This window comes from Clostridium sp. MF28 (assembly GCF_002969175.1).
Taxonomy (GTDB): Bacteria; Bacillota; Clostridia; order Clostridiales; family Clostridiaceae; genus Clostridium; species Clostridium beijerinckii.
Genome location: NZ_CP014331.1, coordinates 3,410,724 through 3,468,394, shown reverse-complemented (window position 1 = coordinate 3,468,394; position 57,671 = coordinate 3,410,724). Strand labels below are relative to the sequence as shown.

Annotated in this window: 47 protein-coding genes, 10 tRNA genes, 1 pseudogene, 1 riboswitch and 1 other annotated feature (2 of these 60 cut by a window edge); of the genes and pseudogenes, 8 read left to right on the top strand and 50 right to left on the bottom strand. The window is 30.1% G+C overall.

What is annotated here, in order from left to right:
* The 30 genes from tilS to purR all read right to left on the bottom strand — a co-directional run.
* Positions 1 to 485, bottom strand: partial view of a tRNA lysidine(34) synthetase TilS gene (tilS, locus tag AXY43_RS14985; protein ID WP_023976916.1) — the 5' portion only. The gene continues 922 nt to the left of window position 1, outside the view; the window shows 485 of its 1,407 coding nt (coding positions 1–485); it begins with the start codon at positions 483 to 485; its stop codon lies beyond the left edge, outside the window.
* Between the two features lie 266 nt (positions 486 to 751).
* On the bottom strand, positions 752 to 3,163 hold the full coding sequence (gene spoIIE, locus AXY43_RS14980) for a stage II sporulation protein E (protein ID WP_077723627.1): 2,412 nt from the start codon (positions 3,161 to 3,163) through the stop codon (positions 752 to 754).
* A 664-nt stretch (positions 3,164 to 3,827) separates the two neighbouring features.
* Positions 3,828 to 3,903 (bottom strand) — tRNA-Met (locus tag AXY43_RS14975).
* A 19-nt stretch (positions 3,904 to 3,922) separates the two neighbouring features.
* A tRNA-Leu gene (locus AXY43_RS14970) sits at positions 3,923 to 4,011 on the bottom strand.
* Between the two features lie 70 nt (positions 4,012 to 4,081).
* Positions 4,082 to 4,157: transfer RNA gene (locus AXY43_RS14965), tRNA-Met, on the bottom strand.
* A 21-nt stretch (positions 4,158 to 4,178) separates the two neighbouring features.
* Positions 4,179 to 4,267, bottom strand: a tRNA-Leu gene (locus AXY43_RS14960).
* Between the two features lie 6 nt (positions 4,268 to 4,273).
* Positions 4,274 to 4,350: transfer RNA gene (locus AXY43_RS14955), tRNA-Met, on the bottom strand.
* A gap of 7 nt (positions 4,351 to 4,357) precedes the next feature.
* Positions 4,358 to 4,433: transfer RNA gene (locus AXY43_RS14950), tRNA-Met, on the bottom strand.
* Positions 4,434 to 4,454: 21 nt separating this feature from the next.
* A tRNA-Leu gene (locus tag AXY43_RS14945) sits at positions 4,455 to 4,543 on the bottom strand.
* A 6-nt stretch (positions 4,544 to 4,549) separates the two neighbouring features.
* Positions 4,550 to 4,626, bottom strand: a tRNA-Met gene (locus AXY43_RS14940).
* A 7-nt stretch (positions 4,627 to 4,633) separates the two neighbouring features.
* Positions 4,634 to 4,709: transfer RNA gene (locus AXY43_RS14935), tRNA-Met, on the bottom strand.
* Between the two features lie 21 nt (positions 4,710 to 4,730).
* Positions 4,731 to 4,819, bottom strand: a tRNA-Leu gene (locus AXY43_RS14930).
* Between the two features lie 275 nt (positions 4,820 to 5,094).
* Positions 5,095 to 5,505, bottom strand: coding sequence for a S1 domain-containing RNA-binding protein (locus AXY43_RS14925; protein WP_017209499.1), 411 nt, complete (start codon positions 5,503 to 5,505; stop codon positions 5,095 to 5,097).
* A 149-nt stretch (positions 5,506 to 5,654) separates the two neighbouring features.
* Complete coding sequence (locus tag AXY43_RS14920; RefSeq protein ID WP_023976792.1) at positions 5,655 to 5,942, bottom strand: FtsB family cell division protein; 288 nt, start codon at positions 5,940 to 5,942, stop codon at positions 5,655 to 5,657.
* Between the two features lie 77 nt (positions 5,943 to 6,019).
* The gene (yabQ, locus tag AXY43_RS14915) at positions 6,020 to 6,412 is read right to left on the bottom strand and encodes a spore cortex biosynthesis protein YabQ (RefSeq protein ID WP_011967458.1); all 393 of its coding nucleotides are present in this window, start codon (positions 6,410 to 6,412) and stop codon (positions 6,020 to 6,022) included.
* A 9-nt stretch (positions 6,413 to 6,421) separates the two neighbouring features.
* On the bottom strand, positions 6,422 to 6,715 hold the full coding sequence (gene yabP, locus AXY43_RS14910) for a sporulation protein YabP (protein ID WP_011967457.1): 294 nt from the start codon (positions 6,713 to 6,715) through the stop codon (positions 6,422 to 6,424).
* Positions 6,716 to 6,918: 203 nt separating this feature from the next.
* Complete coding sequence (locus AXY43_RS14905) at positions 6,919 to 7,179, bottom strand: RNA-binding S4 domain-containing protein (RefSeq protein WP_011967456.1); 261 nt, start codon at positions 7,177 to 7,179, stop codon at positions 6,919 to 6,921.
* A gap of 70 nt (positions 7,180 to 7,249) precedes the next feature.
* Entirely contained in the window at positions 7,250 to 7,525 is a 276-nt protein-coding gene (locus tag AXY43_RS14900) for an HU family DNA-binding protein (RefSeq protein ID WP_008422747.1), read from the bottom strand.
* A 220-nt stretch (positions 7,526 to 7,745) separates the two neighbouring features.
* The gene (gene mazG, locus AXY43_RS14895; RefSeq protein ID WP_023976793.1) at positions 7,746 to 9,197 is read right to left on the bottom strand and encodes a nucleoside triphosphate pyrophosphohydrolase; all 1,452 of its coding nucleotides are present in this window, start codon (positions 9,195 to 9,197) and stop codon (positions 7,746 to 7,748) included.
* A 17-nt stretch (positions 9,198 to 9,214) separates the two neighbouring features.
* Entirely contained in the window at positions 9,215 to 10,750 is a 1,536-nt protein-coding gene (locus AXY43_RS14890; RefSeq protein ID WP_023976794.1) for a putative polysaccharide biosynthesis protein, read from the bottom strand.
* A 95-nt stretch (positions 10,751 to 10,845) separates the two neighbouring features.
* Positions 10,846 to 11,394 carry a stage V sporulation protein T gene (gene spoVT / locus AXY43_RS14885; RefSeq protein WP_011967453.1) on the bottom strand — a complete coding sequence of 183 codons (549 nt, stop codon included), beginning with the start codon at positions 11,392 to 11,394 and terminating at the stop codon, positions 10,846 to 10,848.
* Between the two features lie 255 nt (positions 11,395 to 11,649).
* The gene (locus tag AXY43_RS14880) at positions 11,650 to 12,684 is read right to left on the bottom strand and encodes a peptidylprolyl isomerase (RefSeq protein ID WP_023976795.1); all 1,035 of its coding nucleotides are present in this window, start codon (positions 12,682 to 12,684) and stop codon (positions 11,650 to 11,652) included.
* 288 nt (positions 12,685 to 12,972) lie between these two features.
* Entirely contained in the window at positions 12,973 to 16,473 is a 3,501-nt protein-coding gene (gene mfd, locus AXY43_RS14875) for a transcription-repair coupling factor (protein WP_023976796.1), read from the bottom strand.
* A 14-nt stretch (positions 16,474 to 16,487) separates the two neighbouring features.
* Positions 16,488 to 17,063: an aminoacyl-tRNA hydrolase gene (gene pth, locus AXY43_RS14870; protein ID WP_011967450.1), complete on the bottom strand. Its 576-nt coding sequence runs from the start codon at positions 17,061 to 17,063 to the stop codon at positions 16,488 to 16,490.
* Positions 17,064 to 17,085: 22 nt separating this feature from the next.
* Positions 17,086 to 18,507 carry a sensor histidine kinase gene (locus tag AXY43_RS14865; protein WP_011967449.1) on the bottom strand — a complete coding sequence of 474 codons (1,422 nt, stop codon included), beginning with the start codon at positions 18,505 to 18,507 and terminating at the stop codon, positions 17,086 to 17,088.
* Positions 18,508 to 19,194, bottom strand: coding sequence for a response regulator transcription factor (locus AXY43_RS14860; RefSeq protein ID WP_011967448.1), 687 nt, complete (start codon positions 19,192 to 19,194; stop codon positions 18,508 to 18,510).
* 318 nt (positions 19,195 to 19,512) lie between these two features.
* Positions 19,513 to 20,478 carry a ribose-phosphate diphosphokinase gene (locus tag AXY43_RS14855; protein ID WP_011967447.1) on the bottom strand — a complete coding sequence of 322 codons (966 nt, stop codon included), beginning with the start codon at positions 20,476 to 20,478 and terminating at the stop codon, positions 19,513 to 19,515.
* A 47-nt stretch (positions 20,479 to 20,525) separates the two neighbouring features.
* On the bottom strand, positions 20,526 to 21,893 hold the full coding sequence (glmU, locus tag AXY43_RS14850; protein WP_023976797.1) for a bifunctional UDP-N-acetylglucosamine diphosphorylase/glucosamine-1-phosphate N-acetyltransferase GlmU: 1,368 nt from the start codon (positions 21,891 to 21,893) through the stop codon (positions 20,526 to 20,528).
* A gap of 195 nt (positions 21,894 to 22,088) precedes the next feature.
* Positions 22,089 to 22,364 carry a septation regulator SpoVG gene (spoVG, locus tag AXY43_RS14845; RefSeq protein ID WP_011967445.1) on the bottom strand — a complete coding sequence of 92 codons (276 nt, stop codon included), beginning with the start codon at positions 22,362 to 22,364 and terminating at the stop codon, positions 22,089 to 22,091.
* Positions 22,365 to 22,694: 330 nt separating this feature from the next.
* Complete coding sequence (gene purR / locus AXY43_RS14840) at positions 22,695 to 23,510, bottom strand: pur operon repressor (RefSeq protein ID WP_011967444.1); 816 nt, start codon at positions 23,508 to 23,510, stop codon at positions 22,695 to 22,697.
* Positions 23,511 to 23,797: 287 nt separating this feature from the next.
* On the opposite strand from purR, the gene murC reads away from it, so the two are divergent.
* The 3 genes from murC to asnS all read left to right on the top strand — a co-directional run bounded on the left by murC (position 23,798) and on the right by asnS (position 27,639).
* Complete coding sequence (gene murC / locus AXY43_RS14835; RefSeq protein ID WP_023976798.1) at positions 23,798 to 25,177, top strand: UDP-N-acetylmuramate--L-alanine ligase; 1,380 nt, start codon at positions 23,798 to 23,800, stop codon at positions 25,175 to 25,177.
* 36 nt (positions 25,178 to 25,213) lie between these two features.
* Complete coding sequence (locus tag AXY43_RS14830) at positions 25,214 to 25,912, top strand: metallophosphoesterase family protein (RefSeq protein WP_023976799.1); 699 nt, start codon at positions 25,214 to 25,216, stop codon at positions 25,910 to 25,912.
* A 332-nt stretch (positions 25,913 to 26,244) separates the two neighbouring features.
* Positions 26,245 to 27,639, top strand: a complete 1,395-nt coding sequence (gene asnS / locus AXY43_RS14825; protein ID WP_023976816.1) for an asparagine--tRNA ligase — start codon at positions 26,245 to 26,247, stop codon at positions 27,637 to 27,639.
* A gap of 501 nt (positions 27,640 to 28,140) precedes the next feature.
* Here asnS and serC read toward each other — a convergent pair.
* A pseudogene (gene serC / locus AXY43_RS14820) lies at positions 28,141 to 29,222 on the bottom strand (3-phosphoserine/phosphohydroxythreonine transaminase).
* 381 nt (positions 29,223 to 29,603) lie between these two features.
* Between serC and AXY43_RS14815 the strand changes: the two are divergent.
* On the top strand, positions 29,604 to 30,689 hold the full coding sequence (locus AXY43_RS14815; RefSeq protein ID WP_023976817.1) for an HD-GYP domain-containing protein: 1,086 nt from the start codon (positions 29,604 to 29,606) through the stop codon (positions 30,687 to 30,689).
* A 75-nt stretch (positions 30,690 to 30,764) separates the two neighbouring features.
* Positions 30,765 to 31,730 carry a glycosyltransferase family 2 protein gene (locus AXY43_RS14810; protein ID WP_023976818.1) on the top strand — a complete coding sequence of 322 codons (966 nt, stop codon included), beginning with the start codon at positions 30,765 to 30,767 and terminating at the stop codon, positions 31,728 to 31,730.
* A gap of 55 nt (positions 31,731 to 31,785) precedes the next feature.
* Here the strand turns inward: AXY43_RS14810 and AXY43_RS14805 are convergent, their stop codons facing one another.
* From AXY43_RS14805 to AXY43_RS14780, 6 genes are all read right to left on the bottom strand, one after another.
* Complete coding sequence (locus AXY43_RS14805) at positions 31,786 to 31,983, bottom strand: hypothetical protein (protein WP_023976819.1); 198 nt, start codon at positions 31,981 to 31,983, stop codon at positions 31,786 to 31,788.
* Between the two features lie 127 nt (positions 31,984 to 32,110).
* Positions 32,111 to 32,722, bottom strand: coding sequence for a DNA-3-methyladenine glycosylase (locus AXY43_RS14800; protein WP_023976820.1), 612 nt, complete (start codon positions 32,720 to 32,722; stop codon positions 32,111 to 32,113).
* A 165-nt stretch (positions 32,723 to 32,887) separates the two neighbouring features.
* A complete protein-coding gene (gene nrdG, locus AXY43_RS14795; protein WP_017209516.1) occupies positions 32,888 to 33,397 on the bottom strand; it encodes an anaerobic ribonucleoside-triphosphate reductase activating protein in 510 nt (169 codons plus the stop codon).
* Positions 33,398 to 33,602: 205 nt separating this feature from the next.
* Entirely contained in the window at positions 33,603 to 35,525 is a 1,923-nt protein-coding gene (locus tag AXY43_RS14790) for an aconitate hydratase (protein WP_105411747.1), read from the bottom strand.
* Positions 35,526 to 35,540: 15 nt separating this feature from the next.
* Positions 35,541 to 36,710: a homocitrate synthase gene (gene nifV, locus AXY43_RS14785; RefSeq protein ID WP_011967434.1), complete on the bottom strand. Its 1,170-nt coding sequence runs from the start codon at positions 36,708 to 36,710 to the stop codon at positions 35,541 to 35,543.
* A gap of 575 nt (positions 36,711 to 37,285) precedes the next feature.
* Entirely contained in the window at positions 37,286 to 39,394 is a 2,109-nt protein-coding gene (locus AXY43_RS14780; protein ID WP_039773398.1) for an anaerobic ribonucleoside triphosphate reductase, read from the bottom strand.
* A gap of 460 nt (positions 39,395 to 39,854) precedes the next feature.
* Here AXY43_RS14780 and AXY43_RS14775 point away from each other — a divergent pair, with 460 nt between their 5' ends.
* The 3 genes from AXY43_RS14775 to thiT all read left to right on the top strand — a co-directional run bounded on the left by AXY43_RS14775 (position 39,855) and on the right by thiT (position 41,940).
* Positions 39,855 to 40,703, top strand: a complete 849-nt coding sequence (locus AXY43_RS14775; protein ID WP_039773399.1) for a DegV family protein — start codon at positions 39,855 to 39,857, stop codon at positions 40,701 to 40,703.
* 162 nt (positions 40,704 to 40,865) lie between these two features.
* Positions 40,866 to 41,072: a hypothetical protein gene (locus AXY43_RS14770; protein ID WP_077303715.1), complete on the top strand. Its 207-nt coding sequence runs from the start codon at positions 40,866 to 40,868 to the stop codon at positions 41,070 to 41,072.
* Positions 41,073 to 41,107: 35 nt separating this feature from the next.
* Positions 41,108 to 41,208: riboswitch (TPP riboswitch) on the top strand.
* A gap of 54 nt (positions 41,209 to 41,262) precedes the next feature.
* On the top strand, positions 41,263 to 41,940 hold the full coding sequence (gene thiT, locus AXY43_RS14765) for an energy-coupled thiamine transporter ThiT (protein ID WP_023976825.1): 678 nt from the start codon (positions 41,263 to 41,265) through the stop codon (positions 41,938 to 41,940).
* 230 nt (positions 41,941 to 42,170) lie between these two features.
* Here the strand turns inward: thiT and AXY43_RS14760 are convergent, their stop codons facing one another.
* From AXY43_RS14760 to AXY43_RS14700, 13 genes are all read right to left on the bottom strand, one after another.
* On the bottom strand, positions 42,171 to 42,362 hold the full coding sequence (locus AXY43_RS14760) for a ferredoxin (RefSeq protein ID WP_011967430.1): 192 nt from the start codon (positions 42,360 to 42,362) through the stop codon (positions 42,171 to 42,173).
* A gap of 129 nt (positions 42,363 to 42,491) precedes the next feature.
* The gene (locus AXY43_RS14755) at positions 42,492 to 43,331 is read right to left on the bottom strand and encodes an Mrp/NBP35 family ATP-binding protein (RefSeq protein WP_017209521.1); all 840 of its coding nucleotides are present in this window, start codon (positions 43,329 to 43,331) and stop codon (positions 42,492 to 42,494) included.
* An 18-nt stretch (positions 43,332 to 43,349) separates the two neighbouring features.
* Positions 43,350 to 44,132, bottom strand: a complete 783-nt coding sequence (locus AXY43_RS14750; RefSeq protein ID WP_373866806.1) for a hypothetical protein — start codon at positions 44,130 to 44,132, stop codon at positions 43,350 to 43,352.
* A 43-nt stretch (positions 44,133 to 44,175) separates the two neighbouring features.
* Positions 44,176 to 44,946 (bottom strand): prolipoprotein diacylglyceryl transferase, encoded by a 771-nt coding sequence (locus AXY43_RS14745; RefSeq protein WP_023976828.1) that lies wholly within the window; start codon positions 44,944 to 44,946, stop codon positions 44,176 to 44,178.
* 219 nt (positions 44,947 to 45,165) lie between these two features.
* Entirely contained in the window at positions 45,166 to 45,738 is a 573-nt protein-coding gene (locus AXY43_RS14740) for a hypothetical protein (RefSeq protein WP_023975928.1), read from the bottom strand.
* 11 nt (positions 45,739 to 45,749) lie between these two features.
* Positions 45,750 to 47,768, bottom strand: a complete 2,019-nt coding sequence (locus AXY43_RS14735) for a hypothetical protein (protein WP_087702758.1) — start codon at positions 47,766 to 47,768, stop codon at positions 45,750 to 45,752.
* A 169-nt stretch (positions 47,769 to 47,937) separates the two neighbouring features.
* Positions 47,938 to 48,783, bottom strand: coding sequence for a 16S rRNA (adenine(1518)-N(6)/adenine(1519)-N(6))-dimethyltransferase RsmA (rsmA, locus tag AXY43_RS14730; RefSeq protein WP_039773401.1), 846 nt, complete (start codon positions 48,781 to 48,783; stop codon positions 47,938 to 47,940).
* Entirely contained in the window at positions 48,784 to 49,341 is a 558-nt protein-coding gene (rnmV, locus tag AXY43_RS14725; RefSeq protein ID WP_011967423.1) for a ribonuclease M5, read from the bottom strand. It lies immediately after the preceding gene.
* 162 nt (positions 49,342 to 49,503) lie between these two features.
* Positions 49,504 to 50,556: a 3D domain-containing protein gene (locus AXY43_RS14720; RefSeq protein WP_011967422.1), complete on the bottom strand. Its 1,053-nt coding sequence runs from the start codon at positions 50,554 to 50,556 to the stop codon at positions 49,504 to 49,506.
* 295 nt (positions 50,557 to 50,851) lie between these two features.
* A complete protein-coding gene (locus AXY43_RS14715; RefSeq protein WP_026015684.1) occupies positions 50,852 to 51,637 on the bottom strand; it encodes a TatD family hydrolase in 786 nt (261 codons plus the stop codon).
* Between the two features lie 359 nt (positions 51,638 to 51,996).
* Entirely contained in the window at positions 51,997 to 53,934 is a 1,938-nt protein-coding gene (gene metG / locus AXY43_RS14710; RefSeq protein WP_077829264.1) for a methionine--tRNA ligase, read from the bottom strand.
* A gap of 273 nt (positions 53,935 to 54,207) precedes the next feature.
* Positions 54,208 to 54,451 (bottom strand) — a binding site (T-box leader).
* Between the two features lie 147 nt (positions 54,452 to 54,598).
* Positions 54,599 to 56,374, bottom strand: a complete 1,776-nt coding sequence (locus AXY43_RS14705) for an aminopeptidase P family protein (RefSeq protein ID WP_023975933.1) — start codon at positions 56,372 to 56,374, stop codon at positions 54,599 to 54,601.
* A 107-nt stretch (positions 56,375 to 56,481) separates the two neighbouring features.
* Positions 56,482 to 57,671: the 3' portion of an aminopeptidase P family protein gene (locus AXY43_RS14700; RefSeq protein ID WP_039773403.1), read on the bottom strand. It continues 55 nt past the right edge of the window; only the last 1,190 of its 1,245 coding nucleotides appear in the window; its start codon lies beyond the right edge, outside the window; the stop codon is at positions 56,482 to 56,484.

The following is a 57,671-nucleotide window of genomic DNA, read 5'->3' as shown; positions in this document are numbered from 1 at the left end:
CTTATTATTTTATCATCTCTAGACGCCCTAATTCCTCCCAACCCTTCAAGGCCTGTTCCTCTCATAAGCCTAAATAAGACTGTCTCCGCCTGATCATTTGCATTATGCGCAGTAGCAATCTTATTAAAGCCTTCTTTTTCTAAGATTTCATCAAAAAAATCATATCTAGCATTCCTCCCAGCCATTTCCGAAGACAACTTACTTTCCTTAGAATAAGCATTAATATCTACACGTTTGACAAAACATTTTATTCCCATATCATTGCATGTATTAATGACATATCTCTCATCTTCAAATGCATCTTCGCCTCTTAAAAGATGATTTAAGTGTGCAGCAGCTATACTTATATTTAATTCTTCTCTTAGCTCAAATAAAACATTCAAAAGACATATAGAATCTGGTCCTCCAGAAAGAGCAATCAAAATTTTATCATTGGGTTTAATAAGGTTATTGTCTTTTATATAAGACAGTACTTTTCTATACAAAAATAACACTCCTACTTATTTATTATTATGTCATATACAATTCCGCTTCTTATATTTTACGTATATATGTTCTAAATGTAAACATTATTGCTTCAATTTAACAGTTCAAAACTCATTCTATATAAATATAACATTATTCTTAAAAACAATCTTATTTATTTACTTAAATATGAAACAAATATAAATAGCTGTTTCAAATTTAACTTACGATTTAAATTTTTGAAACAGCTATTTATAATATTTTAATAACTTATTGCATGATAATCTTAGCTATCTAAATAAACTTTTGAAACTACTACTGTCATATCATCTTTAATTGTTCCATTACTTAATTTTTTCGCTCTTTCTAACACCTTTTCTGACAGTTCTCTAGGATCTGAATTAATTGTCTTTAAATATTCTTCAATCCAAGTTGATTCTCCCGAGTTTGATTTATCTATATCTAAAATACCATCGCTGACATTAATTAAAATATCACCAGGTCGTAGCACTTCTCTTATAACTTCCACGTCCACTTCATCTACAAGTCCAAAAGGTAAATTCTTAGAATTAATAGATATTACATCACGGCCTCTTTTTATAAAGCTAGGTGCTGCGCCTATCTTTACAAATATTGCATTACCATTATATAAGTCAATTCTATTTAAATCTAAAGTTGCATATTTTTCATCTTCCGAAAATCTCATTCCCATTATAGAATTAACTGTGTTGACCGTTATATCTTCATCGAACCCTGCTTCAATAAGCTTTTCTACCAAATCAACAGTTGCTTTGCTTTCTTCCTTAGCCTCTGGTCCAGACCCCATCCCATCACTTAGAATTGTCATATACGTTCCATTTCTTGTCCTTCCAAAACTATAACTATCACCTATTTGAGTTTCTCCACCTTTTGGTTCCATTGCACCATAAGACACCATATAATACTTTGGTTTTTCCTCTATCGTTATAATACATTCATTTGTCTGTGGATTTATTTTACAACCATCATCCCCAATACATAATTTCATTCTCATAGCACTGCTCAATAGAGAAACTATGTTTTTTCCATAATAATCAGCTCCTTCGCAATTATTTACACTTAATCTAATCTTAACCCTACCGCTTTTATCTATATAGCAAAAAATATCATTGTAATATATGGAGTTTTTATTCAGTATACGTTTCGTCAATCTTTCTAAATCAGTATCTATTCTAACCTCCTTTTTAAAATCATTAAGAAGATTATCTAAAGTACACGATATGTTAGTTATATGGGATGATAATATATTTCTTCCTTCTGCTAATCTTTCCTTTATTGATTCATTTACATTATAATTGGTTACAATCCCCTCTGCATTTTTTAAAAGTGTAAAATTTTTGATACATCTTTTTTGCAAATCCATAGGAATTGCTAATTTGCCCTCCTCCTTACTTTGAATTAACATTTGAAAAGAATTAAATGTTTGATGAAACTCTCTTTCCCAGCATAAAGGCCTATTTTCACAGCTTGAACAACTTCTATCTGCCAAGTTTTCTACTAATGCACTCCCTTTCGATTTAATCAATAAATTTTCATTATCATTGTTAGTTAATAAGCATCTTGATACATTTGTAAGTACACTTGTAAGCTCTTTTAATTTAAAAGTAAATTCCTCCTTTATTGCATTTAATTGAATTTCGCCTAAAGATGCTTTCTTTCTATATGGATTTATCTCAATTTCAATACTTGTAAATACAGGTTTTGGAACACACAAGAATAAAACAGAACTAGTAAGAACCTCAACTCCCAACTTCAATGTTACTGCATTAGAGTACAAAGCTAATGCAGTATAAATTATTATACCTGATAGTATTGAAAATATTTTCCCAGTATCTTTAAATATGCCAACAATTAAGCCTCCAACTCCAAAAAAGGCTACACTATACATCATGTCATTTGAAGCAACTCCAAGCATTATACCCATAGAAACTCCAATCATAGTTCCATATGTTGCACCGCCTACATATGCAATCGTCAAAACTAATGTAAGTGCGCATATATTTCTTATAGAGTAATTACTAATATTTATATTACCTATTCCTGCAACTAATAAACATAAAAATATTCCAATACTTACTATTTCCTCCGAAGAAAAGAAGTAATTGGTATTAACCTCTTCCAAAGAATTTAGCGCATACTTTATAACATAATATATGGGCAATACAATTAATGTCTGTATTAAACATAAAGTTATATTTACGCCAAGTTCATATTTATTAACTAGTAAACCATAACAAAAAAAACTACTTAGAATTATTACAAAACCTACTAATTCCTTTTTTCTATTTTTAGCTGGTGCTATAAACACATAGTAAATTGTAACTAAAGCTACAGCTACTAAATATACATAACCGTCTGTCAGTAAACTACTTATTGTTAGATATCCTATAGCGATTCCTATCGCCACAGTTAAACTATTTCTCCTATTCTCTTTTGTAACTACAGCTATCAAATACGCAATTCCTATTGGCGCTATACCAAGACTATCTGATTGATTTAATAATAAATTTACTCTACCGAGCAAGATTCCTGAAATTAGAATAATCCCTAACTTCACTATAGATGTTTTCATCCATAACTTTTTTCTTAAGTTTTCTACTCTAGTTATTCCTTCATACTTATCCAACCCTAATCCATACTGCACATTAGCTCGCCTCATTTCCAAATAATGTAATTTGATTATAGCATCATAACCTTACGATAAATGTCATAAGGTGTTTATCGTATAAAGTTTTCGTAGGACAACTTCATCTATATTTCTCTAATATCTAATGATTTAATAGATTATTTTCTTTATTACATTTTGATCTAATATCATACTTAGTCAAGGTAAATCAAGATATCTGGCTAATTATTAAACTTAGAACGTTATAATTAATTTGTCGTTAATCTCATTTTATTAGAAATTTATATATAAAATATTTTTCATAAAATTATAAATCGTGAATACACTTTTTAATTACTCCTTAAAATAATATTTTTTACGATTATTCTCGGATTTTCTTGGCTTAAGTGACCAAAATTCGTATTCGGTAATCAATCTTATGACAAGTTAACTTACAGTACTCAAAATATTAAGTACTAAAAAAAGCCTAACATAAGTGTAGTCATCTACATTCATATTAAACTTCTATCTATAACTAATTTAAACACCATGTTAGAAAAGTAAACTTTAAATATCTCATTCTTAGCATTATAAATAGATGCTAAAGTTTTCTTCTCACTGGCTAGGAATTTATTCAGAATATTATGCCTTTATCTTATACTTCATATAATAAATATTTTCCAAACAAAAAAAGACCTGAGCTACTGCTTAAGTCTTATGGTTGCGGAGGCAGGACTTGAACCTACGACCTTCGGGTTATGAGCCCGACGAGCTACCAACTGCTCCACCCCGCGATATTATTTTTTTCATATATGGTGCCGAAGACCGGAATCGAACCGGTACGGTGTTTAACTACCGCAGGATTTTAAGTCCTGTGCGTCTGCCAGTTCCGCCACTTCGGCATATTCATTGTATCCTACAAGTTCACGACATATAAGTTAAAGCTTTGATAACAAAGCTTACTAAACTTTATGGTTGCGGAGGCAGGACTTGAACCTACGACCTTCGGGTTATGAGCCCGACGAGCTACCAACTGCTCCACCCCGCGATATTATTTTTTTCATATATATGGTGCCGAAGACCGGAATCGAACCGGTACGGTGTTTAACTACCGCAGGATTTTAAGTCCTGTGCGTCTGCCAGTTCCGCCACTTCGGCACATATTGGTAGCGGAAATAGGACTTGAACCTACGACACCTCGGGTATGAACCGAGTGCTCTAGCCAGCTGAGCTATTCCGCCATATTTATGGTTGCGGGGGCAGGACTTGAACCTACGACCTTCGGGTTATGAGCCCGACGAGCTACCAACTGCTCCACCCCGCGATATTATTTTTTTCATATATATGGTGCCGAAGACCGGAATCGAACCGGTACGGTGTTTAACCACCGCAGGATTTTAAGTCCTGTGCGTCTGCCAGTTCCGCCACTTCGGCACATATTGGTAGCGGAAATAGGACTTGAACCTACGACACCTCGGGTATGAACCGAGTGCTCTAGCCAGCTGAGCTATTCCGCCATATCAATGGTTGCGGGGGCAGGACTTGAACCTACGACCTTCGGGTTATGAGCCCGACGAGCTACCAACTGCTCCACCCCGCGATATTATTTTTTTCATATACATGGTGCCGAAGACCGGAATCGAACCGGTACGGTGTTTAACCACCGCAGGATTTTAAGTCCTGTGCGTCTGCCAGTTCCGCCACTTCGGCATATCTTATAAACTAAGTGCCAACGACAAAGCTAATTATAATACATATTCTTTTTAGTGTCAACAATATTTTTTTATTAATCTTATATATTTAAAATTTTAATTGCAATAATCAGTAAATCACAAGTTTTAAGCACTATAAATATCCATTTATAATCTTAATAATGCAGAATAAACTGTAAACAAATATAAAAATTTCTCTACAAATCTATTCTACATTTGAAATTTATCAAGCAAATTTTATATTTATTTTCCTAATAAAGATTTTAAAAATTTTTAGTAGCCTTTTTTTCCACCTTTACTTTTAAATTCTTGATGTTTCTTTACATCTTGCATTCTTTCTTCACTATCTTTTAGAAACTTAGACATAATATCTTCGAAATTTCCTGAATTAGTAGTTTTCTTCTTATCAGGTGCCTTCCAATCAATCTCTGCTGGTTTAACCGATTTTCTTTGAACATTTGCTTGCTTTATTGAAAGACTGATTTTACCATTATCATCAATTGAGATAACTTTCACTTTCACTTTATCTTGCTCACTAAGATGTTCTCTAATATCTTTTACGTAAGAATCTGCCACTTCTGAAATATGAACTAATCCAGTTTTGCCTTCAACTTCAATAAAAGCTCCAAAGTTTGTGATGTTTATCACTGTGCCCTCTACTATGTTTCCTGCCATTAAGGTCATGTTTAAAAGACTCCTCCTTAAATTTAAAAATATATAAATTTATAAGAACAAATCTGCTGTGCAGATGCTCTTTAATTTAGAATACAAATTTAATTATTTAGCTACTATAATATTACCAGAGTTTTATAAGTTTTTCTATAAATTGAAATTTAATTTTGATTTGTTATCTCACCATTAACAACTTTTTCACCAGGCTTAATCATCCCAAGTCTTTCCCTTGCTAATTTTTCAAGATAATCCGATGAGCTTGAATTAATTTTATCAACTTCATCTTGAAGTCTTTCGTTTTTTTGCTTAATTTCATTTAACTGAACTTGTTTACTGTCAATTTCCTTTTGAATTCTATTCATTGTCATACTTTGCCTAATGTAACTAAAGACAAAGAAAATAATAAATCCAGTAATTATTGTCCGCTTTAATATTAACTTCGTTTTCATCTATAAGAACCTCTATTTTGCAAATTCTCTTAAGTCTATTGTAAACACTATATTAGTATTATTCAAGTAATTTTTTATCATTTCCTTTTATCAGTAATTTTATATGCAATTATTTTTAATGGATATAATAAATTTTTCAATAAAATTCTAATCAACTTATAAGATAATTTTGCAATTAGCATCTCGCTGTTATAAAAATACTTACTAATAAATTTAAAGTATAATATAATGGCCATAATTATGAAAATATATACATAGGGAGTTAAAAATGCATAATTAGTATATAGTAAAAAGGTAAAAACAATCAAAGCAATAAGTACACAAAATAGCATATCTTCTATTATTGTTAATATCTTTATAGAGTTTAATCCTCTTATTCCTCTATATATATCAAACAATATTCCCGTTATAACACCTCCAATTAAGCTGCATATAACAAGATTAATCTGCATATTCAATCCTAAAGGCATACTATATTCCTACTTAAACAATCTGCTTATTATGCTTTCATTGCTTTTCTTAGATATCTTTCCGTTATATACCATAGATGCAATGCTTCCAGCAATTATAACATCACCATTTTGCACATCCAACTTGTTCATTTTTAACTCTTCTCCCTTGATAGTTAAATTTCCTAGATTAGTTGTTAAATCTATTTTTTGCTCATCAAAACTTATAACCTCTATAACACCACTTAAAGTTAATTTTTTTCTATTCTCTAGAGATAAACTTGATTTATTATCTTCTACTTTATTTTCCACTCTTTTCTCCATTAAAAATTCCTCCATTTATTTTTCTTATACAATATATGTTTGTATTTTGCATTTTAGAATTTAGAACCTTTAATAAGTTAAGTATAGTGGAATTTATTTCTTAAAAGCTGTTAAGTGGAATTATTTATGATAATTTCACTTAACATAAATCTTTTTTGTTCAATCCCCATATATAGATAAAGAGTAGATAAACTATATAGTTTCTACTCTTTATCTTCTTCACCCTCAAGGATAATATACATTTCTTTTGCTTCTTCTTTTCTCACATGTTCTACTACACTAGCAATTTCCGCTTTTAATACTTTATTAGCAAACGTTATTTCAATTATATCCCCTTCTTTTATTTTTGTAGAAGGCTTTGCTACTTTCCCGTTTATTAATATACGGCCACTCTCACATATTTCTTTCGCTACAGTTCTTCTTTTTATAATACGCGATACCTTTAAATATTTATCTAGCCTCACAATTTCTCCTCCATTCAAAAGAACCCGAGAAAACTCGGGTTCATATTTACTCTGTCTAACTTGTATTTTATTACTTGTTAACTTTATCTTTGAATTCCTTACCTGCTTTAAATACTGGAACTGTTGTTGCAGGAATGTTTATAACTTCTTTAGTTCTAGGATTTCTTCCTTCTCTAGCTGCTCTTTCTCTAGTTTCAAAAGTTCCAAATCCAACTAATTGAACCTTTTCTCCTTTTTCTAGTGCTTCCTCAACACTTTCAATTAAAGCTTTTAATGCTAATTCTGCATCTTTTTTTGTTAATTTACTTTTTTCCGCCATACTAGTAATTAATTCTGCTTTATTCACAATAACATCCTCCTTAAAATCCAGTTACATATTTTCTAACTGTTTTCTTTATGTACTAAATTGCACTTCTTTATTATATAACCTCTTCAGCTACCCGTCTATAGAAAAACGCTTTCTTTTCCTATATATAACTAAATAATCCAATAAATCGTTACAAAGTAGTTCTTTATAAAATTATTATTCTTCATAAACTAGAAAATTCCTTTATTTAAATTACCTATTAACCTAAGTTTTTTGAAATTTCCCATAGTTCATTCATTTCATCTAAAGTCATACTTGTTAATTCAATATTCTTATCCTTAGCTGCTCTTTCAATATACTGAAATCTTTTTATAAACTTGTCTATAGTATAATTTAATGCTATTTCTTCGTCTACTTTCAGAAACCTTGCAATATTTACACATGAAAATATTAAATCTCCGACTTCTTCTTCTATTTTCTCCACATTTTCTGTATTATATACATCAATTACTTCTTTTAACTCTTCTTTTACCTTACTTACAGCAAAATCTATATTTTCAAAGTCAAATCCAACCTTACTTGCCTTTTCTTGAATCTTATGTGCTCTTAAAAGTGCAGGTAGTCCCTTTGTTATTCCTTTCAGTTCATCTACAACACTATTATATCCCTTTTCTTTCTTCTTTAACTCATCCCACTTTATTAATACATCTTCTGATGAATTCAATCCATCAGCGTCTTTAAATACATGAGGATGCCTACTTATCATTTTATTACAAATTCCTTCTATCACATCTCCTATATCGAAATATCCGTCTTCTTTTCCAATAGATGCATGAAAAACAACTTGTAGAAGTACATCTCCTAATTCTTCGATTAACGAATTATCATCATCTTGATCTATTGCGTCTATTACCTCATAGCTTTCTTCTATTAAAGCCTTCTTAAGAGACTTATGGGTTTGTTCTCTATCCCACGGACATCCATCTTCACCTCTCAAAACTTCTATTATGTCTAAAAAATCATTAAAGTCTTTTTTGTTTTTTAAATCCTTTGGTATATAAATAGATGTTAAATAATCTATGTCCTCCTGCATATCCAGTTCAAATAACGGTATCTTTCTTATGCTTTCCTGACCGTCTATTCCGGCTGCTCTTACATAATAAATCTCTGTTTCATCATTATAGCATTCTAGCAATCTTAATTTAACTTCTGATGCTATCAATTGATTGTATACCTGCGTAACAATTGTTCCTATTCTTTTGTCTAAAATTTGGTTACTTATGTCAAAAGAGTCTATAACCTTTAACCCCTCTATAGGATCAATCTTAAGGCTTTCAATCATTGCATCGATAAAACTTACTGCTGGTATAACTTTATATTCTATTCCATTTTCTTTACATAGTTCTATTAAGTTAAATACTGATTTTTCTGCAACCAATGGATGACCTGGAACTGCATAAATTAAATCAGTCATATTTTTATGCTTATTAATTATGTCTTTTGCGATATTTAAGTATACTTCATCAAAATTATCTATACTATCATAAATATTATCATAAGTATCAAATACGATATTTTTTTCCTTCAGGTAATCTACTGTTGGATGCTTTTCCGTTCTTAGAAATATATGTTTGCTTGCTTCGAGTTCATTTATTGTTCCTATTGTCAATGCATCCTTACTTCCTGGTCCTAATCCCACTATCTTAATCATTAGAATTTCTCTCCTTTTTACTTTCTTTTAAATCTATCTCTTATTTCTTCAACATTAAATACCTTGAATACAATTATCATTATAATATATACTATCATACCCAAAAATATAGATGTCAAGCAAGATATTCCATTACTAATTGTATTCTTATATAAAATATTATAACTTATTAATACAATTAACATCATAATACTGGATGCATAGCAAGGTTTTATTAATATTTCGTATAAGTTAAGTCTTACTCTTAGTGTAAATTTCATCATCATTATATTTAAAATACTTACTGTTAAATAAGCTCCAAAGCTCGCCAAAACAGCACCATATATGTTAAACATTTGCATAGGAACTAATACCCATGTTAATACAATTTTAATCAAACATCCAATCAAGAGGTTAATAACAGGTTTTATATAATGCCCTGTTCCTTGCAGTATTGCTGTTGTTGTTTGAGTAATTATTATAAAAGGAATTGTTAATGATAAATATTTTAATATCTCTATTCCTTCAAACCTACCTGGAAATATAAACTTCATTACTGGTTCAGCTAAAAAGAATAACCCAAAAGTGCACGGAATAGCAATTACTGATGCCATTTTCATAGATGCATCTATTTTGCCTTTTAGCTCTTTCTGCTTCTTAAGTATGAAATTCTCAGCTATGATAGGAATTAGAGATGTACAAATAGCCATAGAAAGAGTTAATGGAATATTTACGATTACAGACGCTTTACCTGTTAATTGCGCATATAATACAGTTGATTGTACATTTGTGAAGCCCGCATCTAATAGTTTTTGTGGTACTAAAATGGAATCTATTAAATTCATAATACTTGATACTGTAGTACCTAATGATATTGGTATTGCAATCTTTAATATAGTATTTAATATTTCTGGATTGCTTTTTATTTTTTTAATGGCATAACGTTTCTTTACTCTTTTATAATTCGAGTATAAATAAGCTCCTCCAAGAACAGCTCCCGCAGTTGCTCCAAATGCTGCGCCACCTGCTGAGTACTCTATGCCTCTAGGTAGTAAAAATACAGCAAGTCCAACACCGAATATGACTCTACCAATCTGCTCTATTATCTGTGATATAGCTGACGGAGTCATATTTTGCAGCCCTTGAAAGAATCCTCTAAATATAGTTACAAATGATATTACAATTGGTGCAAATGATATTCCGATTAATGAATAATACGCTTTTGGATCCCACTTCAAAAATAATACTATTGGTTTTGCAAAAAAGAATAACGCTAAAGTTGTGCCTGTCCCTATTATTGTCATTAAAATAGCAGATTCTTTCATTACTTCAAAGCTTCCATATATATCATTTGTTGCATTCTTTTCTGATATCATCTTAGAAATTGCAACTGGAACTCCAGAAGCCATAGCTATAAAAAACATATACAGCGGGTATGACATTTGATAATATCCAATTCCCTCATCTCCAATTAACATTATTAGTGGCCATCTAAAAAATAGACCTAAAAATCTTGTTAATATTCCTGCAACTCCAAGAATTATGCTCCCTCTTATTAGGGATTGTTTTTTCATAAAACACCTCCAAACTTACATGTTACTAATTAATTATTATTGTAAGTTTGGAGGTATTATTCCTTTTATTTTCATAATGTGGTTATTTATAAGTATTATTGCTCCATTTGTTTGCCTAAGAATGCTGCAGCTGTCTCAACTAGCTTTGTTTCAACTTCGCCAAGCTCTCCATCTTCTTTTGAAAGAATAATTACAGCTCCTATTTCATCACCTTCAGCTATGATTGGTGATATAACTTGACTAGTGTACTCTGTTTCATCGTCATCATTATGTAATGGTATTACTGCGTTATCAGCTTTATTTAATAATACAGTTTTTCTTCCGTCCATTATCTTTTCTAGCTCACTGCTTACTTTTCTTTCTATGTAGTCTTTTTTTGGTGCTCCACTTACTGAAACAAATGCATCTTTATCAGCTATTAGTACTACATGACCTATAACTTGTTGCAAGCTTTCACAATATTCCTTTGAAAAGTTAGTAAGTTCTTCAATTGGTGAATATTTTTTTAAAATTACTCCACCATCTCTATCGGTAAAAATTTCTAAAGGATCTCCTTCTCTTATTCTTAAAGTTCTCCTTATTTCCTTTGGTATTACTACTCTTCCTAAATCATCAATTCTTCTAACAATTCCTGTTGCCTTCATTGGTTATATAACCTCCTTTGAACTCTATTAATTGGTTGCACTATTATTATTTGAATTTCTAGAAATTTTATACACTTATAGACAAATTTTATATTAATTATTTTTTTGTTAATATAAATGCTGTTATTTCAATGTAATACATATAGTAGAAACAAAAATAGGACTACTTTGAATAATCAGAGATATTTCAAAGTAGTCCTAACTTTCATTATTAAATAGCTAAATTATTAATAGATACCTAATTATATTTTAGTATTATAATTTATCTTCATAAGTTTTTACTTTTAGGTCTGTTTTCCATTCTGTAATCTTAGCACTTAAAGCATCTTGTTGCTTTTGTTGTAATAATGATGATTTTATTTGATCTTTAACTTGTTCAAAAGGAGTTACTTGTGAGTCTTTTAATCCAGTAGCCTTAATTATATGATATCCGAACTGACTCTTTACTGGCGCTGAAATTTCCCCTTCTTTCAAATTCTTAAACCCATCCATAAATTCAGTAACTAATTGTGTTGAGTTGTATGCTACAAATCCTAAACTACCACCATTATCTTTGGTTGCTGCATCTGTTGAGTTCTCCTTAGCTAATTTCGCAAAATCAGCTCCGGAATCTAATTTTGATTTTATAGCATTAGCTTTTGTTAATGATGCATCATAATCTATTGATCCATCACTAGCCTTTTCAGCTATTAAAATATGCGATGCATTAGCTCCAGCTCCTTGTGTATATTTTGAATCCTTATTTTCATTATAATATGTTTGAACATCGTCATCAGTAACTTCTATATCTTTCACTATATCTTGTTGAACAGCCTGCATTATAACATTATTTTTTACAACATCTTTTAGCTGATCTTCAGTCAATCCATTTTGCTCTAGAACACTTTCAAATTGTCCTTCTTCTGAATATTGGGATTTAATTTGAGCTATTTGATCATCAACTTGCTTATTTATATCATCATCAGATGGCTTAAGATTTAACTCAGTAGCCTTTTGTAATACTACTTTTTGAGTTACTAAGCTATCTAATTCCTGTTTTTTTGCTTGTTGCAACTGATCTTTAACTTGAGCATTACTTTCATAATTATCTCCATACTGCTGTTTTAGTTGTGCAGTATACTTTTCCATTTCTTTATCTAAATCACCTTTTGTTATTTTTTCATTTCCAACTGTTGCAAGAACTGTTTTCTGTATCGCTTCTGGTGTTTTCTCAATCATTTTGCAACCCATAGCTGATACCGCAATTGTCACCATAGCTAAAGCTGCAACAAATTTTTTTAATTTTTTCAAAGTTTTCCCCTCGCTTATTCTAGATTTAAACCCACTAAAAAATAACTTTCCACATAAATATATATAATTTAGACAAGCTAAAATCACTTTTCAAATTCTACTTAAACAAAACTTTCTATAATTATAAAACGAAATTTGAAAAGCTAAATTAATTTTTGTCGGACGATATTATTCTTTTAGGTTTCTTACTGTAAAAATTCATAACATTAGTATATCAATATTGCTTTTATAATTCAAATTTTTTACACTATTTTATTTCTTCTACTTTTCTTTTATATCATAGATTTGTTACAATATTATGTCATCGAAAACTTCCTTCAGAAACTCCAATTTATTTTCCTTCTTAATATATTTTAATTTAAATGCGAAATAAGGGTTTGAACCAAACTTTAATACTACGCTATTCTTATATTTTTCCATCAATATTTTAAATATATTTTTATATTCACTTTCACCTTGTGCAAACTTGAACAATAATTCTTTTGGAGTTTCTTTTATCTCTTCAATGAATATAGATTTAGCTCTACTCTTTATATAAGCAATATCCATTAAATTATACACAGGTTCTGGTATCTTAGAGTATCTATCTTCTAGTTCTTCTTTGATATCACTATAATCGTCTAATCCCTCAATTGCAGCAATTTTCTTATAAACTTCAATTTTTTGAATTTCATCTTCTATATAATTTTCTGATATAAAGGCATCTACTTTTATATCTAAGGTTGTTTCTATAGGTTCTTTTTGAATTTCACCTTTAAGAAGTTTAACAGTATCTTCAAGCATTCTGCAATACAGATCATATCCTATAGAGGCCATATGTCCATGTTGAGAAGATCCCATCATATTACCTGCACCTCTAATTTCCAAATCTCTCATAGCTATTTTAAAACCAGAGCCCAATTCAGTGAAATCCTTTAATGCTTTAAGCCTTTTTTCAGCAACTTCTGTTAATACTTTATCCTTAGTATATAGCAAATACGCATATGCAATTCTATTTGATCTTCCAACTCTACCTCTAAGCTGATATAACTGAGAAAGTCCCATCTTATCTGCATCATATATTATTATAGTATTTACATTTTGAATATCCATTCCAGTTTCTATTATAGTAGTGCAAACTAATACGTTATACTCTTCTGACATAAAGTCAAACATTTCCTTCTCAAGTTGTCTTTCTGCCATTTGACCATGAGCAATTCCGACTTTACTCTCTGGAACTAACGATTGAACATACTTAGCCATCCTTTCGATATCTTCCACTCTATTGTATACGAAGTAAACTTGGCCGCCTCTACCTATTTCCCTAAGAATTGCGTCTCTTATAAGCTGATCATTTTGTTCAACAACATATGTTTGGACAGGGTATCTTTCTTCTGGTGGTGTTTCTATGACTGAAATATCTCTAACTCCACTTAGCGACATATGCAGGGTTCTAGGAATTGGAGTTGCACTTAGAGTTAAAACATCAACATTTTTCTTAATTCCCTTAATCTTTTCTTTTTGCTTAACTCCAAATCTTTGCTCTTCGTCTACTATTAATAAGCCTAGATCTTTAAATTGAATGTCTTTAGATACCAATCTATGAGTACCTATTAAAATATCTAAATTACCTTCCTTCACCTTTTGAAGTATTTCTTTTTGCTGTTTCGCTGTCCTAAACCTGCTAACCATGTCTATCTTTATCGGAAAATCTGAAAATCTATTTTTTATATTTTTATAATGTTGCTCTGCTAAAATGGTAGTTGGAACTAAAAGAGCAACTTGCTTTCCATCCATTACTGCTTTAAATGCAGCCCTTATAGCAACTTCTGTTTTACCGTATCCAACATCTCCACATAAAAGTCTATCCATAGGTTTATCAGATTCCATATCTATCTTTATTTCTTCTAGTGATGTTAATTGGTCTGGAGTTTCTTCAAACGGAAACTCATCTTCAAATTGTTTTTGCCATTCAGTGTCCTTGGAAAACTTATGTCCTTTTACAGTACTTCTCATTGCGTAAAGCTTAACTAGATCTTCAGCTATTTCATTTATTGATTTTCTTGCCTTTGCTTTTGCTTTTTGCCATTCAGCGCTTCCAAGTTTATTAACTTTAGGTGACTTTCCTTCACTTCCAATATACTTTTGAATTAAATCTAATTGATCTACTGGAACATATAATTTATCACCTTTATCATAAACAATATCTAAATAATCTCTTTTATGCCCTCCAACATCTATTTGTTTAATTCCCTTGTATACTCCGATACCATGATTTGCATGTACTACGTAATCTCCCGGCTTTAATTCCGCAAAGCTCTTGATTTTAGAAATTCCCTTTTTCTTTGCTTTACTACTTTTTAATTTTCTCTTTGCCGCACCAAATACTTCTTTATCTGATATTATACATACTTTATATTGTGGATATTCAAATCCTCTCAACTGATTACCAAAAGTTATTACAACTTCACCATGCTCAATTTTATCAACAGTATCCTTATAGACACTTTCTATACCTCTATCTCTTAATGTTCCAACTAAACGTTCTCCTCTAGCTCGAGTTCCTGATAAAATTAGTGTCTTATATCCTAAATTCTTTTTACCTAATATTTCATCAATTAATAAATCTAGCTGACCTTGATAGTTATTTAATGTTGTCTGAGCTACATTTATTATTGATAGTGGCTTTAGCCAGCCAGAAACTTTTGTCAATGCTTCCATAAAAGCAATCTTTTCATCTTCAAATGATTCTAATACTTCTTCTTTATTTATTAATAAATTTCCTTGCCCTGGAAATATATCTCCTCTTTGAGAAAAAGCTGTGAAATTTTCTTCAAACTCTAAATAAGTTGATTCTAATTTTCCATTACATCTTTGAACATTATCTACTATAAAGAAATAATTCTTAAAATAATCAAAAAGACTTTCTGTTTCTTTGGTAAAGTACGGAAGATAACTATCTATTGTTTCAAAAGACGAAGTCTCTTCTAGTAGTTCTAAGTTTTTATTTAATATTTTTCTTAGTTTTTCTACTCTTTCACTATCTTTATCACTTTCAGCAATTTTATTAAACTCTTCCTTAAGTTTATTTCTTCCAACCTCTAACATCTCTTCTGAAACTATTACTTCTTTTGCAGGGAAAATATCTATCTTTTTAACTTTCTCAATACTTCGTTGAGATTCTGTATTAAAAGTTCTTATTGATTCTATTTCATCGCCAAAAAGTTCAACTCTATATGGATAAGTTGAACCTGTTGGAAATACGTCTAATATGCCTCCTCTAAGTGAAAATTGTCCTTTGCCCTCAACCATTTCCACTCTTTCATAACCTGATTGAATTAATTTCTTTGATATATCGGCAAGATTAACTTCATCGCCTTCTTTAAATTTCATGCTGTATTCCAAAAATAAATTATGAGGAGTATATTTTGCAGCAAAAGCTTCTATTGATGTCACTATTATTTTTTTCTTATTATTTAATATTTCATTTATTACTTTTAATCTTGCCCATCTCAAATCTCCAGAGATAGCATCAATATTATAGAAAACCATTTCCTTTACTGGAAAATAATATACCTCACTAGTATAAAATATCAAATCTTCATAAAGATTTTTTGCCTCCATATCGCTTTGAGTTACAACCACAATTGATCTGTTAGTATTTTCAAATATTCCACTTATAATGTATCCTCGACCTGATTCAGATGCACCATATATACCAATAGGGTATCTTTTACTTTCAATCCCTTGTATTATGTCTTGAAATTCTAAACTACTTTCCAAGGGCTCCAATAACCCTTTTAATCTCATCCCATGCACCTTCCTTAAACTGTTGTACTCGCCTTGAATCCATTGAACTGATTCATAGCTGTCTTAACATCATTTTTAATTATTTCCGCCGCCGCCTTTGTGGACGCTTCTATACTTTCACTTAGAATAGCAGTTTCTTCTTTTGTAAATTTACCTAATACATGCTTTACTAAATCTCCATTAGGTTGTCCTACCCCTACTTTTATCCTTGAGAAAATTTCACTATTTAAATGTGCTATAATGCTCTTTATTCCATTATGCCCTCCAGCACTTCCTTTTTCTCTTATTCTTAATTTTCCAACTTCTAGACTTATATCATCATATATAACTAGTATCTCATCGTTGTTAAGATTATAAAAATCAACTACTTCTCTTACACTTTCACCACTTAAGTTCATGTAAGTAGTTGGCTTTAAAAGCATAACCTTTTTTCCATTTATAAAACCTTCTCCATACATACCTTTAAATTTTTGCCTGTTTATTTCAATATTATACTCTTTTGCAATATTATCAATAACTTTAAAACCAATATTATGTCTTGTATTCTCATACTCATTCCCTGGGTTTCCAAGACCTACTATTAAAAACATACTTGTGTCCTCCTTAGCGCTCTTATCTAATCTTATTATTTTTATATTTTGTAAGAGAAAATGTAAATGTGACTCCTATATTAGGATGATTCTTGACCCATACTTCCTCACCTTGTTGCATAATTATCATTCTTACTATTGGCAATCCGAGTCCAGTACTAACTTTGTTTGTTCTAGATTTATCTGATTTATAAAATCTATTCCATATATGCCTTATTTCTTCATCTGCAATTTTAGGTCCATTATTATATATCTCAACAAATACTTTAGAACCCTTGGAATATGTACTAATTCTTATAATTCCATTATTTCCGCAGTATTTTATTGCATTATCTAATAAATTAGTTATGACTTGCATTGTCTTATCTTCATCAGCTTTTACATAACAATTCTGGTCTTTCAAATCTATTTTTAACATTATTTGCTTTTCTCTTATCTTTTGTTCATTATTTATAACACATAATCTAATTAACTCATTTATATCGATCTTTCTTATATTGAATTTTAATTTACCTGATTCAATGGCTGATAAATCTAGTAAATCATTAATTAATCTTGTAAGTCTTTTTATCTCACTGTATACTATGTCTAAATAATATCCTTCTTTATCCCTTGGAATCACTCCATCTATTATTCCAGCAATAAATCCCTTTATAGAAGTTATTGGTGATCTCAACTCATGAGAAACATTTGATATAAAATCTCTTCTATTATTCTCAACCTTTTCTAAAGACTCCGCCATTATATTAAATGAACTTGCCAACTCACCAATCTCATCACACGATTCTATATGAACTCTTTTATTAACTTCTCCATTAGCAAACCTTTTGGCTGCCTTGTTTATTTCAGCTAAAGGATTAATCAATATTTTCTTTGAAACTAATGATAAAACTACAGATGCAAATACCATTGCTCCTAATGCCGATATCCATACAATAAGATATATTCTATGCAACTGTTTACCTATTGTTGATAAAGGAGCTGTCATGACAATATATCCTTGAAACTCATCATCTTCTAATATCGGATATATATAGGTGTAACGATCTCCAATATACTCTACTGGCTTTCCATCCAATAAAGAATATTTACTATTATCTAGATTCTCTGGTTTATTGTCTATCTCCTTAGTACTTGAAGTTTTGGAGTATATATATATATTATCAAACTTATCAGAAACAGTAATATCAGCATTTGCTCCAACACTTGACATATCCACTATAGCCTGTAATTTATCATATTCCAATGAATTTTTGTTAGAATTGTATGTTTTTATAGATTCGGATATATACTCTCCATCTTTCTGAAACTGCACCTTCTTTTCAGTAAAATATGTTATTCTAAACCATATAGATAATAACCAAGCTAATGAAACTAAAACAATAGTCAAAATAACTATAAATGTTATTATAAGTTTTTGAAGTAAGCTTCCACTTTTTTTCATTTAATTTACCTCAAATTTATAACCAACACCCCATACTGTTTGGATTTCCCACTGTTCTCCACTACTTAATTTTTCTCTTAATCTTTTTATATGAACATCTACAGTTCTAGAATCTCCTGGATAATCATATCCCCATACTTCACAAAGTAATTGCTCTCTCGTAAAAACTTTATTTTTATTATTAGCCAAATAATATAATAGTTCAAATTCCTTTGGTGGCATTTTTATTTCTTCTTCATTATATATAACTTTATACGAAGTTGAATCTATTGATAAATCACTTAATTTTATTACTTCATTTTTAATATTCTCTGAAGAATATCTCCTTAATACAGCTTTTACTCTGGCTAACAACTCTTTAGGTTCAAAAGGTTTTACTATATAATCATCTGCACCAATTTCCAGTGCTAAAACCTTGTCAAAGGTGTCCCCCTTTGCTGTAATCATTATAACTGGAGTTTCCTTCTGTTTTCGTATCCATTTTAGAATATCAATTCCATCTATATACGGTATCATAACATCAAGCAAGACAATATCTGGATTATATTCTAAATAAAATTCTTGAGCCTCTTTACCATTCAAGGCTATCTTTGTATTATATCCAGAGCTTTTTAAATACATGTCTATAACTTCACTAATGTTTTCATCGTCATCCACAATCAGAACCTTGGTTGTAACTCCATCCATTCTTCTTTCCTCCTTAATTTATTACTATTGCATAAGCATTCATATCCTAATATAACATAAATATACTATTTATTATAGAAAACAAAATTATCCTTTAATTATAATAAATATTCTAAAAATATATAAGTATAATAATTATTTAATAGATCCTATTTTAATTAAATCATAAAACTTTTCTCGTTTACAATCTTAATATTGACTTAATAAAATAAATTTATTTAACTATAAAAAATAGAATATATATTTACCCTAATTACTTAGAGTAAATATACATTCCTTTCAATATCTTATTTATTTAAAAACTCTTTAAATTATTATTTATTGTTGACATTCAAATAACTTACTTATTGGTTGATCATCATAAATTCTCTTTATTGCTTCTGCAAATAAAGGAGCTACTGATATAGATCTAATTTTGCTATTATCGTTACCTTCTTTTAACGGAATTGTATTTAATAGTACTAATTCTTCAATTGCTGAAGTATTTATCCTGTCCATTGCAGGGCCAGACAATACTCCATGTGTACAGCAAGCATATACATTCTTAGCCCCTAAATCCTTAAGTGCATTCGCTGCATTTGCAATAGTTCCTGCTGTATCTATCATATCATCAATTAATATACATCTTTTTCCTTCAATATCACCAATAATATTCATTATTTCTGAAACATTTGCCTTTGGCCTTCTCTTATCTATGATTGCTATTGGAGCATGTAAATTATCCGCAAATTTTCTTGCCCTCGTTACACTTCCTAAATCTGGTGAAACTACAACAACATCATCTTGATCTACTAATCCTTTTGATATATAATGCTCAGCAAGTATTGGTGCTCCAAGTAAATGATCTACTGGAATATTAAAGTATCCTTGAATCTGAGATGCATGTAAATCCATAGTTAAGACCCTGTTTGCTCCCGCTGCAGTCAATAAATCTGCAACCAGTTTTGCAGTTATAGGATCTCTTGATTTAACTTTCCTATCCTGCCTAGCATATCCATAATATGGAATGACCGCTGTAATTCTACCCGCTGATGCCCTTTTAAATGCATCAATCATAATTAGCAATTCCATTAGATTGTTATTAACAGGTGAAGATGTAGATTGAACTATGAACACATCATTCCCTCTAACAGTTTCATTAATATCAACAGATATTTCACCATCGCTAAAAGTTGAAACCTTAGAGTTTCCTACTGGAACTCCTAAAATCTCTGCTATATCTTGAGCTAACTGTGAGTGCGAATTTCCAGTAAATACTTTTATATTTCTTCCATGAGTTATCATAATTGAGAAGACCTCCTTAAAATTTTGGCTGATTTATTATTAAAAAATTATTTTTTTAATCCCTTTTTATCTACCCATCCACTGATATTTCTTTGCTTAGCTCTTGCAACTGCAAGATCACCTTCTTTTACTTCAGATGTAATGGTCGATCCTGCCGCAATATAAGTATTATCGTGAATTGTGACAGGTGATACCAAATTGGTATTACAGCCTATAAAGCTATGATCTCCTATAATAGTCTTATGTTTATTCTTACCATCATAATTTACAACTACTGTACCACATCCGAAATTACATTCCGATCCCACTTCTGCATCTCCTATATAAGTTAAGTGAGAGACTTTAGTTCCATCTCCAATAGTAGATTTCTTTATTTCTACAAAATCTCCTATTCTTGCATGCTTACCAATTGTAGTTTCTGGTCTTATATACGCAAACGGACCAACAGTAGTATTATCACCAATATTACTATTTAATATAACTGAAGCTTGAACATCTACCTCATTACCAATATTACTATCAACAATTCTTGAATTTTGATAAATTAAGCAGTTATTACCTATCTTTGTATTTCCCTCTAAAATATTATTAGGATATATTATTGTATCTTTGCCTATTTCAACATCAATCCCTATATATGTTGTTCTAGGATCAATTAGAGTAACTCCATTTTCCATATGCATAAGATTTATTCTATTCTTAAGTATTTCTTCTGCTTCTGCTAACTGAACTCTTGAATTTACTCCTATAGTTTCTTCATATTCAGTTACGACTGCACCTATTTTTTTACCTTGAGATTTTAATATTCCTATAGCATCTGTAAGATAATATTCACCTTGTCCATTATTATTTGTTATCTTACTTAACGCATCTACAAGTAGCTCAATATCAAAACAATATATTCCTGAATTCATCTCGTTTATCTTAAGCTCTTCTTCAGTGCAATCTTTATGCTCTACAATTTTTGATACGCCGTCATTCGTTCTTACTATTCTTCCATAACCTGTAGGATCATTAACTATTGCTGTTAATATAGTTGCTGAATTTTTTGCTTCTATATGTTCATTAAATAGCCTTTCAATTGTTGATTGCTTTATTAAAGGAGTATCACCAGTAAAAATTGCGACTACTCCTTTCTTATCCTTTAAGAACTCTTCAGCACACTTAACAGCATGACCAGTTCCTAATTGTTCAGCTTGCATTGAATAACTAACATTTCTATCTAATGTTCTCTCTTTAACAAGCTCAGCACCTTTCCCTATAATTACATCTATATCATCAATTCCTGATTTTCTTATCGAATCTATAACATGTTTTAGCATTTCTTTACCACATACTTTATGCAATACTTTAGGTAAATCAGATTTTATTCTTTTACCTTGACCCGCTGCTAAAACCAGTGCACATTTATACATTATATACCACACCTCATTTATAAATTTATATTAACACGATTATTTACTTACAATAATCGGTTAAATATTCATATCAATTTAATTATATTGGAAAGCTATTCTTATTTCAACCCATTAGTACATTTAATATTTGGCTATAGAAATACTTTATGACAAAACAAAAGGAAGTTATTAAAACTTCCTTTTGTTAAAATCCTAGCCTTCTACAACTTCTTCTGAGACTGCTTTTTCATAAGCTTCTAAAATTGCAGTTTGTATTTTTTCTCTTGCTTCTGTATTTATTGGGTGAGCTATATCCTTAAATTCTCCATCTGGTGTTTTTCTACTAGGCATAGCAATAAATAAACCCATTTGTCCTTCTATAACTTTGATATCATGAACTACAAATTCATTATCAAATGTGACAGAAACTATTCCTTTCATTTTACCTTCTGATGCAATTTTTCTAATCCTAACATCTGTTATTTGCATTTTACTCCACCCCTCCCAGTTGCCTTAAAAATATTTAATATTATATAATTTCTCCACAAATTTCTAAATTCCTTTTTTATATTTGATAAATCCTTATAAAATTTATTTTTTTGTGTAATCTTATACAAATACCAAATTTCTGGGATTGTCCTATTTGAATTTTAGAACAATTTCTATTCACGACAACTTGAAGTAACAATAAATATTTACCATAAAATCAATATTTTTCTTGTTGGGCCTATCTACAAATTTAATGTTCATTTATATGTATACTGAATTAAAAGTATTTGGAATTACGCGGCATCTTTAGAGTAAAATTTTCTGTTAATTTTAAGAAAATGTTTTTGAAGGTTGTATCCCTATAATTGCTGATTTATCAACAGCTTTTAACTCTACAATAGAAACATATTCGTCTACTAATTTTTTTTCAATTTGTTTATTATCGACTAATACTCCTATTCCTACTAGCTCGCTATCGAACTCTTTCAATAAGTCCTTAATACCTATTGCAGTTCCTCCACCCTTCATGAAATCATCAATGAATATACATTTACTTGATGGTTTCATGGACTTTTTTGATAGAGACATTTGTTGCAATCTTCCATTGCTTCCTGATACATAGTTTATAGTAACTGTAGGACCTTCCGTTACTTGACTATCTCTTCTAGCAATAACTAATTGTACGCCTAAATTTCTAGCAACCTCATAAGCTAAAGGAATACCTTTAGTTTCTACCGTTATTACATAATCAATCTCTTTTCCTTGAAAACACGATGAAAGCATGACTCCTGCTTTATTTATTATCTTAGGATCATACATTAGATCCGTCATATATATTATATTTCCCGGTATAACTCTTCCATCATCACTTAATTGCTGACATAATTCTAATGCAAAAGCTTTCTTCTCTTCTTCGCCACTTTGAGGAATGTATTTTATCCCACCTGCTACTCCTGCAATTGTTTCAACTTTACCCATTTCAAGTCTTTCTAGAATTTCTCTAACAACAACAATATCTTCACTTATAGTAGATTTAGCTGCATTTAGTAATTCTGAAAATTTATTTAATCCCAATATTTTATTTGGGTTTTCTAATAATATTTTTGTTATGGCAACTACCCTATTATTTCTTGTAAACTTCTCCATAAAATCACCCACACGAATTTTTTTTATATTAAATCGCTTTAATATTCATATTTTATGCTAATTTCAAGTTAATATCAATATTTTTAGTTATAAAGTTAATTTATATTTATAACTTGTTCACAAACTCGCTAAATATGCATAAAATATTGTGTATTTATTTTTTACTATGGTTGATTTTTTGAAAAATGTATATAATTATAGTTAAAGTATAAAACTAAAAATTCTATACTCAAATTTTGGAACTTATAATAACATTTAGTTTTATTAATTAAAAAGGAGTTGATCATTTGTCTTTCAATTTTATAAAAGATAAAGATAAAAAAATTCATTTCATTGGCATTGGTGGAATTAGTATGAGCGGACTTGCTGCTGTTTTATTAAATAGTGGTTATAGTGTATCTGGCTCTGACTTTAAGGATTCTGCAATCATTGATAAATTAAGATCTTCAGGTGCTGAAATTTACATAGGTCATAGAAGAGAGAATATTAATAATGTAGATTTAGTGGTCTATACCGCTGCAATCCCATCTGATAATCCTGAACTTTTAGAAGCCAAGGAAAGAAATATTGCATTAATGGACAGAGCTGAATTCTTAGGGCAAATTATGAAGGGGCATAAATACAGTGTTGCAATATCTGGAACTCATGGAAAGACTACATGTACATCCATGCTTTCTCATATAACACTTGCTGATAATTTAGATCCAACTATCTTAGTTGGTGGTGAATTAGATGCAATTGGAGGAAATTTCAGAATTGGTAATAGTGAATATTTCTTAACTGAAGCTTGTGAATATAAACGTTCATTTTTAAAATTCCCACCTTACGTTGGAATAATTCTAAATATTGATTCTGATCATCTTGATTACTATAAAGATATAGATGAAATTGCTGATACATTTTTACAATTCTCAAGACTTATCCCAGAAGATGGTTATCTTGTTGGATATGCTGACGATCAAAGGGTAAATGAAATTCTGTCTGAGACAAATTGCAATACTCTAAGTTATGGATTTAGTGACAATGCTAATTTAACTGCTAAAAATATTCATTTCAATACAAATGGTTGTGCCACTTTTGATGTATATAAGGACGGTAAAAACTTATTCAATATTACTTTAAATGTGCCAGGTAAGCATAATATATTGAATGCCCTTGCTTCGATTTGTGTTTCTCTTATATTTAATATTTCTAATGACTGTATTATTGAAGGATTATCAAACTGCAAAGGAGCGCATAAAAGATTTGAATATAAGGGAGAATTAAATGGTGTAACTGTTATAGATGACTACGCTCATCACCCTACAGAAATTAGAGCCACATTAAGTACTGCTAAACAAATGAATCATAATAAGACTTATTGTATTTTTCAACCTCACACTTATACTAGAACAAAGGCCCTATTTGATGAATTTACAGAATGTTTCAATGATGCAGATGAACTTATACTAATGGACATCTATGCAGCTAGAGAGAAAAATACTGGACTTGTATCTTCTGACGAACTTGGTGATGCATTAAGAAATAAAGGATTGAAATGTATTAATGTTCACTCACATGATGAAGCACTTAGTTACGTAAAATCAAAACTAGTTTCTGGTGACCTGCTATTAACAGTAGGTGCTGGTGATGTAGTTATTGTTGGGGAAAAATACCTAAAAGCCTAAATACTTAATTTGCTAAATAACTTAGGAGGAATGCTCATGAAAATAGCAATAATTTCAGATATTCATGCTAATGTCTATGCTCTTATTAATCTTTTAGAAGATATTGATATTGAGAAAGTTGATACAATTATTTGCCTAGGAGATTTGGTTGGTTATGGTCCTCACCCTAACGAAGTAATTTCCATGATCAGGAGACGTCATATTCTTTGCATAAGAGGAAATTATGATAGTTCTGTAGTTGATAATGAATATTCATATATAAGAGAAACTCCTATTAATGCTTTTTCTCTTCCTTGGACAGTTAAAGAATTAAGAGAAGAAAACAGACTATTTCTTGCTAATTTACCTTCAACTTTAACCTTGAATATTGCTAATAAAAGTCTCTTATTTGTTCATGGAAGTCCAGATAAAATAGATGAATATCTCTTAAAGGACGGAGATAATACTTCAGAAGTTATGAACTCCATTTCTAACGACGTATTAATTTGTGCACATACGCATATACCTGGAATGAAGGATTTTAAAAATAAGGTATATATAAACTCTGGCAGTGTTGGAAAGCCTAAGATTGGTAGGCCAAATAGCACTTATTGTATTTTAAATATCAGTAAGGAAGATGGAATGAAAGTTCAGATAAAAGAAATTTCCTACGCATATAAAAGGATAGTTAAAGATATGACAATGTTAAACTTTCCAAAAGAATTGATTCAGAGTTTTGAAAACGGCTTAGAATAGACAAGCATGTTAAATAAATACTCTTAATATAAAAAAAGCTTTATTTTTTATAATTTTACTATAAAAAATAAAGCTTTTTTATGATAAATTACATATATTCGTAGTTTATATATTTATTTCACGTATTATTTATACTCAGACGCTCTAAGGCACTGGTTTATTATATGTTTAGGGACAGGTCCTAAGTTGCATTCACAAAAAAAGTATTGTAAAATCTATTTATTATCAAGGGTAATAGGTTACATAAATGATATTTTAAAATAGTGAAAAATTTTTTTCATTAATAATATGTTTTGATCACAAGATTAATTATAAAATGGAGGTCATGCAATATGGCAAAATCAATTTTAATTAGAAGTCTTTACAGAAATACTGATGATTTCTTATCAAAGGAAATAACAATATCAGGTTGGATAAAAACTTTAAGATCATCTAACGCTTTTGGATTTATAGAAGTTAATGATGGTTCTTTCTTTAAAAATATTCAAGTAGTTTTTGACGATAAGTTAAATAACTTCAAAGAAATATCTAAATTACCTATAAGTTCATCAATTTCAGTTATTGGTATCTTAGTTGCTACTCCTGAAGCAAAACAACCTTTTGAAATTCAGGCTAAGAATATTATTATCGAGGGTATGTCAAACTCTGATTATCCACTTCAAAAAAAGAGACACACTTTCGAATACTTAAGAACAATAGCTCATTTGAGGCCTAGAAGTAATGCATTTGCTGCAACTTTTAGAGTTCGCTCTGTTGCTGCTTATGCAATACATAAGTTCTTTCAAGATCAAAATTTCGTGTATACTCACACACCAATAATAACTGGTAGCGATTGTGAAGGTGCTGGAGAAATGTTTAGGGTAACAACACTTGATCCTAAAACTCCTGAATTAAGTAAAGATGGAAGTGTAGATTTCAGCAAGGATTTCTTTGGCAAAGAGACTAATCTTACTGTATCTGGTCAGTTAAATGCTGAATGCTTTGCTTTAGCGTTTAGAAATATCTATACATTTGGACCAACATTCAGAGCTGAAAATTCAAATACTACAAGACATGCTGCTGAATTTTGGATGATTGAACCTGAAATTGCCTTTGCAGATTTACAAGATGATATGGACCTTGCTGAAAATATGCTTAAATATGTTATTAAATATGTTATGGATGAATGTCCTGAGGAATTAGAGTTCTTTAATCAATTTATTGATAAAGGTTTATTAGAAAGATTAAATCACGTAGTTTCATCAGATTTTGCTAAAGTTACGTATACAGAAGCTGTTGAAATACTACAAAAGTGTGGAAAGAAATTTGATTACGATGTATCATGGGGCATTGATTTACAAACAGAACACGAAAGATATCTTACTGAAGAACACTTTAAAAAGCCACTATTTGTAACAGACTATCCTAAAGATATTAAAGCTTTCTATATGAGATTAAATGATGATGAAAAAACAGTAGCTGCTACTGATCTTTTGGTACCAGGAATCGGAGAAATTATAGGTGGTAGCCAAAGAGAAGAACGACTAGATGTGCTAAAAGATAGAATGACTGAATTAAACCTATCTGAAGATGATTACTGGTGGTATTTAGAATTAAGAAAATATGGAGAAACTAAGCACGCTGGTTTTGGTTTAGGTTTCGAAAGATTAATTATGTATATAACAGGAATGACTAATATTAGAGACGTAGTTCCATTCCCTAGAACTCCTGGAACAAGCGAGTTCTAATTACTTAACTGTTAATTTTATATTATCAATAAAGAGGGGTATATCGATTAATTCGATAGCTCCTTTTTTGATATTATGTAATGATTAATTTAATATATATATTGCAATAGTAACTTTGCATTTAAAATTCTATCAAGTTAGTTAGCAAATTAAGATTTATGAACTAATCCAAAACATATTTATATTAAATTTTTCCACCTTGTATTCTGCTTGAATATCTTTATATGGCTATTATACTTCTATAGATTTATTTAAAATTTATTTCATCTGTAATCTATACTTGAGTATTCTTTTATATGTCTTTTATATGGCAATTAATCTAATATTCGCTTATAAAAACATTACATGTACTAACAATATTTAAAATTGTATATATTGTATTGATTATCTATACATAATACATATTATAATTCAGATATTAGTATAATTTTATTTATAAAATTAATTAAGGAGATAACCAAAACCTGATTATCTCCTTAAATTTAGTTGATTTTTATTCTATTACTTATTGTCTTCTTCGAATTTTCTCATGAATTCTACTAAATCTTTAACACCTTCAATTGGCATAGCATTATATATACTTGCTCTCATCCCACCAACTGTTCTATGTCCTTTTAGATTTTCAAATCCTACTGCTTTAGCTTCTTTTACAAATTTAGCATCTAGTTCATCTGAACCTGTTACAAATGGTACATTCATTAAAGAACGATCTTTCTTTACAACAGTTCCTTTAAACATGCTACTTGAATCAAGAAAATCATATAAAATAGAAGCTTTTTCTTCATTAATTTTCTTCATAGCTTCTAGTCCACCCTTATTCTTAACCCATTTAAATACTTTTCCGCATATATATATTCCATATGCTGGTGGTGTATTATATAGTGATTTATTGTCTGCATGAACCTTATATCTTAACATTGTTGGAGTCCCTGGTAATACATCTTCTGTGATTAAATCTTCACGAATTATTACTACAACAACACCAGCTGGTCCTGCATTTTTTTGTACTCCTGCAAATATTAGTCCATATTTTGATACATCTACTGGCTCAGATAAGAAACTGATGACATATCTGCTACTAATATCTTATCCCCAACGTTTGGTAATTCTTTATACGTAGTTCCATAGATTGTATTGTTATGACATATGTAAACATAGTCTGCATCCTCTGAAACTTTTAAATCCTTTAAATCTGGTATATATGAAAAAGTTTTATCCTCTGAAGACGCTAATATATTAACTTTTCCAAATATTTTTGCTTCTGACGCTGCTTTTTTTGCCCATTGCCCTGTAATAATATGATCCACAACTTTATTTTTCATTAGATTCATTGGAATCATTGCAAATTGTTGTGATGCCCCACCTTGAAGGAATAATACCTTATAGTTATCCGGAATATTCATTAATTCTCTTAATGTTTTTTCAGCATCGGTGATGATTTCTTCGAACGCTTTAGAACGATGACTCATCTCCATAACTGACATGCCTGTCCCCTTGTAGTCTAGCATTTCCCCCGCAGCTTCTCTTAGGACTGACTCCGGTAATACAGCTGGTCCTGCTGAAAAATTATAAACTCTTGACATTGAAAAAGCCCCCTTTGATATTTTTATTTGTAATCTATAATATTATAACACAATTTAAATATCAAGTAACAAAATTATCATTTATTAATATAAAAAGTTAATGGACTTATATATACTTAAATCTGCTAAAATACTTAATTTATTATCAATTATGAGTTTAGTATCTTATATCAAATCTGTTGTATAAAAATCTAATTATCAGACCTGTTTTCTAACTAGTAGTTAGTTCTATTTTTTAAATATGTTAAACAAAATAATATATTTTTTCATCATAATACTATAAATACGCCAATTTTACTGATATACTACTATTATGTTTAACATTTAACTAAGAATTATGTTGTAAATTGTACTATAACCAACATTTGAGGAGAAGATAATATGAGATTAATTCCAATTGAATGTGTAAAACCGAATACAGTTATTGGTAAGACATTATACGATTCTGATGGTAGAGTATTAGTAAGAGCTGGTATGGTCCTTAGTGAAAGAATTATTTTTAAGATAAAGGATTTAAATATTTTATCAATATATATAATTGATGAATTTAGTTCTGATGAAATTGAAGATATTATTAAACCTGAATTAAGACAAAAAGCAATTCTAACAATAAAAGAAGCTTTTTCAAATATAAATAGACTTACTGTTGCTGATAAGTTTTCAAAAAAGGAATCAGTATATTTCAATAATATTGAGTCTATGGCTGAAGATTTAATTGAAAATGTTCTAAATAATAAAAGTGTCTTACTTTCACTAATAGACATAAGAAGCATGGATAATTATATCTACTCTCATTCTGTGAATGTTGCCGTAATATCACTAGTCCTTGGAATTGCATTGAAGCTTCCAAAAAGACAACTTCAATATCTTTGTATTGGAGCATTGCTTCATGATGTTGGGAAAACATTTATTCCAAAGGAAATTCTTATGAAAGAGGAAGAACTAACGGATGAAGAAGTTACAATATTAGACCAGCATCCAATACTCGGATATAAATATTTATCAGACTCTTATAATCTGAGCGCTAATAGCAAAATAATAACACTACAGCATCATGAAAGACCTGATGGATTAGGCTATCCTAATAAGCTAGCTAATGATGAGATAAGTACCTTAAGTAAAATTGTAAGCATTGCTAACGCATATGACTCTTTATCAACCGGTAGACCTAATAAAAGAGCAATGTTTCCAAGTGATGTTCTTGAATATTTAATGTCTAATGCAGGCAAAAAATTTGACTATGAAATTGTTAATATATTCTGCAAAATTGTAATTCCTTTCTCAAAAGGAACTTTAGTTGATCTAAGTAATGGTGACATAGCTGTTGTGCAAGAAACTATACCTAACTTCCCACTAAGGCCTATTGTAAAAATTCTTAAAAGTTCTAGATCAGGTAGGGTTAACACTGAAATTAATTTAATAAGCGAAACCTCTGTAGTTATATCAAATATAAGATATGAATTATAAAATAATGAATATTAAGATTACAATTGAATAATATTGTTAACTTATTTGGTTATACTAATCATTGGAGGCGATTTTATGAAGGATATACTATATCTTGTAATTCCTTGCTACAATGAAGAAGAAGTTTTACATGAAACTAGTAAAAGATTGCTCGTAAAAATTAAGACTATGATTTCAAATAACCTAATATCTAATAAAAGCAAAATACTTTTTGTTAATGATGGTTCAAAAGATAGAACTTGGAGCATAATTGAAGAGCTTCATTCTAAAAATAATATATTTTCAGGAATCAACCTTTCAAGGAACAGGGGCCACCAGAATGCCTTACTTGCTGGGCTCATGGTTGCTAAAAATTATTCAGATATGACTATATCATTAGATGCAGATTTACAAGATGATATAGATGTCATAGATGCATTTGTAGAAAAATATTATGATGGATGCGATATTGTTTATGGAGTAAGATCCACTAGAGAAACTGATACCTTTTTCAAGAGAACAACTGCATTAGGTTTTTATAAATTAATGCGTATTCTTGGCGTAGACATGGTCTATAATCATGCAGATTATAGGCTTATGAGCAAACGTGTTGTAGACGGGTTAAGTCAATATAAGGAAGTTAATTTATTTCTTCGCGGAATGATTCCATTAATAGGATATAAATACTCAGTTGTTGAATATGAACGTCATGAAAGATTTGCTGGTGAATCTAAATATCCTCTAAAAAAGATGATTGCCTTTGCCTTAGACGGAATTACATCCTTTAGCATAAAACCAATAAGATTAATAACCCTCCTTGGTTTTACTATATTTTTTGCTGGAGGCGCAGCCCTAATTTATACTCTTATAGTTAAAATTTCAGGCCGTACAGTTACTGGTTGGACTTCATTGACCCTTTCAATTTGGGTACTTGGCGGAGTTCAGCTCTTATCTCTTGGCGTAATAGGAGAATATATCGGAAAAATATATAATGAAGCTAAACACAGACCTAGATTTATCATTTCAGATAAATTAATCAATGTTGATAAAGAAAATAAGTAATACAAAGATGACAATACATGTCTTAATTAATCCATGTACTGTCATCTTTATATTACTATTTTTTTATAGACTTAGATATATTTCTATTAAGATCTGATACTGATATAATTCCTTTTTTCCTAAGCATTTGTACATTCTCGAGTATTTCACTAAACGATATAATATTTTCTTTAGTAACTTTTATTTTTAAAGATGCTTTCCTCTTTTTATATTTATACATACTAAAATTTCTATTAATTACTCTAGCAATCATAAATCTATCTCCTATAAAAAAATATCTTATGATAGATTTATCGTATTAAATATATTACTCTTTATTTCTTTTTAGTAAAAATTTGTATTTAAATTAAATGCTCAATAGGAATTACATTGAAAGTTTGTTACTTTTTCGATATGTATTTATTTCCCTCTATATAAAATCTCCATGGAAAATCTATTGCTTCTTCTGCATAATCTATTCCGATTCTTTTCGTTTCCATTATTTTAAACGTATCTTTTTCTCCTTCTTCTATATAAAAATCACCTTCCTCGTATAACCTTTTATAATTTTCCGATTTATCTATTGAAAATGCAATACACAGTTTTGATGGTCCATTTGTAATTGCCTTTTTCTTTGTTTCTGAAAGTTCATCATAATTTTGATTAAACCTTTTTTTTGCAAGATAATCAAATTCATTTAACGGCTCCAATGCTCTTATTAGAACTCCTTCTCCCTTATCTTCTAATCCACTTATAACATTAAAACAATAGTATTTTCCATAAATGAAATAAACATAAGCAATCCCACCTTCTCTAAATAAAGGTTCAGTTCTTTCAGTCCTTCTTCCATTATAAGCATGCGATGCCTTATCTATTTCTCCTATGTACGCTTCTGTTTCAACAATTTTAGCTCTTAAGGCCACTCCGTCAACCTTTCTTATAATAACTTTTCCCAAAAGTTCTTTCGCTAAAATTAATGCACCTTGTTTATAAAATTCTTTATTTAAAATCAAGCTTCATTCACCTAACTTTCAATATAAGTAATATAACTTATATTGTGATATATGGGCCTATTTTATTACTCCAAAATTTATCCACATAGTTCAAATAATAATCCACAACTTTTTTAATTATACTCACACATTTGTGGATATTTTTAAAAACATCTTATATTAATGTTAAAGTTCTATAGTAACAATTTGTTCTTTTTTTATACTTTCTTTAACATCTATTATTCTTTGATTAGTTGAACCTCTAAACTTAAGTCCATCCGACATCTTACTTTCTTCAAATTTTCCATCTACAAGAACATCAATATTGTTTAATAAATCACTCCAGCCTAATCTCGAATCCTTATTTTCTAAAATATATTCATAAGTATATCCTGTATAGCTCCAAATATTTAAACCTTTTTTTCTAAACTCCTTTGCCATATATGCAAATTTATCTGCCTGTTCCCACGGATCTCCGCCACTAAATGTTACTCCCTTTATAATTTCATTATTTAATGTATCATTAATTAATTCATCTATATCTCTTTGCTCTCCTCCATAAAAATCATGAGTATCAGGATTAAAACAACTTTTACAGTTATGCTTACAGCCTTGTGAAAAAAATACTCTCCTTATACCAGGCCCGTTAACTAAACTCTCATATGCTATCCCTGCTAATCTTATAGTCTTTTCCATTAAACTTACACTTCTTTCTTATCAATCTATTTATATACATTCTATTAGATAATTAATTATAACGTAAGTATAATCACATTTACAAATCACCTGCATATTACACCTATCTTGAACTTGAATTATAGACCTTAAGCATTTACATGCTTATTTGTATAAAAAAATGCAGAGTCTTAAAGACCCTGCATTTTCACTCTTTATCTTATAATTAACTATTTGCTTTAACATAATTAAGTCTTCCGCCTTCTTTAATAACAGCAATTTCTTTCTCTGTTAAATCAACTGTAGCATCAAACTCAGTTCCCTTAGTTAAGTTCTTAACTTTAACTATTCCTGATTCTAAAGCTGCTTGAATGTCTTCCAGCTTCAAGTCATCAGTTAACTCAATCTTGTCATAATCAGCTTCATTCTTAAATTCAATTGGAACTATTCCATTATTAATTAAGTTTGCTTTATGAATTCTTGCAAATGATTTAGCTATAACAGCCTTAACTCCTAAGTATAATGGTGCCAATGCTGCATGTTCTCTACTTGATCCTTGTCCATAATTTCCTCCAGCAATTATAAATCCACCATTAAACTCCTTAGCTCTCTTAGGGAATTCTGCATCAACTGTGTTGAAGCAATATTCTGCAAGATAAGGTATGTTCGATCTAAATGGCAATAACTTAGAATTCGAAGGCATAATATGGTCAGTTGTAATATTATCTTCAACCTTTATTAATACTTTACCAGCTAATTCTTCTGCTAATGGCTTACTTACTGGGAATGGCTTAATATTAGGTCCTCTAACAACTTCAACTTCAGCATTAGTTGGTGCTGGTGCTAAAATCATTGAATCATCTATTAAGAATTCCTTTGGCATATCTATTGTTAAATCTACATCCACTTCGGTTGGATCAGTTAAAACTCCATTTATAGCTGAAACTGCTGCAGTTTCAGGACTCACTATATATATTTGTGCTGATAATGTTCCACTTCTACCATAAAAGTTTCTATTTACAGTTCTAAGGGAAATTGCATCAGTTCCAGGTGATTGTCCCATACCGATACATGGTCCACAACCATTTTCAAGTATTCTTGCCCCTGAACTAATTATATCTGCTAATGCACCGTTTCTAGCTATCATTTCCATAACTTGTCTTGATCCAGGTCCTATTACTAAGCTAACATCTGGATGTACCTTTTTACCTTTTAATATCTTAGCAACCTTCATTAAGTCTTCATAAGAAGAGTTAGTACAGCTTCCTATAACTACTTGGTCAACTTTAATCTTACCAACTTCGCTAACCTTAGCTACATTGTCTGGGCTATGAGGCTTAGCTGTAAGTGGTGTCAATTCACTTAAATTAATTGTTACTACTTCGTCATATACAGCATCTGCATCTGGCTTAAATTCTATAAAGTCTTCTTCTCTTCCTTGTGCCTTAAAGAATTCTAAAGTTCTTTCGTCACTTGGGAAAATCGAAGTTGTAGCTCCAAGTTCTGCTCCCATATTAGTTATAGTTGCTCTTTCAGGAACTGAAAGTGTTTTAACACCTTCACCAGCGTATTCAAATACTTTCCCTACTCCACCTTTAACAGTTAATATTCTTAGAACTTCTAATATAACATCTTTAGCCGCTACCATTTTATTCAATTTTCCAGTAAGCTCAATCTTAACTACCTTAGGCGTATTAATATTATAAGCTCCTCCTCCCATAGCAAGAGCAACGTCTAATCCACCAGCTCCCATAGCAAGCATGCCAACACCACCTGCTGTTGGTGTATGGCTATCAGAACCTATTAATGTATCTCCTGGAGTTGAAAATCTTTCTAAGAATATTTGATGACATATTCCATTCCCTGGCTTTGAAAAATATACTCCATATTTAGATGCAACTGTTTGAATAAACTTATGATCGTCTGCATTTTCAAAACCTTGTTGTAACATATTATGATCTATAAATGCTACTGATTTCTTTGTCTTAACTCTATCTATTCCCATAGCTTCTAATTGAAGATATGCCATTGTTCCTGTCGAATCTTGAGTCAACGTTTGATCAATCTTTAATGCTATAGGCTCTCCTGCCTTTAATTCACCTTCAACAATGTGGCTTTTTAAAATCTTATAAACTAAATTATCTCCCACGTTTACGCCCCCCTATTATTGCTTATTTCTTTCTTCTAATCGTCTATGATACTCTTTATATAATTGAACTACTTCTTTATCAAATAAAGTTCTCTTTAATCTAACTGACGTAGCTCTTACAAGTTCAAGTATTCCTTTTGCCTCATCCTCTGTAAGTTCTCTATTATATTCTCTAAATTTATTTATTATTGAAGCTCTTCCTGAATGCTTTCCTATGACAATTTGTCTTTCAAGACCAACTATATCTGGATCAAATGCTTCATAATTCTTAGGATCTTTTATTGCTCCATCTGCATGTATTCCTGATTCATGTGCAAACATATTAGTTCCAACGATTGCTTTCCATATTGGAAGCTCTCTACCTGATGCTCTTGATACATATTGTGACACTTCTCTAAACATTTGCGTATTTATTCCATCACCATTATATCCGTAAACAAGCATTAATGCCATTATAACTTCTTCTAATGCTGCATTACCTGCTCTTTCCCCAAGACCATTTACAGTTACTCCAACATGCGATGCTCCACCCTTAATACCTGCTACCGCATTAGCTGTTGCCATTCCAAAGTCATCATGAGTATGCATTTCTATATCAAAGCCTGTTTTATCATATATATATTTAATATCATCTCTAATTTTAAATGGCTCCATAATTCCTACAGTATCGCAATATCTAAATCTATCTGCACCTGCTTGTTTAGCTGCATTAATATATTCAACTAAAAAGTCCTTATCTGCTCTAGATGCATCTTCCCCATTAACAGATACATAAAGACCATTTTTCTTTGCAAATTCTACAGATTTAACCATGCTTTCTAATACCCATTCTCTAGATGTTTTAAGTTTATGCTGAATGTGTATATCCGATACTGATATTGATATGGCAACTGCATCAACTCCACAATCTATTGATTGTTCTATATCACTGACTACTGCTCTATTCCATGCCATAATACTAGGTTTTAAATTTCTTTTTACAATTTCTTTTATAGCCTTCTTTTCGTCCCCACCCATTGTAGGAATCCCTACTTCTAGCTGATCAACACCTAAGTCACTTAACATTTCTGCTATTACTATTTTTTCTTCATTAGCAAAAACCACCCCTGCTGTTTGCTCACCATCTCTAAGAGTGGTATCTACTATAGAAACTTTTTTATTAGTTTTTAAATTACTAAGTGCCATTTTAGTCCCCCCATTTATATTATTTTCTTATTACTTAAAGCATATTTTTAATAAATTAACATTTTTACTGTATATTTATAATATCATATATTAATAAATCTATACAAGATTTATTTTATTTTTTTGCAACGAAACAGCTACTCTCCTTCATGTATTTTCAAATTTTAATTGTTTTTATTGAAAATCCTCTCAATTATTGCAAGTTTTTTTTTTGATGTTGCAATACATTGATAAATTAACAGTCCATTTTCTTTAGCAGATCTACCCAAAGCATTTAGTGTTCATACCAAATAATTACATTATATTCTCTATTAATTTCATTAATATATTAAAGTTTACTTTTTATACCTCTATTTTTTAATAATTCTTATAGAAAATATGTTTTTTTGCTTCCTTAATATATAACTTCTGTATTATATAACTCATTCCTCATAAAATTATTTGTTTCATATTGCCTTATAAGCCAATATAACATCTGATGAATTAAATATATAAAAAAAAAGATGAGATTAATAAATCCATCTTCTTTTTCTATATTATAATTTATAAATTAAAAATCTATCATCATTATGCTTTTAGTAGTGATGCCCATGTCTCTCAGTATGTGATATTCTATCTTCTCTTTCATGATACTTTCCAGCACCGAATCTTTCATCTAAACTTAAATATCCTGTAACTCTTGATATTCCTTGAATATTCTGACTGCCACATTTAGGACACTTGTTTTCATTGTTTTGAAGATAAGTACCACATTCTCTACAATATCTTATATGAAAATTAATACCCATATAACTGATATTAGTATTTCTATATGCATAATTTATTATATCCATTATTGTTTCTGCATCTGGTGTGTCATCTACTTCAATATAACTTATATGTCCACCATTACAAAGTTTATGGTATGGCGCTTCAATATCAATCTTATCTTTAATAGATATTGGGTACGAAACAGGTATATGATAACTATTTGTGTAATATTCCTTATCAGTTACTCCTTTTATTAATCCAAATATCTTTTGATCTTGCTTTATAAATTTACCTGAAAGCCCTTCTGCTGGAGTCGCATAACAACTCCAATTTAGTTTATATTCCTCTGTAAGCCTATCGCAATATTGTCTTATATGTTCAACAATCTTTATTCCTAATTTTCTTGCTTCTTCATCTTCACCATGATGCTTCCCAACCAAAGCTAATAATGCTTCTGCAACACCTATGAATCCTATTCCCCAAGTTCCTTGCTTTAATATTGGTTCTATAGAATCATCAGGTTTTAAGCCTTCTGAACCCTTCATAAGTCCTTGACCTGCAACAAAAGGTAAATCCTTAACTTTTAGATTTTTCAAAATCTCATATCTATGCATTAAAGAATCTTTTGCTAATTCTAATCTTGCATCTAATATACTGAAAAACTTATTTATATCATTTTTAGCTTGCAACCCTATTCTTGGAAGATTAAGAGTTGTTGGTGCTATATTCCCTCTTCCCTTACAACCAGGCTCACCATTTACATTTTTCATAAGATAAGTTCTACATCCCATTGTAGCTGGAACATAACCTTTATCGTAATATTCCTTATTAAAATCTGCATCAATATTCATAAAAGTTGGATTCATTCTCTTTGCAGCTACTCTACATGCTAGTTTGTATAAATAAAAATATTCATCATTCTCTTCCCTATTAACACCTGACTTAACTCTAAAAATTATGTTAGGAAAAATTGGTTGTTCACCTTTACCTAATCCTTTTTCATATTCTAAAAGAAAAACTTCACATACTAATGCTGCATCTGAGCTTGTAGGTAAACCAATATTAATTGAACTAAATGGTACTTGAGATCCCGCTCTAGAATGCATTGTATTAAGATTATAAACTACACCTTGCATTGCTTGTTGTACCTTTTTTCTTACTTTCTTTTCTACCATAGCTTCTAACTTTTCTTCTGATACACCTAGTTCCAATAATTCTTCTCTAATTTCTTCTCTAGTTGGCTCTACAAATATACCCATGTCATTATCAAAATCCGGATGAGATTGACCACCAAACATATCATTTTGAGTTGATTGCAATAATATACATGATAATTCAGCAGCAGTTTCAATTCTCTTAGGAGCATTAATTGTTCCATATCCAGTATTAAATCCATTCTCTAATATCTCTTTTGTTGGTATATGCAAGCAGTTTACAGTTAAATTATAGCTATCTAAGTCATGATAATATAAATCACCATTCTCATGAGCCTTTGCCAAATTCTTTGGCATAGTAGCTAGTGTATTCCACTTATTTGATTCAGATGCTATTCTTAATAACTTAGAACTGAAATTATTTCCTACATTTGCATTATCTCTATCAGTTTCAACTCCAATTTGTCTTATAGCCCTCATTAAATCTGATTTTATATCTCTGACTTTAGTTCTTTCACGTCTGTATGCTGAATAAGCGACTGCTATATCTTTGTGTCCCTCATTTCTTAATGCTTTCTCTACAAAATTTTGTATTTGTTCTACAGTTATAGTCTTCTTATACTCTTCTTCTATATAAGTAATCACCTTATGTACAGTATCTAGAACTTGACTTTCTTTTAAATTTAAACCGATTTCACTAGCTGATCCTTTAATTGCTTGAGCTATCTTATCTGAATTAAATTCAACTTCTCTTCCATCGCGTTTCACAACATATAGCATTATTATTCCCTCCATGGCACAATATATAGTATTTTTACTACCGTACTATTATACTGTATTAGGTATTCATTAGCAACACTTCTAATTTTTTATTTTTAAACCACTAGATTTTAATTATCTCAATTTATATCCTATTATCTTTCGATTTATTCAATTTTTACGACTTTTTTATGTTTGACTTATTGTAGATAATCTTTATTGTTGTAATTTACTATGATTTATAGTATTTTTTCATAACAAACTATAAGAAAATTATTATTATATGTGTTCTAAAAAGTTAAATTGATTAAAATTTACTGTAAATTATCATCTTGTGCGAACCAAAAAGTTTTATTAAAAACATAGTTTATTATCTAAAAATATAATATAAATTATTTCTTTAAGTAATATATAAGAAATGTATTTTTTACAAATAGTGTTATAATTAAACTAAGACTATATATTTCTAGGAGGAATTAAGATGGATAAAATAGCATTAATAACTGATAGTGCTTCTGATTTGAATACAAATTTCGTAATAGAAAATAATATTAAAATAGTCCCGTTTAAAATTATATTCTCTGATAAAGAGTATATTGATGGAATAGATATAACGCCAAAGGCCCTATATGAATATTTACCTAAGGAGATACCCAAAACTTCCTTACCTGGTGTTGATGATTTTACATTTGCTTTAGAGCAAGTAAAAAACGAAGGATATACACATGCAATTATTATAACAATATCAAGTGGCCTTTCTGGCGCTTATAACTCTGCAAGACTTGCATCTGAAAATGTCCCTGAAGTGAAAACTTTTGTATTTGATTCTATGACTTTAACCATGTCAGAAGGAGCTATGGTCATTGAAACTCTAAACCTAATAAAGCAAGAAAAATCCTTTGATGAAATAGTGATAACTTTACCTTCATTTAGAGATAAGATTGATGTGTTTTTTACAATAGATACATTAGAATACTTAATAAAGGGAGGACGAGTTGGTAAAGTTGCCGGAACTATAGCGGGCGTGCTCAATCTAAAGCCTATTATTACTGTTGGCGATGACGGCATATACCATACGGTTTGTAAGATAAGAGGCATAAAACAGTGTATATCTAAATTAACAAATATATTAACAAATTATCTAGAAAATCATAAATGTAAAGTTTGGGTTTTAGACGGGAATGCACCTGAAAAATCTAAAATGCTTTATGATTCTATAAAAGATATTCCTAATCTAATTGAATGTACTTTAGGAGGATCAATAGGCCCTGCTCTTGGCGTTCATACCGGACCTGGCCTTGTTGGATTTATAGTTGAAAGATTAGATTAAGCGAAAAATATATATGTTAACTATTCATTCATAATTAAAGAGCTAGATATTAAAATTCATATTTTTTTATTTAGCTCTTTAATATTTTACAAGTATACTTACTTTTCTACTTGTAAATAATAATAACAAAGAAATCTTTACTGAAAGGACTGTTTTGTTATTATGAAAGGTTTTATATTAGATTCAACATACAAAGATGCTACTATTGTTAATAGAAATGATGATATATTCACCATTTCATCAAATAAATTGCCAAATAGCACAATCCCACATCACTCTATAAATTTGATTGCGTCTAGTTCAAATTCACATTCCAATTTAAGTAATAATAACAAATTTAACACATACAATGTAATTGACTATCTATAATAATAGGTATAAAATAGTATAAGTGTAATATATTTATAATGTGCTAGGGGAGCCGAGAGGCTGAGATTTGATATTCATAAACCCTTAAAACCTGATCTAGTTAATTCTAGCGTAGGGAATGCAACCTCTTAAAAACTTTAAACTATTTATTTGGTTGATAATCTCCGAGCACAATTAAGGAGGTTTTTTTATGTCAATTTTTAATGATTGGATCGAACAATTTTCTAAACTTTTCCAGAATTTCTCCCAAAATATTCAAGATATTCTTGCAAGTCCAATGTCAATTATAACTTTATTAGGATGTATTTTACTACTTATAGCATTAGCTAAGGCAAAAAAGATAAAATTCACGCCAGAACTAATTGCTAGAATTGGTATAGCATTAGCGTTAGCCACCATATTAAAAATGCTAAGATTATATCATTTTCCTCAAGGTGGTAGCATAACTTTAGGCAGCATGATACCAGTATTGCTTATAGCATTCATATACGGTCCTGAAGTTGGATGTTTAACAGGATTTCTTTATGGTGTAATAACCCTAATACTGGATCCATATATACTACATCCGGTTCAAGTTTTATTTGATTATCCATTGCCCTTTACAGCATTAGGTCTTGCCGGATTCTTCAAACAAAGAAGATTAGTTGGAGTGAGTATTGCAATACTGGTCAGATTTTTATGTCATCTTATTTCTGGTATAGTTTTCTTCGGGTCATTTGCCCCAGAAGGGATGTCTCCAGTAGTTTATTCTTTACTTGTTAATGGTCCGATGATTGGAATAGAAGGAATCATATGCTTAGTAATTTTATCCGTTCTTCCTATAGAAAGAATTTTTCATGCATCATCAGTAAATACTATTTCAAACTAACTATCATATAAAACAATTTATATATACAATTAAGTTTCCAATCTATGCGAAGTAACTAAACATTTCACTTATCAGCATTTTAAGCTTATTAATACAAAATATATAGAATAAAAATAGGATTAATTTTGTTTTATAAAACAAAATTAATCCTATTTTTGATCAAATAATAAATAACTATGATTTATAAATTATTTATTTTAGACGTTTTAGTCGTATTTTGCAATCAAATTTTATTCTTCTATTTCAATTGCATTTACTGGACAGCTTTCTTCTGCTTCTTTTGCCTCATCTACACAACCTTCTGGAACTTCATCAACTATAGCTCCTGCTTTTCCATCATCTTGCATGTCAAAGCACTCTGGACATATAGATGGACATAATCCGCAAGCTATACAAGTATCTTTATCTACTTTTGGTTTCATGGTTTACTTCATCTCCTCTAATATCAAATTACAAGCTTATTATTTCCCAAGAAATATTAAGTTATGTATATTTAATAATATAATTTAAAATGATGAAATAAGTATAGTATAAGGAAAAGAAGTTTTCTTTTAATACAATCCTTCAAATATTAGTGAATATAGCGGATTCTCCTTAACGTATTCCTCTGCTTTTCCTTGCTCCAATGCTTCTGTAAGTTCAATATTAATTGGTAACTCTCCTATTAAAGGAATTCCAAGATACTCCGCATTTTCTTCTGATGACTTTCTGCTAAATACTCGTATCTTTTTATCACAATCTGGACAGTTTATATATGCCATGTTCTCTACTACGCCCTTAATCTTCACCCCTATCTTTTGGGCCATAATAACAACTTTCTTGACTATCATGGACACCATATCTTGTGGTGTAGAAACTATTACAATTTCATCAATAGGGAATTCCTGCATTACAGTTAAAGCAATATCTCCTGTACCTGGTGGCATATCTATAAGTAAATAGTCAAGCTCTTCCCAATTAGTTTCTACAAACATCTGCTTTAACACCCCTGTAATTACAGGTCCTCTCCAGATTACAGGTTCATCTTCTACCGCTGTTAAAAGATTCATGGAGATTATTTTTATCCCGCTTTCTGTTTCCACTGGCTCAAATTTTACCATATCATTTTCTAATGGAATTATTTTAGCCCTTTTATTGTTAACCCCAAAAAATCTAGGCATAGATGGACCTGTAATATCTGCATCCAACACTCCTACTTTATATCCCTTCTTAGATAACATACTTGCCATCATTCCAGTTACAGTTGATTTACCAACTCCACCTTTTCCACTTATAATACCTATAACATTTTTAATATTTCCATATCTGGATGTTAACTTTAAACTTTCTTCACTACATCCTGTTCCTTTAGATTGACATGTGTCTTTACTTTTACAACTTTCACAACTCATTTATATATGCTCCTTTACTTACCAATCTTGTGGGACCTTATTAGGCTCACTTATTTTAATATCCCAGTCTTTATAATTATATTCTGCCGTTACATAGTAACTTTCAAAGGAATTATCCTTTTTATTATCTACTGTTATTAGTGTTTTGAAAACAGTACTATTATATCCTCTATTTTTTACTTTAATTATTGTATCAAAATCTTCATAATTATTGTTTACTAAATCAACACTAGGTAAAGTTTTATTCAAACTTTTCTTAAAATCTTCTAAATCCACAGAAAATATGTATTTCAAACAATCTGTATCTCCAGATATGTTCACTCCAGCTTTATTTCCGTTGGATAAGCTATCTTTTTTCTTATCAATAACTTTTAATATTGATTGATAATATATATAATTAAAGTCTCTTGGCTTTCTTATGAATGAAAGATTTTGCATTATTGTATTCTCTAAATTTTTAGGTACTGAAAATGCCTTATCGTCATCATAAAAGTTTCCTGTCCCATGTTCGTTAGCTCCAACTACATACTGATACTTTCTCACTTCATCTCCGGTACACACCTCAAAAATATAATCTGGATCTAATGAGCTTTTCTTTGAAACTTCACTTCCATCTGATAAAATCTTGTAAATGTCATCTATAGCTTTAGGATCATTAACTACAAACCTAAATCCACTATCTCTAACACTTTGTATAATAATTTTATCCACCTTATTTTGCTTTATATAATCAAATTGTTGATTTTTAAGATTCATTTTAACTTCTATATTATCAATGAAGCTACATCCTGAGAGCATCATACTAGAGACCAATACCAATGGTAAAACTATTGTTAAAAACTTACTATTTCTCACTATTCTTCTTCGCTCCTTTGAAAATCCTATGGTTATTAAATACAACAATACCAATCACCAAAGTAAATATTGCGATAAATTGTGATGTTGATAGAATCCCGACACTCCCTCTTGGATCATCTCTTAAAAATTCTACTAAAAATCTACCTATACTATATACTATTAAATATAGTCCCACTATCTTTCCTGTTTGTTTTTCTTTCTTACTATAGTACAAAAGTATAAATCCTAGCAAAAAGTCAAATATTGATGAATAAATTTGCGTTGGATGCACGTGTATTCCTGCTGGTGCTAAAGATCCTTTTGGAAATGTAACACCTATTGGTAATTCGGTTTCTGCTCCATAACAACATCCAGCCAGAAAACATCCAATTCTACCAAAACCTTGGGCTATTGCAAGACCTGGAACCGTCATATCCAACATTTCAACAATGTTCCAAGACTTTTTCCTAGAATATAAGTACATAGCCAAGGCTCCTCCACCTATGGCACCATATATAACAAATCCATATCCAAAGTTCAGCAATATGCTTGGCTCTTTAATAATATCCTTAATCTCAGTTAATATAAATAATCCCTTTCCACCAAGCGCTCCACCTATTACAGCTAAAATCACTAAATTTAATAAAGAATCCTCATCATAGCCTTTTTTCTTTCCTTTATTTATAAATATAGCAGCTGCAACTATTATTCCAATTGCAATCATTAATCCATAACTCTTTATTTGTATCCCAAATATCTCAAATAATATTATCCTCATTGCTCGCCTCCAAACGTCAAATAAGTATCAAGGAGAAGCTATTCTGGCCTCTCCTTGATACTTAAATTATAATACTTATGCTTATCCTTGGCAAATCTTATTTAACTCATCAACTCAACATTCACACAATTATATATTTTATATTAAACATATAATGTAGTCTTTTCATATCAACCACTTATAATCCATAAAACTTTATATACAATAAATTGGCTAATTTCAACTTTGAGATGATTTAATACTTGAAATAATCGTATTTAAAATAGTCTTCATATTATCCTTATAATCCTTTGACTTAAGATTAAATAATATCTTTGCTGTCTTACCTTCTCCTAAATTTAGATAATAGCATTCATTGTTAAAATCATATCCATTCTTTACTTTTGTTTCATATTTAACTAATACCCCAGAATTATAGGAATTTTTAAAAGGTGTTAATTCTGAATTATAATATTCTAGGCATTGACTATTTAAATCTTTTTCTGCAAACGCGTTTATATCCTCTTTGGTATTTACTACTTGCAATAAACCAGTAAGCTTATTATTTTTGTCTTTAAAATCTAATTCATAACTCACATATTGCCCTTTACTTTCTTTTTCCTCCACATTCCATTCACTTGGCAGAGATATAATATATTTATTCTCGTCAAAAGAATATTCTTTAAATCTATTTATTCCCTGATCCATAAGAATTACCTGTTCGAAATTTTCTTTAAAGAAGCCCTGGGTTATGACCAGTATCAACATCAATGATAACAATATTGACGTAACAATCAACTGCTTCTTATTCATAACAATGTTCTCTATCTTGCCGGAATTACGATTGAAGAATTTTTAAAATCATAGAACATTAACCAATATCCTTGGCCATTATTACTATCATTAGTCCATGTTACGAAACCTGTTCTTCCACCATATGGTTGATCATTTTTTTCTTTGCTTCCTGGTATTGCATATATAATATATTGCATTTCTCCATCTTTATTGCATTTATATCCTAATAAGAAATGTCCTTTTTTACTAATGTAAGGATAATAATTTAACATTGGATAATATGCTAATGTATATTTGTTATAATTTGTATCATTTGATAAGTCTTCTATACCATTTACAATGATTTTATACCACTTACAGAAGTTTATATCATTCAATTTTCCAATAAATGGCCTAAAGTCTTGTGCTAACTTCTCAAAATACTTACCTATATCTCCACTTATAGTGAATCCCTGATTTGAAGTATTTTGATTATTATTATTTTCATTTGGTGTATCTCCCATATTTAAGTCTAGCTGTCCCATACCTCCAGTTTCACCGCTAGTCTCTGGCTGTTCCATTGTCCCCGTGTTCATTTGATTCATTCCAGTATTTGATGATGTTTGATCTGTTCCAGTATTACTGCCAGTCTGACTTACCGAGTTCCCTGACCATGGTTGCCACATTGTTCCTGTATTAATCTGGCCCATTCCAGTATTAGAGTTGCCTTGTTCCATAGACTCCACTGTACCAGTCGTATTCATCGTAGATGTATCATTTGCTCCTGTGGCTCCACCTAAATTTCCTTGTTGAATATTATTTTCATATTCATCGAAATCTATTATGTCCATTCTGTCGGATGTATCCACGTCATTCAATTTATCCAATTTAAAGTTTTCTTCTATTCTCCTAGAGCTAACTTGCACATTATCTGTATCCTGATTTTCATTTCTACATTTCTTTTCTAATTTGAATTTCTTCCATTTAGAATTATGATTCTTCTTATCCTTTATAAATCCATATACTATAACCTCTTCATACATGTGATGACTTACTTTTAGGTCTATTACCCCATCATAAGTATCTAATTTATTAGCTATTTTACCAATAACATCATCTATATCTTCCTCTTTTTCAAAATAGTCATACTTATCATGTTTATCACACTTATTATATTTTTCATCCTTATCCCATTTATCATATTTGTCGTACTTATCATATTTGTCATGTTTATCGTATTTATCTTCTTTATCACATTTATCATGTTTATCACACTTATCATATTTATCTTCTTTATCATGCTTATCGCACTTGTCATGTTTATAATCTTTCTCACATTTTTTGCTCTCTTTATTCTTGTTTCTTTCCTCATCTAAATTATCTATAGTTTCAGTTATGTTTTGATGATCTTCTGGAATCCTATTTTGTTTATCTTCAACTTTAGATTCTATGTTCGCTTTAGGTTGAAGATCAATATCATCTTTTTTTCGTTCAACTGATTCATCTTGTAATTTAGGTGCCTTTACTAATTCATCCTCTTTCGTACCTGATTGAGTGATAGTTTTATTTAATGTACTTACAGTCAAATTTTCTTTTTCCTTAGTTTGTAATGTTGTTTTATCAACATATTTCCTAGAATCGGCTTTTATAATCTTAAACTTTCTCCAATTATCAGCAGATTCTTCTCCATTCATAAAACCATGCATTACAAATTCTGTTTCATTATCTTTTACCCTACATATAGCAGCACCAGATATTTTTTCATAAGATATTCCAAGACTAGCTATGTTATTTACATAATATTCTTTGCTAGTATCTCCTTTTCCGACTTCATTTATTGCTAAAGGTCCAATATCAATTAATTGTTTTAAATCCTTCTTACAACATATAAGTACCATGGAATAATTATCTTCCTGCCTAAGATTCTGCGCATAAAATGAGATTTTACACTTATCACCTTTAGCCTCCACCTTAGCATATCCAGACAAAGCTTTATCATTAGATTGAGAATATCCTCTTTCATCTTCTTGTAATATTATAAAGTTTCTATACAATTTGTTGTGTGCCAACCCTATATTCCCTCCACATATATTTATTCCATATAGTATATGTTTGGAAATTAGAATTATGATTTAACTAATATTTTTCTATATTTTCATACTCTATATAGCCCAGCAATTTTAATAGAAACTAAAAAGTAGAGAACGAATAATTCAATAATTACTCATTCTCCACCTTTTAGTTTCTTATATCATATATACAATCTGATAAGGCCGCAAATTCTTCTAGTGTTAATGTTTCAGCTCTTCTCTTAGGATCAATTCCTGATTTCTTAAATGCTTCTTCTAATTTCTCTTTATCTACTTTTAATGTTTTTGCTGCATTCCATAAAGTTTTTCTTCTCATATTGAAACCTGCTCTTACAATCTCAAACATAATATTGATATCCTTAGTTTTAACTCTTGGTTCATCTAATCTATCTAGTCTTATTACTATAGATTCAACCTTTGGTCTAGGAATAAAACAAGTTGGTGGTACCTTCCTTATTATGCCTGTATTACAATAATACTGAACTAAAACCGACAATGCACCATATTCCTTACAATTAGGTTCAGCATTAATTCTCTCTGCAACTTCCTTTTGAATCATTATAGTTAATGATTTAAAATTATATCCACCTTTTAGAAGCTTAACTATTATAGGGGTTGTAACATAGTATGGAAGATTTGCTACAAGCTTAACACTTTTCTCATCTCCAATAAGTTCATTAAAATCCACTTTAAGTGCATCTTTATGTATTAAACTAAAATTCTTGTGCTCCCCCAACTCTTGCTCAAGTATCGGAATTAAATCATTATCTAATTCAATAGATGTTACTTTTTTAGCTTTCATCAAAAGTTGAGCGGTAAGCGTACCTACACCTGGTCCAATCTCTATAATAAAATCTTCATTGTTAACTTCTGCTCCATTAACTATATCATCAAGAACAGAATCATCAACTAAGAAATTTTGCCCAAGGCTTTTTGAGAACTTAAAATTATATTTTTTGACTAGTTCCTGAGTTTTTATATCTTTTAAATCCATTTATTTCTTACCTACTTCCAATTGTTTTTCTATTTCTTTTATAGCATTAGTAAATTCTTCTTTAGTTATTCCATAATTATTTAATCTAGAAACCATCTGCGCCGCATTTCCATAACCTATTCCTAATAACTTACCAAGCATATTTCTTCTAATCTTTGAAGTATTATCTCCTGTAAGCTTGAAATAAAACATATCCTGCATAGTAAAAAATGATTGTTTTTCTTCTTGTGTTATCTTTGCCATTTCAAGCGCCTTCAAAATAACTTCTGGGCATGCATTTTCTACTCCAATATCTCCGTTCTTAAGTCCATCTTCTTTTGCAATATATGCATGTTTTATTCCTTTAACTCTTTTTGCTATTATTCTTCTTATTTTTTCCCCTGCAAAATCTGGGTCTGTTAATACAATTACCCCTTTTCTTTTCTGGGCCTCCTGTATTCTTGCTATGACCTTTGCATTTATTCCAAATCCTCCTACAGCGATTATTTCTGCATCTATAGCTTTCTTTACAGCGTCAACGTCATCTCTACCCTCAACGACTATTACTTCTTTTATCAATGTGTTACTTCCTTTCTTTATTAATAATTACTTTATTGCATTCATATATCTATACCATAAAATAGCCTTAAATTTATTTTATCTCATTTCTAATAATATGATAAAACATCCACAAATTCAAAGAAAAAAATAGAGATAACATCTGTTATCTCTTAAAATAGCTTACCATTGCCCTGGGTAAGCAACTACTAATACATCAACTGGTCTTCTTCCCCATGAATCACATTCATTTGACGAATTAAGGTATATGTCAATTCTGTCGCCCTTTATAGCACCACCTGTATCTGATGCAATTGCATATCCATACCCTTCCACATATACTTTACTTCCTAGCGGTATTACTGATGGATCTACTGCAATCGTACTCATACCACCTTGATTTCTAACAGGCGTTCTTCCTGTAGCTGTAGTAGAATGGTTACTATAAGCTGTTGCTGTGCAATTAATCTTTTTCTTATAAGTTATTCTGTCTCCACCTCTGCTTGCGTACACTTGACCAGTTCCTTTGACCACAACTTCATTTTGTGGTTCCAATATGGTTTTAGTACTCTTTACATTACGAGAAATTTCTACCCCATCTTTATATATTATTTGATAAGTAATTTGTTTCTCACCATTAACCCCTTCACTCTTAACCTTCTGAACACTACTGTCCAAATTTTCATCTTTTTCTACAATTGTATCGAAGTTAATTGGCTGTTTTTCGGTGACATCTTTTGTTTCCACTTTGACAAGTTGGACACTTTCGTTACCCTCTAACTTAGACTCTAGGGATGGTGATACTTCATCTACGTCTTTGTCAAATTCTATTCCTTGATCTTTTAATGTATTTTTCTCTGCATCCAGCATATCCTCAACCGTATCCTCTGCCGTTTGCAATTGTACTTCCATTCCACCAGCCTTAATATCTACTGGAACAGCCTTTTTTACTTTAATAGTTTCTTTTTCAGATACTTTGGATTCCAAGGACGGTTGCACTTTATCTTTAGGCGATACTTCTATCCCATTTTCTTGCAACACACCTTTAACAGTCCCCTTGTAAGTGACAAAAGTCGCTTCTTTACCGTCTATACTTATTACGAGCGTTTTTCTTATGCTCATTATAGTCACTGCTGTAACAACTACAAATGCTATCGCAATTGTTCCAATTATAATTTTTGCCTTCGGACCGTTAGAAAAACTTTGCCTAATAAATTGTCTCAATTTTTCTATCATTATTTTCCCTCCTTTGGCAAGAGTGTCTTTTGAATTATATATTAATATTCTAGACTTGTCAAATTAGTAAACTCTTGCAATATAATGAAGCATTGTAATAATGCACTTTGTGCATAAAATATAATATATAAAAATGATAGCGGTATTTAATATTACTTCATTATGAAATTAAAAATTTAATGATATGAAATTATAGAAACATTTATTAAACTTAATGATAATTTCAGTTTAATCTTAGATTTACTTTATGTTGAATACAGAAATTATATTTAAAGTGTACATTTAATATTTTACCTTATTTTTCCTTTCTTATCAATCTAAAAAAATTCTCATTAAATCTCAAATTTGCCTCATAAGGGTCAATATTCTTAATTTCTGCTATCTTAGTTATTATATATTCAATATAGTCTGATTTATTTCTCTTTCCTCTGTTTGGTTCAGGTGCCATATACGGGCAATCAGTTTCTACAAGTATTTTTTCTAAAGGGATTTCTCTAACTACTTCAACAACTTTTTTTGCATTTTTAAATGTAACAACACCTGTTATTCCTATATAATATCCTAGTTTTACGCATTCCCTTGCAAATTCTACACTTCCTGAAAAACAGTGAACTACACCTGTAACTTCTGGAAATTCCTTAATTATTTCTAATGTGTCTTGATGTGCATCTCTATCATGAATAACAACTGGATAATTTAGTTCTTTAGCTAAATTCATATGACTTCTAAATACATCCTTTTGAATATCTTTAGGTGGATTTTCATCCCAATAATAGTCTAATCCAATCTCCCCAATAGCTACTATTTTGTCATTATTCTTAATATAAGATTTAATTTCATCTAGTGTATCGCCTTTCATCTCATTCGCATTTTCCGGATGTATTCCTAAAGCTCCAAAGATAAAATTATGATCTTTAGTTAGTTGATCTGTTGTTTTTAAACTATCATATGATGATGCGCAATTTAGGATTCCAATAACTCCATTTTGATTAATCTCATTTAGCAAGGACTCCCTATCTTCATTAAAAGCTTCATCATCATAATGAGCATGACTATCTATTATTTTAAATTTTTGATTCATAAATCAATATTCCTTTCCTATTAACATTATTTCCAAATTGTCATATTCTGAAACTACTACATTTAAATTTAAGATTACTTATTTAAATAATAACATAAAATTATTACTTATACCTCTTTATGATAGCTTTACTTAAAACTATATGATCAAATGCAAATCATAGCAATTAAAATAAAAATAAATTCGTAAATACTAATTTTTTTTACGAATTTATTATTTGACACTTAAATGACATATTAATGCATTAAAATTAATATTGTAAAGTAGTTAAAGCATTATTATTTACCCCTTTTAACCATTTATTTAGTATGGTTAATGAACGTCTCACTCCCCTAAGTGAGACGTTCTATTTTTTATAATTATCTTACAATGCTACCTGTTGGAATCTCACCTGGATCCACTGCTTTTAATATACTGTCATCATCTGTTGCAGCACATAAAATCATTCCTTGTGATAATTCGCCTCTAAGTTTTACTGGCTTTAAGTTAGCAACTAAAACTACATTTTTACCTACTATTTCTTCTGGTTTATAGAACTTAGATATTCCAGAAACCACTTGTCTTTCTTCTCCACCTAAATCAACTTTTAATTTTAATAATTTCTTAGCTCCCTTTATTGGTTCACATGCTAATACTTTTACTACTCTTAAATCAACCTTTTCAAAATCATCTATTGTTATTTCTTCTTTTATAGGTGTAATTTCTCTCTTAGCTGGTGTTTGAGCAGCCTTTAAAGCTTCTAATTCTTCTAATTTCTTATCTACATCTATTCTTGGGAATAAGTTGTCAGCCTTTACTACCTTAGTTCCTGCCTTAATTCCATCAAATGACTTTAATGATTCCCATGAAACTTCTGTAGTATTAATTTGCTCATTAATCTTCTTAGATGTTTCTGGCAAGAATGCTGAAATCATTACTGATGCAAATCTTAAGCTTTCGGCTAAATTATAAAGAACTGTTCCAAGTCTAGCCTTTTTACTTTCATCTTTAGCTAATATCCATGGAGTTGTTTCATCTATATATTTGTTTGCTCTTCTTATTAATTCAAAAACATATTCTAAAGCTTGAGGTATATTTAATTCGTTTATTGCCTCCTCAATTTTAGCTGGTGCTGATAATGCTAAATTTATTAATTCATCATCAATAGCTTCTTTTTCATCTTGAGCTGGCATTTCTCCACCAAAATATTTTTCAACCATTGCAACTGTTCTTGATAAAAGATTACCTAAATCATTACAAAGGTCTGAATTTATTTTCTTTATAAATATTTCATTATTAAATAATCCATCTGCTCCAAATGGAATTTCTTTTAATAAATAATATCTTACAGGATCAACTCCAAATTCATTTACAAGAACAACTGGATCTACTACATTACCTTTAGATTTTGACATTTTCCCACCATCAACAAGTAGCCATCCATGACCGAAAACTTGCTTTGGAAGAGGTAGATCTAGCGCCATTAACATTATTGGCCAATAAATAGTATGGAATCTTAAAATATCTTTTCCTATTAGATGTACATCTGCTGGCCAGTATTTATTATATAAATCTTTATTTTCTTGGCCATATCCAAGGGCAGTAATATAGTTTGATAATGCATCAATCCAAACATATACAACATGACTTTCATCAAAAGTTACAGGTACTCCCCAGTTAAAGCTTGTTCTTGAAACACAAAGATCTTGAAGACCTGGTCTTAAGAAATTATTTAGCATTTCATTTTTTCTTGATTCTGGTTGAATGAACTCTGGATGGTCTTCAATATATTTGATTAACTTATCAGCATACTTGCTCATCTTGAAGAAATATGCTTCCTCCTTTGATTTTTCAACTGGTCTTCCGCAATCAGGGCAATTTCCATTTACTAATTGTGTATCAGTCCAGAAAGATTCACAAGGTGTGCAATACCAACCTTCATAAGAACTCTTATATATATCTCCTTGATCATATAATTTCTTAAATATATCTTGAACAGCTTTAATATGATAATCATCAGTAGTTCTAATGAACTTATCATAACTTATATTCATCATGCTCCAAAGATCTTTAATACCAGCAACAACTTCATCTACATGTTGTTTTGGTGTGATTCCCTTTTCTTCAGCTATTCTTTGGATCTTTTGACCATGTTCATCTGTTCCTGTTAAGAACATTACATCATAGCCTGTTAATCTCTTAAATCTTGCTAAAGCATCAGCAGCTACAGTTGTATAGGTATTACCTATATGAAGCTTTGTTGATGGATAATAAATTGGTGTCGTAATATAATATGTTTTTTTACAATCTGTACACATTATTTGTGTCCTCCTTATATTAAAGCAATTATTTATTGCTATTTTTCTATTATAATATTAATTTTTACCTTCTATATATTGTGTCATAACATATCCAGCCCGCATTTTTCAAGCATATTCTTCAGAATATTAGAATATTAGAATATATATTCTAAAGAATATATATTGTTAAGATTATTATCATCTTCATGTTTTTGTCTTCAAATTATCTTGGCTCTATCTTTTAATCTTTTCATAAGCACAAAAAAATCTCTATATAAGTATTAAAACCTATATAGAGACGTATTATACGTGTTACCACTCTAATTCTTATTTACCTCACAGCAAATAACTCAGTAGGTGACCAACATCACCCTGCAATATAACGGTCGCTTCCGTATTTCCCTAACCAAATAATTTTGACTCAAGAAACATGCTCTGAGACCATCTTCATAAAATTCACAAACGCTAACTTTCAGCATATATTAGCTCTCTTATAGAATGATTCTTTTATTACTCTTCTCTTCATAGCATTCTATTTAATTAATACTAGTTTATTTAAGAGATTATTTTATGCAAACTTTATAGATAAAATTTTTAACCTATAATATATATTAATCCCCAAATTATTTACATTATACTATTTGTTGCTTACAAGTGCAATAACCTATTTATAATGTTTAAATTATATTTCCTTAGTTGATTCCTTAAGAAATTGTTTTTCACTATCACTTAAGAATGGACTTAATTTATCATAAGTCTCTTTATGATAATTATTTAGCCATTCTTTTTCATCCTCTGTCAGCAATTCAACATTGATTCCACCTAAGTCTATTGGACAATATGACATGGTTTCAAATTTATAAAATTCTCCAAACTCAGCATTTCTTTCGTCCTCAACAACTAGCATAATATTTTCTGTCCTTATTCCATGTTTGCCTTCTCTATATATTCCTGGCTCATTAGTTAATATCATTCCCGGTTCTAATTCTATTGTATTCGGTACTGGCCTTATTGTTTGTGGACCTTCGTGAACGCTTAAGCAGAATCCAACCCCATGACCTGTTCCACATTTGTAATCTATTCCTTCTTCCCATAAAACTCTTCTACTTAAAATATCTATATTGGATCCTGTAGTTCCTTTTAAAAATTTTGCTTTCATAAGGTTGATATGTGCTTTTAGAACCAGCGTAAAATCTCGTTTTTCTTCTTCAGTTAATTTTCCCAAAACAATGCTACGTGTTATATCTGTAGTCCCATCAAAATATTGTCCACCGCTATCGACTAACAATATTCCTTCTTTTTCTAACTTATATGCACTTTCTTCTGTTGCAGAATAATGCATCATCGCCGCATGTTCTTTATATCCTGCAATTGTTCCAAAGCTTTCCTCAATAAATAAATCTCCTTGACTCCTAAAATCACATAACTTTTCCGCTAGGGTGATCTCTGTTACATCTTCCTTATCTAGACCTTCTTTGATCCACTTAATAAACCTTACCATTGCAACTCCATCTTTAAGTTGACAATTTTTAAGATTTTCTATTTCCTTCTTATTCTTTATGGCCTTTAATTTTGTAGTTATATTTATTTCTTCTATCTTCTTTATTCTTTTATTAATCTGATTGCATATATACGCACTTATTTTACTTGGGTCTAATATAACACTATCTTGTACTTCTTTTATATCTTCAAATATATCCTCATAATTTTTTATTATTATGCCTTCTTTAGTTAATGTTTTTTCATCAGCAGATGATATCTTTTCTCTATCTATGTATAGCACAGCTTTCTCTTCATCAATTAATGCATATGCTAAAGTTACTGGTGTATACTTTACATCATTTCCTCTAATATTAAAAATCCATGCTATATCATCTAATGATGATATTATATATGACTTTCCACATAGCTTTTTCATTTCATTTCTTACTTCTTGAATCTTTTCATTTGCGGTTTTTCCGCAATACTTTACTTCATGCAAAAAAACTTTTTCTTTGGGCATTTTAGGTTTATCTTCCCATACTTCTTCAATTAAGTCTTTATTCATTACTATGTTTATATTTTTATTTTCTTTTATTTTTAGAATTTCTTTATATTGATTAACCGATAATACTCTTCCATCAAAACCTAAAGTTTGGCCATCCATCATATTTTCCATCAACCACTCTTCTAAAGTCGGCCATCCAGGAATTCTCATCTTAAAAAGCTCTACTCCAGAATCTTTTAATTGTTCATTGGCTTGTATAAAGTATCTTCCATCTGTCCATAGTATTGCTTTTTCCATTCCGATCAATGCTGTTCCTGCTGAACCAGTAAATCCTGTTATATATGCTCTAGACTTAAAACATTCAGCCACATATTCACTTTGATGAAAATCCTCACTTGGCACTATATAATAATCTATATTCTCTTTTTTCATTATTTCTCTTAATTTTTGTATTCTTTCTGATACTCTCATATTTATTCCCTCTTTTAAATATATTTTTTAAGAACGTCATAAGACCTAATAAGTAAACACATATATGTATCTTAATCTTATTAGGTTCTTATTTGGGCAACAATATATTATTTCATGAATTCTTCGATTTCATCAATTTCCTTAATCATGTTCTTAGTTAAAACTTCACATCCATCTTTAGTAACTAAAATATCATCTTCAATTCTTATACCTATATTTTCTTCAGCTATATATATACCTGGTTCCACTGTAAATACCATTCCTTCTGCAAATGTAAATTCTCTACCAAGTATACCTAAATCATGAGTATCTAGGCCTAAACTGTGACCTATTTTATGCCAATAATATCTGTTAACTTCTGATTTTTCTTTTATAAGCCCTAATCCAATACATTCTTGTGCAATTAAATCTTTAGCCCATACATTTAATTCTCTTGAATCCACTCCAGGCTTTATTCTTTCAATTACTGCTTTATTAACTCTAAGTACAGCTTCATAAACTTCCTTTTGTCTTTGAGTGAACTTACCATTTATAGGGAATGCTCTTGTTATATCTGCATTATATAAATTCCATTGAGCTCCAAGATCAAATAGAATTAAATCTCCATCTTTTAACTCACTGTTATTATCTACATAATGAAGTATTGTTGCATTTTTCCCTGCTGCTGCTATTGTTCTAAAAGCATAATCTTTAACGCCTCTTGTTTTGCATTCAAAATCAAAATAAGCCTCGATTTCATATTCCTTCATTCCAGCCTTCACATTTTTCATTAAAGACTTTACACCTTCAATAGTTATTTCTATTGCTTTCCTCATTTCTTTTATCTCATTCTCAGACTTAACCATTCTTAGAGGTGCAATTATACTTGTAAAATTCTTTATATTAATATGTGGATACTTACTAATAATCTCTTTTGCAAATCTATTTGATACAGAATCACTTTCTTCAAACTCTTCTCTATCCAAATCTAGATACAAGTTAACTTTTTCTTTTCCCTTTATTAATACATTTAGGTAGGAAGTAAACTCCTTCATATAAGATACATCATTTATTCCAGATATCTCTTTTCCCTCAAAATCTCTTAATGTTTTTCCACTCCACATTTCTTTATCCAAATCTAAATCTGTCAAAAATAACTTTTCACTTACTATATTATTATATTTAGATAATACAACCAAATGTCCATCTTCTTGTATTCCTGTTAAATAATAAAAGTTCTTATCTGGAGTAAATTGATAGAATTCATCCCCAGTCTTTTTAGCTGGTTTACCTGCAAATAGTATCATTACTGAATTAT

Bases quoted from the DNA above. Each gene is read 5' to 3' on its own strand.
- spoIIE (WP_077723627.1), bottom strand. From the start codon at position 3,163: ATGAGGCGAGCTAATGTGCAGTATGGATTAGGGTTGGATAAGTATGAA.
- AXY43_RS14925 (WP_017209499.1), bottom strand. From the start codon at position 5,505: ATGACCTTAATGGCAGGAAACATAGTAGAGGGCACAGTGATAAACATC.
- AXY43_RS14920 (WP_023976792.1), bottom strand. From the start codon at position 5,942: ATGAAAACGAAGTTAATATTAAAGCGGACAATAATTACTGGATTTATT.
- yabQ (WP_011967458.1), bottom strand. From the start codon at position 6,412: ATGCCTTTAGGATTGAATATGCAGATTAATCTTGTTATATGCAGCTTA.
- yabP (WP_011967457.1), bottom strand. From the start codon at position 6,715: ATGGAGAAAAGAGTGGAAAATAAAGTAGAAGATAATAAATCAAGTTTA.
- mazG (WP_023976793.1), bottom strand. From the start codon at position 9,197: ATGATTAAGATAGTGGGATTAGGACCAGGAAGTAAGGATGCATTGACA.
- AXY43_RS14890 (WP_023976794.1), bottom strand. From the start codon at position 10,750: ATGAAAAAACAATCCCTAATAAGAGGGAGCATAATTCTTGGAGTTGCA.
- spoVT (WP_011967453.1), bottom strand. From the start codon at position 11,394: ATGAAGGCAACAGGAATTGTTAGAAGAATTGATGATTTAGGAAGAGTA.
- mfd (WP_023976796.1), bottom strand. From the start codon at position 16,473: ATGAGATTAAAAGGGTTATTGGAGCCCTTGGAAAGTAGTTTAGAATTT.
- pth (WP_011967450.1), bottom strand. From the start codon at position 17,063: ATGTTTTTAATAGTAGGTCTTGGAAACCCAGGGAATGAGTATGAGAAT.
- AXY43_RS14865 (WP_011967449.1), bottom strand. From the start codon at position 18,507: ATGAAAAAAAGTGGAAGCTTACTTCAAAAACTTATAATAACATTTATA.
- AXY43_RS14860 (WP_011967448.1), bottom strand. From the start codon at position 19,194: ATGGATGGAGTTACAACCAAGGTTCTGATTGTGGATGACGATGAAAAC.
- AXY43_RS14855 (WP_011967447.1), bottom strand. From the start codon at position 20,478: ATGATAACTCATGGAAGAAATATAAAAGTATTTACTGGAAATTCGCAC.
- glmU (WP_023976797.1), bottom strand. From the start codon at position 21,893: ATGTATAAATGTGCACTGGTTTTAGCAGCGGGTCAAGGTAAAAGAATA.
- spoVG (WP_011967445.1), bottom strand. From the start codon at position 22,364: ATGCAAATAACAGATGTTAGGATTAGAAAAATTGCATCAGAAGGTAAA.
- purR (WP_011967444.1), bottom strand. From the start codon at position 23,510: ATGGAGAAGTTTACAAGAAATAATAGGGTAGTTGCCATAACAAAAATA.
- AXY43_RS14830 (WP_023976799.1), top strand. From the start codon at position 25,214: ATGAAAATAGCAATAATTTCAGATATTCATGCTAATGTCTATGCTCTT.
- asnS (WP_023976816.1), top strand. From the start codon at position 26,245: ATGGCAAAATCAATTTTAATTAGAAGTCTTTACAGAAATACTGATGAT.
- AXY43_RS14815 (WP_023976817.1), top strand. From the start codon at position 29,604: ATGAGATTAATTCCAATTGAATGTGTAAAACCGAATACAGTTATTGGT.
- AXY43_RS14810 (WP_023976818.1), top strand. From the start codon at position 30,765: ATGAAGGATATACTATATCTTGTAATTCCTTGCTACAATGAAGAAGAA.
- AXY43_RS14805 (WP_023976819.1), bottom strand. From the start codon at position 31,983: ATGATTGCTAGAGTAATTAATAGAAATTTTAGTATGTATAAATATAAA.
- nrdG (WP_017209516.1), bottom strand. From the start codon at position 33,397: ATGGAAAAGACTATAAGATTAGCAGGGATAGCATATGAGAGTTTAGTT.
- nifV (WP_011967434.1), bottom strand. From the start codon at position 36,710: ATGGCACTTAGTAATTTAAAAACTAATAAAAAAGTTTCTATAGTAGAT.
- AXY43_RS14780 (WP_039773398.1), bottom strand. From the start codon at position 39,394: ATGCTATATGTTGTGAAACGCGATGGAAGAGAAGTTGAATTTAATTCA.
- AXY43_RS14775 (WP_039773399.1), top strand. From the start codon at position 39,855: ATGGATAAAATAGCATTAATAACTGATAGTGCTTCTGATTTGAATACA.
- AXY43_RS14770 (WP_077303715.1), top strand. From the start codon at position 40,866: ATGAAAGGTTTTATATTAGATTCAACATACAAAGATGCTACTATTGTT.
- thiT (WP_023976825.1), top strand. From the start codon at position 41,263: ATGTCAATTTTTAATGATTGGATCGAACAATTTTCTAAACTTTTCCAG.
- AXY43_RS14760 (WP_011967430.1), bottom strand. From the start codon at position 42,362: ATGAAACCAAAAGTAGATAAAGATACTTGTATAGCTTGCGGATTATGT.
- AXY43_RS14755 (WP_017209521.1), bottom strand. From the start codon at position 43,331: ATGAGTTGTGAAAGTTGTAAAAGTAAAGACACATGTCAATCTAAAGGA.
- AXY43_RS14750 (WP_373866806.1), bottom strand. From the start codon at position 44,132: ATGATGCTCTCAGGATGTAGCTTCATTGATAATATAGAAGTTAAAATG.
- AXY43_RS14745 (WP_023976828.1), bottom strand. From the start codon at position 44,946: ATGAGGATAATATTATTTGAGATATTTGGGATACAAATAAAGAGTTAT.
- AXY43_RS14740 (WP_023975928.1), bottom strand. From the start codon at position 45,738: ATGAATAAGAAGCAGTTGATTGTTACGTCAATATTGTTATCATTGATG.
- rsmA (WP_039773401.1), bottom strand. From the start codon at position 48,783: ATGGATTTAAAAGATATAAAAACTCAGGAACTAGTCAAAAAATATAAT.
- AXY43_RS14720 (WP_011967422.1), bottom strand. From the start codon at position 50,556: ATGATAGAAAAATTGAGACAATTTATTAGGCAAAGTTTTTCTAACGGT.
- AXY43_RS14715 (WP_026015684.1), bottom strand. From the start codon at position 51,637: ATGAATCAAAAATTTAAAATAATAGATAGTCATGCTCATTATGATGAT.
- metG (WP_077829264.1), bottom strand. From the start codon at position 53,934: ATGTGTACAGATTGTAAAAAAACATATTATATTACGACACCAATTTAT.
- AXY43_RS14705 (WP_023975933.1), bottom strand. From the start codon at position 56,374: ATGAGAGTATCAGAAAGAATACAAAAATTAAGAGAAATAATGAAAAAA.